Annotated in this window: 54 protein-coding genes and 1 other RNA gene (1 of these 55 running past the window's edge); 36 read left to right on the top strand and 19 right to left on the bottom strand. The window is 61.3% G+C overall.

Annotated features, from left to right (window positions below):
* The first annotated feature begins 345 nt into the window (after positions 1-345).
* Positions 346-552, top strand: coding sequence for a hypothetical protein (locus tag FHT84_RS28450; protein ID WP_113250077.1), 207 nt, complete (start codon positions 346-348; stop codon positions 550-552).
* A 65-nt stretch (positions 553-617) separates the two neighbouring features.
* Here FHT84_RS28450 and FHT84_RS28445 read toward each other — a convergent pair whose 3' ends face one another.
* Both FHT84_RS28445 and FHT84_RS28440 read right to left on the bottom strand, forming a co-directional pair.
* The gene (locus FHT84_RS28445; RefSeq protein WP_113250078.1) at positions 618-1,970 is read right to left on the bottom strand and encodes an ATP-binding protein; all 1,353 of its coding nucleotides are present in this window, start codon (positions 1,968-1,970) and stop codon (positions 618-620) included.
* A 3-nt stretch (positions 1,971-1,973) separates the two neighbouring features.
* Positions 1,974-2,693 carry a response regulator gene (locus FHT84_RS28440; protein WP_113250079.1) on the bottom strand — a complete coding sequence of 240 codons (720 nt, stop codon included), beginning with the start codon at positions 2,691-2,693 and terminating at the stop codon, positions 1,974-1,976.
* Positions 2,694-3,053: 360 nt separating this feature from the next.
* On the opposite strand from FHT84_RS28440, the gene FHT84_RS28435 reads away from it, so the two are divergent.
* The 4 genes from FHT84_RS28435 (at position 3,054) to FHT84_RS28420 (ending at position 7,444) form a co-directional block, all read left to right on the top strand.
* Positions 3,054-3,854 (top strand): pseudouridine synthase, encoded by an 801-nt coding sequence (locus FHT84_RS28435; RefSeq protein WP_113250103.1) that lies wholly within the window; start codon positions 3,054-3,056, stop codon positions 3,852-3,854.
* 13 nt (positions 3,855-3,867) lie between these two features.
* Positions 3,868-4,551, top strand: coding sequence for a phosphoribosyltransferase (locus FHT84_RS28430; RefSeq protein ID WP_113250080.1), 684 nt, complete (start codon positions 3,868-3,870; stop codon positions 4,549-4,551).
* Positions 4,552-4,695: 144 nt separating this feature from the next.
* Complete coding sequence (locus FHT84_RS28425) at positions 4,696-5,640, top strand: phosphoribosylaminoimidazolesuccinocarboxamide synthase (RefSeq protein WP_113250104.1); 945 nt, start codon at positions 4,696-4,698, stop codon at positions 5,638-5,640.
* Positions 5,641-5,992: 352 nt separating this feature from the next.
* On the top strand, positions 5,993-7,444 hold the full coding sequence (locus FHT84_RS28420; RefSeq protein ID WP_113250081.1) for an efflux transporter outer membrane subunit: 1,452 nt from the start codon (positions 5,993-5,995) through the stop codon (positions 7,442-7,444).
* A 286-nt stretch (positions 7,445-7,730) separates the two neighbouring features.
* Here FHT84_RS28420 and FHT84_RS28415 read toward each other — a convergent pair whose 3' ends face one another.
* Positions 7,731-7,979 (bottom strand): hypothetical protein, encoded by a 249-nt coding sequence (locus tag FHT84_RS28415; protein WP_183765404.1) that lies wholly within the window; start codon positions 7,977-7,979, stop codon positions 7,731-7,733.
* A gap of 169 nt (positions 7,980-8,148) precedes the next feature.
* Here FHT84_RS28415 and FHT84_RS28410 point away from each other — a divergent pair, with 169 nt between their 5' ends.
* Positions 8,149-9,012, top strand: a complete 864-nt coding sequence (locus tag FHT84_RS28410) for an SH3 domain-containing protein (RefSeq protein ID WP_183765401.1) — start codon at positions 8,149-8,151, stop codon at positions 9,010-9,012.
* Positions 9,013-9,278: 266 nt separating this feature from the next.
* Here the strand turns inward: FHT84_RS28410 and FHT84_RS28405 are convergent, their stop codons facing one another.
* From FHT84_RS28405 to FHT84_RS28400, 3 genes are all read right to left on the bottom strand, one after another.
* Entirely contained in the window at positions 9,279-9,521 is a 243-nt protein-coding gene (locus FHT84_RS28405; protein WP_113250083.1) for a DUF982 domain-containing protein, read from the bottom strand.
* Between the two features lie 230 nt (positions 9,522-9,751).
* Entirely contained in the window at positions 9,752-9,874 is a 123-nt protein-coding gene (locus FHT84_RS31710; protein WP_257714005.1) for a hypothetical protein, read from the bottom strand.
* Between the two features lie 107 nt (positions 9,875-9,981).
* Complete coding sequence (locus tag FHT84_RS28400) at positions 9,982-10,170, bottom strand: hypothetical protein (protein WP_112340108.1); 189 nt, start codon at positions 10,168-10,170, stop codon at positions 9,982-9,984.
* A gap of 347 nt (positions 10,171-10,517) precedes the next feature.
* Between FHT84_RS28400 and FHT84_RS28395 the strand changes: the two genes are divergently transcribed.
* The 6 genes from FHT84_RS28395 (at position 10,518) to FHT84_RS28370 (ending at position 19,277) form a co-directional block, all read left to right on the top strand.
* Positions 10,518-12,926 (top strand): transglycosylase domain-containing protein, encoded by a 2,409-nt coding sequence (locus FHT84_RS28395; RefSeq protein ID WP_183765398.1) that lies wholly within the window; start codon positions 10,518-10,520, stop codon positions 12,924-12,926.
* Positions 12,927-13,368: 442 nt separating this feature from the next.
* Positions 13,369-15,285 carry a molecular chaperone DnaK gene (dnaK, locus tag FHT84_RS28390; protein WP_112340106.1) on the top strand — a complete coding sequence of 639 codons (1,917 nt, stop codon included), beginning with the start codon at positions 13,369-13,371 and terminating at the stop codon, positions 15,283-15,285.
* A gap of 82 nt (positions 15,286-15,367) precedes the next feature.
* Positions 15,368-16,513, top strand: coding sequence for a molecular chaperone DnaJ (gene dnaJ / locus FHT84_RS28385; protein WP_112340105.1), 1,146 nt, complete (start codon positions 15,368-15,370; stop codon positions 16,511-16,513).
* Between the two features lie 353 nt (positions 16,514-16,866).
* Positions 16,867-17,994, top strand: a complete 1,128-nt coding sequence (gene recF / locus FHT84_RS28380; protein WP_183765396.1) for a DNA replication/repair protein RecF — start codon at positions 16,867-16,869, stop codon at positions 17,992-17,994.
* A gap of 36 nt (positions 17,995-18,030) precedes the next feature.
* Positions 18,031-18,801 carry a molybdopterin-synthase adenylyltransferase MoeB gene (locus FHT84_RS28375; RefSeq protein ID WP_183765393.1) on the top strand — a complete coding sequence of 257 codons (771 nt, stop codon included), beginning with the start codon at positions 18,031-18,033 and terminating at the stop codon, positions 18,799-18,801.
* Positions 18,802-18,806: 5 nt separating this feature from the next.
* Positions 18,807-19,277: a GNAT family N-acetyltransferase gene (locus tag FHT84_RS28370; RefSeq protein ID WP_183765413.1), complete on the top strand. Its 471-nt coding sequence runs from the start codon at positions 18,807-18,809 to the stop codon at positions 19,275-19,277.
* Between the two features lie 27 nt (positions 19,278-19,304).
* Here FHT84_RS28370 and murA read toward each other — a convergent pair whose 3' ends face one another.
* Positions 19,305-20,618: a UDP-N-acetylglucosamine 1-carboxyvinyltransferase gene (gene murA, locus FHT84_RS28365; RefSeq protein WP_113250089.1), complete on the bottom strand. Its 1,314-nt coding sequence runs from the start codon at positions 20,616-20,618 to the stop codon at positions 19,305-19,307.
* Between the two features lie 143 nt (positions 20,619-20,761).
* Positions 20,762-21,763: a D-glycerate dehydrogenase gene (locus FHT84_RS28360; RefSeq protein ID WP_112340100.1), complete on the bottom strand. Its 1,002-nt coding sequence runs from the start codon at positions 21,761-21,763 to the stop codon at positions 20,762-20,764.
* Between the two features lie 190 nt (positions 21,764-21,953).
* Here FHT84_RS28360 and FHT84_RS28355 point away from each other — a divergent pair, with 190 nt between their 5' ends.
* Together FHT84_RS28355 and FHT84_RS28350 are read left to right on the top strand one after the other, a co-directional pair.
* Complete coding sequence (locus FHT84_RS28355) at positions 21,954-22,493, top strand: SH3 domain-containing protein (protein WP_113250090.1); 540 nt, start codon at positions 21,954-21,956, stop codon at positions 22,491-22,493.
* A 97-nt stretch (positions 22,494-22,590) separates the two neighbouring features.
* Positions 22,591-23,193: a cadmium resistance transporter gene (locus FHT84_RS28350; RefSeq protein ID WP_285166490.1), complete on the top strand. Its 603-nt coding sequence runs from the start codon at positions 22,591-22,593 to the stop codon at positions 23,191-23,193.
* 88 nt (positions 23,194-23,281) lie between these two features.
* On the opposite strand, the gene FHT84_RS28345 is transcribed toward FHT84_RS28350, so the two are convergent.
* Positions 23,282-24,274 (bottom strand): adenosine kinase, encoded by a 993-nt coding sequence (locus FHT84_RS28345; RefSeq protein WP_113250092.1) that lies wholly within the window; start codon positions 24,272-24,274, stop codon positions 23,282-23,284.
* A 501-nt stretch (positions 24,275-24,775) separates the two neighbouring features.
* Here FHT84_RS28345 and FHT84_RS28340 point away from each other — a divergent pair.
* Both FHT84_RS28340 and FHT84_RS28335 read left to right on the top strand, forming a co-directional pair.
* Positions 24,776-25,720 (top strand): AEC family transporter, encoded by a 945-nt coding sequence (locus FHT84_RS28340; protein WP_183765388.1) that lies wholly within the window; start codon positions 24,776-24,778, stop codon positions 25,718-25,720.
* 121 nt (positions 25,721-25,841) lie between these two features.
* Positions 25,842-26,999 carry a patatin-like phospholipase family protein gene (locus FHT84_RS28335; protein ID WP_183765385.1) on the top strand — a complete coding sequence of 386 codons (1,158 nt, stop codon included), beginning with the start codon at positions 25,842-25,844 and terminating at the stop codon, positions 26,997-26,999.
* A gap of 60 nt (positions 27,000-27,059) precedes the next feature.
* On the opposite strand, the gene FHT84_RS28330 is transcribed toward FHT84_RS28335, so the two are convergent.
* Positions 27,060-27,638, bottom strand: a complete 579-nt coding sequence (locus tag FHT84_RS28330; RefSeq protein WP_112340094.1) for a cytochrome c family protein — start codon at positions 27,636-27,638, stop codon at positions 27,060-27,062.
* A gap of 151 nt (positions 27,639-27,789) precedes the next feature.
* Between FHT84_RS28330 and FHT84_RS28325 the strand changes: the two genes are divergently transcribed.
* Together FHT84_RS28325 and FHT84_RS28320 are read left to right on the top strand one after the other, a co-directional pair.
* Positions 27,790-28,545 carry a 3-deoxy-manno-octulosonate cytidylyltransferase gene (locus FHT84_RS28325; protein ID WP_113250094.1) on the top strand — a complete coding sequence of 252 codons (756 nt, stop codon included), beginning with the start codon at positions 27,790-27,792 and terminating at the stop codon, positions 28,543-28,545.
* 24 nt (positions 28,546-28,569) lie between these two features.
* Positions 28,570-29,424: a prephenate dehydratase gene (locus tag FHT84_RS28320; RefSeq protein ID WP_112340092.1), complete on the top strand. Its 855-nt coding sequence runs from the start codon at positions 28,570-28,572 to the stop codon at positions 29,422-29,424.
* A 203-nt stretch (positions 29,425-29,627) separates the two neighbouring features.
* Here FHT84_RS28320 and FHT84_RS28315 read toward each other — a convergent pair whose 3' ends face one another.
* The 6 genes from FHT84_RS28315 to FHT84_RS28290 all read right to left on the bottom strand — a co-directional run bounded on the left by FHT84_RS28315 (position 29,628) and on the right by FHT84_RS28290 (position 33,212).
* The gene (locus FHT84_RS28315) at positions 29,628-30,026 is read right to left on the bottom strand and encodes a VOC family protein (protein WP_183765410.1); all 399 of its coding nucleotides are present in this window, start codon (positions 30,024-30,026) and stop codon (positions 29,628-29,630) included.
* A 220-nt stretch (positions 30,027-30,246) separates the two neighbouring features.
* Positions 30,247-30,615 carry a VOC family protein gene (locus tag FHT84_RS28310; RefSeq protein ID WP_183765383.1) on the bottom strand — a complete coding sequence of 123 codons (369 nt, stop codon included), beginning with the start codon at positions 30,613-30,615 and terminating at the stop codon, positions 30,247-30,249.
* Between the two features lie 220 nt (positions 30,616-30,835).
* Positions 30,836-31,063, bottom strand: a complete 228-nt coding sequence (locus tag FHT84_RS28305; protein ID WP_246698656.1) for a hypothetical protein — start codon at positions 31,061-31,063, stop codon at positions 30,836-30,838.
* Positions 31,064-31,146: 83 nt separating this feature from the next.
* Positions 31,147-31,833, bottom strand: coding sequence for a YafY family protein (locus tag FHT84_RS28300; protein WP_112340088.1), 687 nt, complete (start codon positions 31,831-31,833; stop codon positions 31,147-31,149).
* Positions 31,834-31,845: 12 nt separating this feature from the next.
* Positions 31,846-32,805, bottom strand: coding sequence for an NAD(+) diphosphatase (gene nudC, locus FHT84_RS28295; RefSeq protein ID WP_112340087.1), 960 nt, complete (start codon positions 32,803-32,805; stop codon positions 31,846-31,848).
* Complete coding sequence (locus FHT84_RS28290; RefSeq protein WP_113250105.1) at positions 32,802-33,212, bottom strand: HIT family protein; 411 nt, start codon at positions 33,210-33,212, stop codon at positions 32,802-32,804. The genes nudC and FHT84_RS28290 overlap by 4 nt, the downstream gene beginning before the upstream one ends.
* Positions 33,213-33,303: 91 nt before the next feature.
* Between FHT84_RS28290 and ffs the strand changes: the two genes are divergently transcribed.
* From ffs to FHT84_RS28275, 3 genes are all read left to right on the top strand, one after another.
* An RNA gene (ffs, locus tag FHT84_RS28285) (signal recognition particle sRNA small type) lies at positions 33,304-33,400 on the top strand.
* A gap of 64 nt (positions 33,401-33,464) precedes the next feature.
* Positions 33,465-35,339 (top strand): DNA polymerase III subunit gamma/tau, encoded by a 1,875-nt coding sequence (locus FHT84_RS28280; protein ID WP_183765381.1) that lies wholly within the window; start codon positions 33,465-33,467, stop codon positions 35,337-35,339.
* Positions 35,340-35,445: 106 nt separating this feature from the next.
* Positions 35,446-35,769, top strand: a complete 324-nt coding sequence (locus FHT84_RS28275) for a YbaB/EbfC family nucleoid-associated protein (RefSeq protein WP_037155519.1) — start codon at positions 35,446-35,448, stop codon at positions 35,767-35,769.
* 130 nt (positions 35,770-35,899) lie between these two features.
* Here the strand turns inward: FHT84_RS28275 and FHT84_RS28270 are convergent, their stop codons facing one another.
* Positions 35,900-36,376 carry an Lrp/AsnC family transcriptional regulator gene (locus FHT84_RS28270; RefSeq protein WP_183765379.1) on the bottom strand — a complete coding sequence of 159 codons (477 nt, stop codon included), beginning with the start codon at positions 36,374-36,376 and terminating at the stop codon, positions 35,900-35,902.
* A 113-nt stretch (positions 36,377-36,489) separates the two neighbouring features.
* On the opposite strand from FHT84_RS28270, the gene FHT84_RS28265 reads away from it, so the two are divergent.
* Positions 36,490-37,026, top strand: coding sequence for an alpha/beta hydrolase (locus FHT84_RS28265; protein WP_183765377.1), 537 nt, complete (start codon positions 36,490-36,492; stop codon positions 37,024-37,026).
* A 95-nt stretch (positions 37,027-37,121) separates the two neighbouring features.
* Positions 37,122-37,733: a LysE family translocator gene (locus FHT84_RS28260; protein WP_112340082.1), complete on the top strand. Its 612-nt coding sequence runs from the start codon at positions 37,122-37,124 to the stop codon at positions 37,731-37,733.
* A gap of 2 nt (positions 37,734-37,735) precedes the next feature.
* On the opposite strand, the gene FHT84_RS28255 is transcribed toward FHT84_RS28260, so the two are convergent.
* A complete protein-coding gene (locus FHT84_RS28255) occupies positions 37,736-38,359 on the bottom strand; it encodes an MOSC domain-containing protein (RefSeq protein WP_145646394.1) in 624 nt (207 codons plus the stop codon).
* Between the two features lie 57 nt (positions 38,360-38,416).
* On the opposite strand from FHT84_RS28255, the gene recR reads away from it, so the two are divergent.
* From recR to FHT84_RS28190, 13 genes are all read left to right on the top strand, one after another.
* On the top strand, positions 38,417-39,022 hold the full coding sequence (recR, locus tag FHT84_RS28250; protein WP_112340080.1) for a recombination mediator RecR: 606 nt from the start codon (positions 38,417-38,419) through the stop codon (positions 39,020-39,022).
* Between the two features lie 207 nt (positions 39,023-39,229).
* The gene (locus FHT84_RS28245) at positions 39,230-40,513 is read left to right on the top strand and encodes a lytic murein transglycosylase (protein ID WP_113250101.1); all 1,284 of its coding nucleotides are present in this window, start codon (positions 39,230-39,232) and stop codon (positions 40,511-40,513) included.
* A 159-nt stretch (positions 40,514-40,672) separates the two neighbouring features.
* Positions 40,673-41,278 carry a ribosome maturation factor RimP gene (rimP, locus tag FHT84_RS28240; RefSeq protein WP_145646378.1) on the top strand — a complete coding sequence of 202 codons (606 nt, stop codon included), beginning with the start codon at positions 40,673-40,675 and terminating at the stop codon, positions 41,276-41,278.
* A gap of 62 nt (positions 41,279-41,340) precedes the next feature.
* Positions 41,341-42,951 carry a transcription termination factor NusA gene (nusA, locus tag FHT84_RS28235; RefSeq protein WP_112340077.1) on the top strand — a complete coding sequence of 537 codons (1,611 nt, stop codon included), beginning with the start codon at positions 41,341-41,343 and terminating at the stop codon, positions 42,949-42,951.
* Complete coding sequence (locus tag FHT84_RS28230) at positions 42,948-43,640, top strand: RNA-binding protein (RefSeq protein ID WP_183765375.1); 693 nt, start codon at positions 42,948-42,950, stop codon at positions 43,638-43,640. The genes nusA and FHT84_RS28230 overlap by 4 nt, the downstream gene beginning before the upstream one ends.
* Positions 43,641-43,741: 101 nt before the next feature.
* Positions 43,742-46,474: a translation initiation factor IF-2 gene (gene infB / locus FHT84_RS28225; RefSeq protein WP_183765374.1), complete on the top strand. Its 2,733-nt coding sequence runs from the start codon at positions 43,742-43,744 to the stop codon at positions 46,472-46,474.
* Between the two features lie 104 nt (positions 46,475-46,578).
* Complete coding sequence (locus tag FHT84_RS28220; RefSeq protein ID WP_183765371.1) at positions 46,579-47,187, top strand: hypothetical protein; 609 nt, start codon at positions 46,579-46,581, stop codon at positions 47,185-47,187.
* 68 nt (positions 47,188-47,255) lie between these two features.
* Positions 47,256-47,663, top strand: a complete 408-nt coding sequence (gene rbfA / locus FHT84_RS28215; protein WP_113251477.1) for a 30S ribosome-binding factor RbfA — start codon at positions 47,256-47,258, stop codon at positions 47,661-47,663.
* Between the two features lie 12 nt (positions 47,664-47,675).
* Entirely contained in the window at positions 47,676-48,608 is a 933-nt protein-coding gene (truB, locus tag FHT84_RS28210; protein WP_112340073.1) for a tRNA pseudouridine(55) synthase TruB, read from the top strand.
* A gap of 92 nt (positions 48,609-48,700) precedes the next feature.
* Positions 48,701-49,552: an alpha/beta hydrolase gene (locus FHT84_RS28205; protein WP_113251476.1), complete on the top strand. Its 852-nt coding sequence runs from the start codon at positions 48,701-48,703 to the stop codon at positions 49,550-49,552.
* A 152-nt stretch (positions 49,553-49,704) separates the two neighbouring features.
* Positions 49,705-49,974, top strand: a complete 270-nt coding sequence (gene rpsO / locus FHT84_RS28200) for a 30S ribosomal protein S15 (RefSeq protein ID WP_069613589.1) — start codon at positions 49,705-49,707, stop codon at positions 49,972-49,974.
* Between the two features lie 324 nt (positions 49,975-50,298).
* Complete coding sequence (pnp, locus tag FHT84_RS28195) at positions 50,299-52,437, top strand: polyribonucleotide nucleotidyltransferase (RefSeq protein ID WP_112340119.1); 2,139 nt, start codon at positions 50,299-50,301, stop codon at positions 52,435-52,437.
* 306 nt (positions 52,438-52,743) lie between these two features.
* Positions 52,744-53,760, top strand: a complete 1,017-nt coding sequence (locus tag FHT84_RS28190; RefSeq protein ID WP_112340070.1) for a class I SAM-dependent methyltransferase — start codon at positions 52,744-52,746, stop codon at positions 53,758-53,760.
* Positions 53,761-53,798: 38 nt separating this feature from the next.
* On the opposite strand, the gene FHT84_RS28185 is transcribed toward FHT84_RS28190, so the two are convergent.
* Positions 53,799-54,718, bottom strand: the 3' portion of a protein-coding gene (locus FHT84_RS28185) for an acyltransferase (protein ID WP_183765369.1). 307 nt of this gene lie beyond the right edge of the window; only the last 920 of its 1,227 coding nucleotides appear in the window; its start codon lies off the right edge, out of view; the stop codon is at positions 53,799-53,801.

The raw sequence follows: 54,718 nt of genomic DNA, 5'->3' as shown, positions 1-54,718 counted from the left end.
TCGGGCTTATAGACCCTACCTCCGAACCAAGTCAACACTCCAGCTGTAAAAATTCTGACATTTTTGTAAGTGATTGAATGGAAAAGAGGATTTGTGATGGAGACGGGAAATGGCGGAAGGTTTTCCTCACAGACCTCGAAAAAGTTTGTCCAAGTGGTCAAAATTTCCATGCGGGTGCCTTATCGCGAGCTTCTGATGATCTAGCCCTTTCAAATCCAATCAACCCGCTCATTGCGACCTTCGGGTAGCGATACGAACCCGCCGATACGCAACTCCCGCACAAGCCTCAGAAAAACCGAGATTTTACATAAGCTTTCTGCTATATATTAGAGAAGGGAGGAAACAATGCATACAACAAGACCAGAAAGCATCATCGAAGTCAGTTTCGTCAGCGCCAATGGCCGACGCGCGCTCGGCATCATGAGCATGCGCCAGGCATTGGATCTGCCCGACCTGCCGAGCTTTACCTATACCCATCCGGACCCGCTGAAAGCGGCAGCCGGTATCGTGCTGAGCCAGGAAGAGCTCAGGAAATTCCTGACCTGCCACTGAGCAGGCACTGTTCGCACAACACGTCGATCGCGCATCTGCTCGATTGTCAAATAATCGCGCCTATTTCAGGCTGCTTTCCTTTGCATCACCGCCAACGGCAATAGAACAACGGCATTCAGCCCACCTCCCTCGCGATCCTCCAGGCAGAACATGCCGCCATGTGCATCGACAATCTGGCGAACGATCGCAAGGCCCAGACCGCTGCCGCCGAGATCGCGATTGCGCGATTCTTCGAGCCGCACGAAGGGCTCGAGCACTTCTTTGCGCCGGTCTGCCGGAATGCCCGGCCCACGATCTCCGACGATGATGGCGGCCTGATCTCCGCGACGTTCGACGGCGAGATCGGCCCTACAGCCGTAGCGCAAGGCATTGTCTATGAGATTGTCCAATACGCGCACCAGAGCGGTCTCCGTCATGGTCACCGCGACCGGCTGCCCGATCGGCGTGAAGACGACAAGACCCTGTCCGTCGTGCCGCTCCGCCAGGTGGTCGAAAATGGCTGCGTCGAGATCGGCAATGGTCTTGCCGTCCGAAACGACGGTGCTGCGGGCAAAGCCCAGAGCATCCTCCACCAGCCGCTGCATGGCTTCGACATCGGCAATCGCCCGATCACGATGCGGCGTGTCGGGCATCATTTCCATGCGCAGGCGGAAGCGGGTGAGATAGGTCCTCAGATCATGCGAGATTGCTCCGAGGATTAGGGTACGATTATTGACCAAGGCGGAAATGCGCAGCTGCATGGCGTTGATCGCCTTGATCAGCATGCGCAGCTCGCAGGCTCCCCTTTCCGGAATATGAACCGGCTGCAATCCGTTGCCGATCGAGTTGACGGTGCGGGACAAGCGCGTCAAGGGCCGGGTTTCGCGCGCCACCGCGACAATGGCGATGACCGCAACCAGCATGCCGAGGATGCCCGAGATAAGGCCGATAGGAATTCCGTGCAATCGAACGGTCGGGGTCTCGGGAAGATCGAAGACCGCAATCTTGCCGCCCGCGACGCCGATCGACACTTCCATGATCCGGTCCGGCGCACCGACCGAGAACCAGCCCTGCGGCTCTTCCGACAGCGAGCGCATGTTGAAGTAACGATTGCCGAAGGCGATGTTGGCGAATTCACGCGCCAGCTTGCCGGTGAGCGTCAGATGCGAAGTCTCGCTCTTCTGACCGGCTGCCGGCGCATCGGCGAGCCGGATCGCCAGACCATTGGCATTCAGCGCCCGCACGGCCATCGGCTGCGTCTCCGGCGGGACGGCATCGAGAAGACGGACCGCCGTCTTGACTCGCATGGCTGGCGACAGCTCCGGATTGAACGACGTATCCGGCTTCAGCTGGGCGGCGGCGAAAGCCGCGAGCTGTATGACGAACAATGCCACGGCGACGATCATGATGATGCGGGCGACGAGACCGAGTTTCAGCATGGCTCAGACATCCTTCACGTCCGTGGTGAGAAGATAGCCGGCATTGCGCACGGTGGTGATGATATGGGCGCCATCGGGCAGGCAGTGCCCGAGCTTGGTGCGCAGGCGGGAGACCGTGACGTCGATGGTGCGATCGAAGGGGTCGGCGCCGCGGCCGCGTGTCCAGTCGAGCAATTGTTCGCGCGACAGGACGCGCCGTGGCCGCTCGAGGAAGCAGACAAGCAGATCGAACTCCGCCGTCGTCAGATGCACGACGCGTTCGCCGTCCATTTCGATGACGCGGCCGTCGAGATCGACGGTCAAGCCGGCGAAACACTTACGGCGTGACGGGATACTGGCGTCTTCCGGCCGTTCCGGCCCGGATCGCCGAAGGATGGCGCGGATGCGCGCCAGAAGCTCGCGCGGATTGAAGGGCTTGCCGAGATAATCATCCGCGCCCATTTCGAGACCGACGATGCGATCGATATCTTCCGTCTTCGCCGTCAATATAAGGATCGGCACTTTGCTGCGCGCGCGGATGCGGCGGCATACCGACAACCCGTCCTCTCCGGGCAGCATCAGGTCGAGAATGATCAGATCGGGAAAACCCTTGGACAGAACGCGATCCATGACGGCGGCGCTATCGGCCGTCTGCACGGAAAAACCCTCACGGCTCAGGAACTCCTCCAGGAGCGCCCTAATCTCGCGGTCGTCCTCGACCAGAAGAAGCGATGCGGAAACCATGGCCCTTCCATGCGGGGCGAGAGGTCGTTTTGGCAACAGGGAAACGGCCAGCGTTACAAACTGTAACAAATTTCTCCTCTTTTGAAAAACACCAGCAAAAGAAGCAGTGCAGGTTTTCGGGCAAGGGCTATCCCTCCGGAGCGAATGGCGGCAGCCCTGCCGTCTACCCGACCCCATCGCCCGCTCCGGCCCACGACAGGGCTCGCATCCACGAAGTGCGAGCCCTGTTTGCGTTTCAATAGTCTCTTCCCGCACAATGCGGTTTGCGTCCCCGCCGCCGCCATGCGAAAGGATGTCCTTCCCGGGCGCAACGCCCGGCCACGCGATGAAGACAGCAACGATGATCATGAGGCAGAACGGGTGAGCCAGCGGCAATCACCGCAAAGATCCGGCAGGGCGGCGAAGCGCGCCCAGGAGCCCGAAGGCAAGCGCGTGACCTTGCCGCGAGCGCTTTCCAAGCTCGGCTACTGCTCCCGCACCCAGGCGGAGGCGCTGATTACCGCCGGCCGTGTCAGCGTGGATGGCCGGAAGATCGCGGATCCCACTACCTGGGTCGATCTGGAGCATTCGAAATTCGCGGTCGATGGCAGAGAGATATCAGCGGAAAAGAAGCTCTATTTCATGCTGAACAAGCCACGCGGGCTGGTGACCACCCGCGATGACCCCGAAGGGCGGCCGACGGTCTATGATTGCCTCAAGGAGATCGATGCCCGGCACCTCGCGCCAGTTGGACGGCTGGACAAGGCGAGCGAAGGGCTGCTGCTCTTCACCAATGATACGGTGCTGGCCCAGTCCCTGCTCGATCCCGTCAGCCATGTCGGCAAGGCCTATCACGTGCAGGTCGACCGCATCATGGATCAGGAACAGCTTGCGCGCATGGAGCGCGGCATCGTCGACGACGGCGAGCTTCTGACGGCAAGCTCAGCCCGCCTGCTGCGCAGCGGCGATCGCAACAGCTGGATCGAAGTGGAACTCAAGGAGGGCCGCAACCGACAGATCCGGCGCATGCTGGAGGCGCTTGGCATCGAATGCCTGCGGCTGGTGCGTGTCGCCTTTGGCGATATCGCGCTCGGCGATCTGCCGAAGGGCGGCGTGCGGGCCTTGACCGAGGCCGAAATCCTTGGCCTGCGCCGGCGCGCCGGAATGAAAGTCAACAGATAGAAGGCGGAATGCAATGCAACCCCACGATTTCTGGCAGGAGCTGCATGCACCCGGCAGCTTCGACCTGATGGAGGAGCGAGCGGATTTCCATGTGGCCGAACTGCCGGACGGACGTCAATTACGCCTGCCGATCCGCGTACTCGGGGACGGCGAACACGCGCTGGCATCGCTCATCATTAATCAGTCGAGCTTTACCGTGCTGGAGGCGCTGGCGGCAGCATTGGCAGCGCGGATCGCGGCTCACGATATCGAGGTCGTCGCAGGATTGCCGACGCTCGGGCTGACGCTGGCGGCAGCGGTGGCGCGCGCGCTCGGTCATGCGCGCTATGTGCCGCTCGGAACATCGCGCAAGTTCTGGTATCGCGAGGAGTTGTCGGTCCCGCTTTCCTCGATCACCACGCCGAACCAGGAGAAGCGTCTCTATATAGACCCACGAATGCTGCCGCTGCTGGAAGGAAAGCGCGTCGCGCTGATCGACGATGTCATTTCCAGCGGCGCCTCGATCGTCTCCGGGCTTTCTCTCCTGACGTCCTGCGGCATCGAGCCTGCGGTGATCGGGGCGGCCATGCTGCAATCCGAGCGCTGGCGCGATCGTGTCGATATCGACGGCAAGCAATGGAGCGAGCGGATCGTCGGCGTCTTTTCCACGCCGATCCTCGAACGAAGCGAAAACGGCTGCTGGCGCCAGCCGAACTGACGGCTTTTGGCCGGCGCGACGAGGCGACCAGCAACGGATTACATATTATATATAGGAAGACCGTTCCGATTCCGGCCGTGATGCGCTAAGGGTCCGCTCAAGAAGCGTCCGTCAGGCGGATGCACGAGCTTGTTGGTGGACACGTTGCGAATTCTCTCCGAAGCCCATTTTCCGGAATTGCCCAACTACTATCGCGGCAAGGTGCGCGAGAATTACGACCTGCCCGACGGCAGCCGCATCATTATCAGCACCGATCGGCTCAGTGCCTTCGACCGCATCCTCACGTGCATTCCCTACAAGGGCCAGGTCCTGACGCAAACCGCGCGCTACTGGTTCGAACAGACACGCGACATCTGCCCGAACCATGTGATCGACTATCCGGACCCGAATGTCGTCGTCGGCAAGCGGCTGAATATCCTTCCGGTCGAAATCGTCGTCCGCGGCTATCTCGCCGGCACGACCGGTACGTCCATCTTGACGCTCTACAAGAAAGGCCAGCGGGAAATGTACGGAATCACGCTGCCTGACGGCATGCGCGACAACCAGATCCTGCCGGAGCCGATCATCACGCCGACCAGCAAGGAATTCGACGGCGGTCACGACGAGCCCCTCACGCCGACTGAAATCGTCGAACACGGGCTTCTGACGCAAAAGCAATGGCAGACGTTGTCTGACTATGCCCTTGCCCTGTTCGCACGAGGGCAGGAAATCGCCCGCAAGCGCGGACTGATCCTCGTCGATACGAAATATGAATTCGGGACCGACGAAAACGGAACCATCATCCTCGCCGATGAAATCCATACGCCCGACAGCAGCCGCTATTGGCTGGCCGGCAGCTATCAGGAGCGTTTCGAAAAGGGCATGCGCCCGGAAAGCTTCGACAAGGATTTCGTCCGCGCCTGGGTCACAGAGCGTTGCGATCCCTACAAGGATGAGATTCCCGAAATCCCGGGCGAGCTCATCGAAGAGACGTCCAAGGTCTATATCCGCGCCTTCGAAGCGATTACAGGCACCCCTTTCGTGCCTGACGATCGCGGTGCAACACCGCGTGACCGGGTTCGCGCAAGCCTCGCCCGCTATTTCCCTTAAAGCGACGGTCTGGACCATCGCTCAGCTGAATCGGTACGCCGAAACTTCGCGGAAGTTGTGGTGTGTGGGAGTTTTTGCGCCTCTTGCATCTCTTGATTGCGTAGGAAGGGGTATGTTTTTTGCAACACTTCAGATTTTTTTTACCGATAAGCTGATATTTCGCCCGATCACCCATATGTTCGCTGCCGAGAATTCGTAAAAGCCACTGTGCTATTGCAAAACTCGTTGCTAGATTGACGCCGACCGCTTCGGGTCATTGTTTGTACTGCGTAAGACTGGAGCACCGGTACCTGGAGTCATGTTGACTCCGTTAAAGACACTGATCATGTAAATTGAATTGTGGGACAATGTGATGGTTTCCATTCGTACTGCCGCCCCCGCCCTGCTGCTTGTTTTGGCAGGCTGCGTTAGCGGCCCAGACCATAAGCCACCGGAAATGCCTCTCCCGGCCAAATTCTCGGAGGGCGGTACGAAGGCGAACGGCGATATCGCCGGCTCGCAATGGTGGACCGCTTTCGGCGATTCCAAGCTGAATGCCTTCGCCGCACAGGGACTTGCCCAGAACCTCAACATCCAGCAGTCGCTAGAACGCATCAACCAGGCTGAAGCGGCGGTCGTGACCGCAGGCGCTGGCGGCCTGCCGAGCCTGACGGTTACCGGCGACCACACGACCAGCGGCCAGAAGGGCTCGCTGCGCACGCAGACCGAAACGCGAAACAGCACCAGCGGCGGCGCCTCTGTTTCATGGCTGCTCGACCTCTGGGGCCAGTATCGCCGCGCAACGGAAAGCGCCAACGCCTCGCTCGATGCCGCCTATTCCAACGTCGATACCGCGCGCCTGACCTATCTGCAGGACCTGGCCACCAGCTATGTCAATGCCCGCTACTATCAGGCGCTGGTGGCAATCGCCCGCGAAAACCTGAAGTCCCGGCGCGACACGCTTTCGCTGACCAAGTTCCAGCTCGAAGCCGGCGCTGCCTCGCGCCTCGACGTCGTCCAGGCCGAAGGCCTCGTCAACTCGACGCTGTCGACGATTCCCGGCTTCGAGATCAGCTACCGCCAGGCGGTGCATCACATCGCAACCCTGCTCAACGTGCCTTCGTCCACGATCATCGCGCAGATGCAGGGCGGCGGCAGCCAGCCGGTATTCCGCGGCAGCGTCCGCACCGGCGTCCCGGCCGATCTCATCCGCAACCGTCCTGACATTCGCGCCGCAGAGCGGAACCTTGCCGCCGCGACCGCCCAGATCGGCGTTGCTGAAGCGAAGCTCTTCCCGTCGATCACGCTCAGCGGTGCGATCTCGCCGTCCTATATCCATAGCCCGTCCGCAAGCGGCAGCCTCACCAGCTGGTCGTTCGGCCCGGCGCTGAACCTGCCGATCTTCGACGGCGGCACGCTGCGCGCCGGTGTCAAGAGCGCGGAATCGTCCAGCCGCGAACAATACATTGTCTGGCAGCAGACGGTGAGAACCGCGATCCAGGACGTTGAAAACGCCCTATCGGCGGTGACCCGCGATGCGCAGACGGTTGCGGCCCTGCACGCTCAGGTCAAGTCCTACCAGGAAGCCCTGCAGCTCTCGACCGCCAGCTATAAGGATGGCGCGTCTTCGCTGCTCGACGTTCTGGACGCCCAGCGCAACGTGACCAGCGCTCAGCAGAGCCTTGCTCAGGCGGTTCAGCAGAGTGCCATCGACTATATCTCGCTGAACGTCGCGATCGGTGCCGGCTACGTGCCAGCTGGCAAAACAACCGTGGCCGCGGCTCCGGCCAAGGTTGTCAAGGTCGCTGCCAAGAAGGCGAACTGACAGGGTCGCCCGGTTCGCCGGGCACTTTGCTTGAACTGAAAGCCTAAAGCGAAAACCGCCGCGTTCTCCGCGGCGGTTTTTCTTTTGATGCCGAAGAGATGATGGAGCTTCCGTGCTGAAACTGAAAATGGCGCGCTCCGCTTGCGCAAGAGCACGCCATCGCAAAAACAAAAAGGCCGGAATAACCCGGCCTTTCGCCGTCCGCTATCGCATCAGTGCCAGTACATCCGTGGTCAAAGGCAATGCGGAGCTGCAGCCAGATTGATCATGAAAGGTTAACCAAAGGTCAACTTCGCTTCCAAAACCATGATGAACGAAAACGGCTCGCTTTGAAGCGCGCCAGCCGCCCATCGGCTGCATGACTGATGTCTATATCGGCGGGCAAGGCGGCAATTTCAAGGCCGTCATCCGAAATTCTCCGACCGATCTCTCCACTGACTGCCGCCAGTGACACCACACGCTTCAGCCACAATCGGGCCATCGCAACGAATCCAGCAGATTTTCCGGCCACCGCAAGCCATCGTTCAAGCTGCATTCATGCGAATGCCTCTAAAACACATGTAAAGATTGAAGGCTCACCATGGGATCCTATCCGATTCCGTGCATGGGCGACTTTTATCTTGCCGGCGCCGGGGTAGGCGCATGAGATGCGGAAGACATTCGTTGGCGGTTTCGCGACAACGGTGCGCAAAGGGAGATTATTCATGAGGTTCAAGGTTCTTGCCGCAAGCTTGCTGGCCGCATTCATTGCGCTGCCGGCCGTTGCGGAAGCCGCGGAGGGCTTTGCCACCGCAAACGTCAACATGCGGTCAGGTCCGAGCACGGCCTATCCGGCCGTGACGATGATTCCCGTCGGAGCGCCGCTGCAGATCAACGGCTGCCTCAACGAGACGCCTTGGTGCGATGTCTCGTTCTACGGCGGTCGCGGATGGGTGGCTGGCCGCTACATCCAGGCCACCTATCAATCACGCCGCATCTATGTCGGCCCGCAATATTATCGGCCGCTCGGCATTCCGACGGTGGTTTTCAACTTCGATGATTACTGGGGTCGCTACTATCGCGGCCGCGACTTCTATCGTGACCGTGACCGCTGGCGGCGTGGCCCCGGCTGGGTCGATCGTCGGCCCGACCGCGGCTGGGATCGCGGATCGGACTGGGATAACGGCCCGGACCGCAATTGGGACCGCCGTCCCTACCGCAATCGCGATTGGGACGATGATTCGGATCGCAACTGGGACCGTCGCCCCGATCGCGACTGGGATCGGCAGCGCGACGACAATCGTAACTGGGGCCGTCAGCGGCCGGACAACAACCAGGACTGGGATAACCGGTCGGACCGCCCGCGCGACAACAACCGCCCCCGCCCGGAACCCCAGCGTCAGCCGCCTCAGGCTCAGCCGCAGCCGCAGCCACAACCTCAGCCGCAGCCGCAGCCGCAGCCGCAGCCGCAGCCGCAGAACAATCCACGACAGGAGACGCGTACGCCAGGCCCCTATAGCCCGGATCACAAGGACTGCCCGGCCTCGGAACCGAATTGCCGGATGTCCGTAAGGGGTTCAAATCGCTAAGCAATTCCCGGAAATGAGCGGCATCCAGCCGGAATTGCGCGATAACAAAGAGATGGAGCGGTTCGGAGATCCCCTGAAGCTGAACCGTTCTAGCGGCGCCTTCCGGAGTCCGCAAAATCAAAGCCAGCGATCTTGGAGATCGCTGGCTTTTTGATGCGCTATTTATCGAGAAGCGGCACTCAAGCGGAAATATCTTGAACGAAATCTCTTGCGCGCCTTCAGCGGCCCGCAGGGATTGAGCGAACGGCTTGAAAATGCCGAGCGGTTCAGTGCATCTTCAGGTGCGCTTCACGCGTCGCCGAGATGAACATTTCCCGCGCCTCTTCGGCAGACTTACGACCGTCGATGGCTGCCCGGCAAAGGCTTCTTGCTGCAACATACAAAGGACCGCGCCGATCGGGCCACAGGTTGGCCATGCAATTCAATGCATCGGAAGGACCGGTCACTACCTGGAAACTACCATGAGCAAAACCGACTTCAATGGGATTGCTCCATTTGACGTGCCGCATGAATACTCCTCCTCACGCGCTACCAATTGCTTGGAACCGTCCTCCACGACGGCCACAGCGTACTATAACCCCGATCAGAACTTTCGAAAATATGAAAGATTTAGAGCTTCCCGCGACATGTCGGGTAGATCTGATCGGGCAAATACGGCCCGGATGATGCCGGGGCGACGTGAATGCGGTGAACTTCCAAACCTCGACTTTGAGAAGGGTTGGTGTGCATCGCATGCGATTTACTTCTCACGGGCGATGCGCCTTGCCTCGTCCGGCGAGAAACCTGCCCGGCGGGCAAGGCGTTCCAAGCCAAATATCCGGTCGATCTGATCGACCAGCCATAGTTCGAAACGTTTCCACATTGACGCAGCCTCCTCCACTGCCGACCTTCGGTCGTAGCGGCCCACGATGTCTATCGCGTCATTTCCATCGCGCGCTCTCTATCGCGCTTGGCCTGCCAAATTTCCTTTCAGCGAAATTGCGGCGGCCTCTGCGCGTTTGAGAGCAGCTCCTGCTTTGTCGCAAAGTCGCCAAACAGCTTCTTCAGCCGGGCTTCCTCCTCTTTGCAAAGCCGGTGGCGGCGGGCAAAATCCTCGACGCTCCAGACCTCCCGCAATCTGCTCCTGTCGACTTCCTCCACCTTGATCAATGAACTCATGGGCTCGCCCTCTTTGTTGTTGTGCTTTGTTAATGTCCGAAGGGGCGAAAAGTTCCCTCTGCAGCCCGCCGGCAGGGAGCTGGAGCGATCTGGCGGTACGGGTCGGAATTGTTCTTAATTCCTCCTTAAATCGCCGCATTTACAGTTCAGGCGGGACTTGATGTCTTCACGAGGGTTCGTGAACAAATGGCGGGTAGCCGCCCTGGCAGCCATATCGGCTCTCGGGCGACCGGCCCGCTTGAAGACGGCCGAACGGTCGCAAAGATTTCTACCGCCGCTGTGATCAGCCTGATAGAAGACATAGGAACACTGGGGAATACTGGACACCGAGGTACAACCGGCCCGCAATGGCAGATAAGAAGAAATCACGCCAGAGGATAGAACCATCCTTTTCCAGCGGTCGGGAACGCATCGATGACGGATTCAATGCCGGCGAGCGCATCGTCGGCAGCAGGCGCTCGGCCAAGACATATTCGTCTTCTTCCAAAACATACTACGACGAGCCGGAACTCGACGACGACGAGGATGAAGACGACGAGGATGAGCCCGTGGTCGAAAAACCTCGCCGCACCCGCGCCCGCAGCCGGCGCAAACCGGCGCGGCGCGCCCGCCCGCGGCGCGGCTTTTTCGGCTTCATCCGCTCCACGATCTATTGGGGCCTGGTGCTCTGCCTCTGGGCCGGCATCGGCCTTGCGGGCCTTGTTGCCTATTACGGCTCGCGCATGCCAAGCGCCAGCACCTGGTCGATCCCCGAGCGCCCGCCGAACGTAAAGATCAACGATCTCGACGGCACCTTGCTCGCCAATCGCGGTACGACAGGCGGCGAAGCCGTGGCGCTTGGCGACATGTCGCCCTACATACCGGAGGCGATCGTTGCCATCGAGGACCGCCGCTTCTATTCCCATTTCGGCTTCGACCCGATCGGCCTTGGCCGCGCCGTCGTGACGAACGTCCTGACCGGACACGCCGTCCAGGGTGGCTCGACGCTCACGCAGCAGCTCGCCAAGAACCTGTTCCTCTCGCCGGACCGCACGCTGGAGCGCAAGGTGCAGGAAGTGCTGCTGGCGCTGTGGCTGGAGCACAAATACACCAAGGACCAGATCCTGACGATGTACCTGAACCGCGTCTATTTCGGCTCCAACGCCTATGGCGTCGAGGCAGCTTCGCGGCGCTACTTCAACAAGTCGGCCAAGGACGTAAACCTCGGCGAGGCAGCCATGCTCGCCGGCCTGGTCAAGGCGCCCTCTCGGCTGTCGCCGGCCCGCGATCCGGCTGCCGCCGAGGCTCGCGCGCAGCTGGTGCTACAGGCGATGCATGATCAGGGCTTCATCTCCGAGGCCGACATCAAGACCGCCATGTCGCAGCCGCCGACCCGTTCGAAAAGCTATTGGACAGGTGCCGAGAACTATGTCGCAGACATGGTCATGGACCAGCTTCCAAAGCTGATCGGCGGCGACATCAAGGAAGACCTGATCGTCGACACCACGCTCGATATGTCGCTTGAGGAGAAGGCCGAGAAGGCGCTGGAAGACGTGCTTGCCAAGGACGGCAGGAAGCTGAGTGCCTCGCAGGCCTCGCTCGTCTCCGTCGATGCGACGGGCGCCATCCGCGCGCTCGTCGGCGGCCGCGACTATGCGCAGAGCCAATTCAACCGCGCCGTCACCGCCAAGCGCCAGCCGGGTTCCGCCTTCAAGCCGTTCGTCTATACCGCCGCACTGGAAGCAGGGCTGACGCCCAATTCGATCCGCAACGACATGCCGGTGAAAATCGGCAATTGGGCGCCCGAGAACTACGAACAGCGCTATAACGGTCCCGTGACACTCGCCACTGCAGTGGCCCAATCGCTGAACACGGTTGCGGCCCAGCTCGTCGCCGAGATCGGGCCGGATCAGGTCATCAAGGTCGCTCGCAGGCTCGGCATAGAATCAGACCTGCAGGCCAATGCTTCGATTGCGCTTGGTACGTCCGAAGTGTCGCTGCTGGAACTGACTTCCGCCTATGCCACGTTCATGAACGGCGGCTTCAAGGTGGCGCCGCATGTCATCACCAAGGTGACAACCGCTTCCGGCAAGGTGCTCTACCAGGCCAATACCGACAATCCTGAGCGGGTGCTGAACCCGGATATCGTTGCCAACATGAACGCTATGATGGCCGGCGTCATCGCCTACGGCACCGGCAAGGCGGCCCGCATTCCCGGCTGGCAGGTGGCAGGCAAGTCGGGAACGACGCAATCCTTCCGCGACGCGCTTTTCGTCGGCTTCACCAGCCATCTGACGACAGGCGTCTGGTTCGGCAATGACGACGGCAAGTCGATGCGCAAGGTCACCGGCGGTGGGCTGCCGGCCAAGGCATGGAAGGAGTTCATGGTCGCCGCCCACAAGGGCATTACGCCGACGCCGATCTTCGGCGGCGGCCAGATCATCGACAACGGCCCGCCGATGGCGCAGGCGCCGAATGGCGACCAGCCGATGACGATCGGCAATATCATCTCGGGCGCCGCCGATGACGGCCAGGTCGTGCAGCAACCGACACTGCGGCAGAGACCGATCCAGCCCCAGATCGTCAACCAGACCGCGATCAATGACGACCCGCAGGACCTGCCGCCGGCGAACCTTGCCGACGACACCAATCCCTACAGCTCCTACTCTTATGACAGCGGCGATATCCCGCCGGCGGACATTGGCGACAGCGGCGCTCCGGTCGCAACGGCGCGGCCGCATCGCTCCTCGCTGCTCGACGTCATCCTGGGCCGATAAAATCGCAATTTTTGTGCCCACAGCGCTGCGCGTCATATATGGCGCGGTAGAGCGGGATGCCGAAAAGTGTGAGCAGTTTTCGGACGACATCCCGCCCTAACTTTTTGATTTAGAGCCGCTCCGTGATTTTATGCCTAAATCGATCCCGATTTAAGGAATTACTCAGTAGACGCTTGCATGGCCGCGGCAAGGCTGCTCTGATGCGCGGTCGCGTCAAATCCACGTGTCCTCGGCGCGCATGGGGTCAGGTGGAATTTGCGCGACAAACCATTTGTTTTGCTGGATTTCGGGCAATTTCCTGCCTTGCAGTCAGTAAAACCGCTACTTATATACGCGGCATCACCGCAGTCATGGCTGCGCAATCCTCAAGACCATCCCGTAAGGGGCTGTCAATGGAATGCCTGGCAGGGGTTCCGACAGCTTGCTTCAAGGAGAGAATGACATGGCAAAAGTAATTGGTATCGACCTTGGAACGACAAATTCCTGCGTCGCCGTCATGGACGGTAAGGACGCGAAAGTGATCGAAAATGCCGAAGGCGCCCGGACCACCCCCTCCATGGTTGCCTTCACCGACGATGGTGAACGTCTCGTCGGCCAGCCGGCCAAGCGCCAGGCTGTCACCAACCCCACGAATACCCTCTTCGCTGTCAAGCGCCTCATCGGCCGCCGCTATGAAGATCCGACCGTCGAGAAGGACAAGCACCTTGTTCCCTTCAACATCGTTCGGGGCGACAATGGCGACGCCTGGGTCGAAGCCAACGGCAAGGGCTATTCGCCCGCACAGATTTCCGCAATGATCCTTCAGAAGATGAAGGAAACCGCCGAATCCTACCTCGGCGAAAAGGTCGACAAGGCCGTTATCACCGTTCCCGCATACTTTAACGACGCTCAGCGCCAGGCAACCAAGGACGCCGGCAAGATCGCCGGTCTCGAAGTCCTGCGCATCATCAACGAGCCGACCGCTGCCGCGCTCGCCTATGGTCTCGACAAGAAGGACGGCAAGACCATCGCCGTATACGACCTTGGCGGCGGCACCTTCGATATCTCCATCCTGGAAATCGGCGACGGCGTCTTCGAAGTGAAGTCGACCAACGGCGACACCTTCCTCGGCGGTGAAGACTTCGACATGCGTCTCGTCGAATACCTCGTTGCCGAGTTCAAGAAGGACAACGGCATCGACCTCAAGGGTGACAAGCTTGCCCTGCAGCGCCTTAAGGAAGCTGCCGAAAAGGCCAAGATCGAGCTGTCGTCTTCGCAGCAGACCGAAATCAACCTGCCCTTCATCACGGCAGACGCCACCGGCCCGAAGCACCTGACGCTGAAGCTGACCCGCGCCAAGCTGGAAAGCCTGGTCGACGATCTCGTTCAGCGCACCATCGCTCCGTGCAAGGCAGCGCTCAAGGATGCCGGCGTCACCGCTGCTGAAATCGATGAAGTCGTTCTCGTCGGCGGCATGAGCCGCATGCCGAAGGTACAGGAAGTCGTCAAGCAGCTGTTCGGTAAGGAGCCGCATAAGGGCGTCAACCCGGATGAAGTCGTCGCACTCGGCGCCGCCATCCAGGCCGGCGTTCTGCAGGGCGACGTCAAGGACGTTCTGCTCCTCGATGTGACCCCGCTGTCTCTCGGCATCGAAACGCTGGGCGGCGTCTTCACCCGTCTGATCGAACGCAACACGACGATCCCGACGAAGAAGTCGCAGACCTTCTCGACCGCCGACGACAACCAGTCGGCCGTGACCATCCGCGTTTCGCAGGGCGAGCGCGAAATGGCTGCAGACAACAAGCTGCTCGGCCAGTTCGACCTCGTCGGCCTGCCGCCTGCACCGCGCGGCGTACCGCAGATCGAAGTCACCTTCGATATCGACGCCAACGGCATCGTCCAGGTTTCGGCCAAGGACAAGGGTACCGGCAAGGAACAGCAAATCCGCATCCAGGCTTCCGGCGGCCTTTCCGACGCCGACATCGAGAAGATGGTCAAGGATGCAGAAGCGCATGCTGCCGAAGACAAGAAGCGCCGCGAAGGCGTCGAAGCCAAGAACCAGGCTGAAAGCCTGATCCACTCCAGCGAGAAGTCGCTGAAGGATTACGGCGACAAGGTCACGGAAGCCGATCGCACCGCGATCTCCGACGCGATCGCTGCGCTCAAGACGGCAACCGAAGCTTCCGAGCCGGACGCCGAAGACATCAAGGCCAAGACCCAGACGCTCATGGAAGTTTCCATGAAGCTCGGCCAGGCAATCTATGAGGCCCAGCAGGCGGAAGCTCCTTCGGCCGATGCCTCCGCAGCCGGCAAGGACGATGTCGTCGACGCCGACTACGAGGAAATCAAGGACGAAGACGACCGCAAGCGGTCTGCATAAGCGCGAACCGAAAGGTTCTTGAGGAGACTTGAATCCGGCTGCCTTCGGCAGCCGGAAATCCATTTCCGGGGTCTAATCCTTAATGGCAAAAGCGGATTTTTACGAGACATTGGGCGTCTCAAAAACAGCGGACGAGAAAGAGCTGAAGAGCGCCTTTCGGAAGCTGGCAATGCAATATCATCCGGACAAGAACCCGGACGACAGCAATGCCGAGCGGAAGTTCAAGGAAATCAACGAAGCCTACGAAACGCTCAAGGATCCGCAGAAGCGCGCAGCCTATGACCGCTATGGCCATGCAGCCTTCGAACATGGTGGCATGGGCGGCGGTGGCGGCTTCGGGGCCGGTTTCGGCGGCGGTGGCTTCTCCGATATTTTCGAGGATATTTTCGGCGAGATGATGGGTGGCGGCCGCTCGCGCGGACGTTCCTCCGGCGGCCGCGAACGTGGCGCCGATCTTCGATACAATATGGAAATCTCTCTCGAGGAGGCCTTTACCGGCAAGACCGCACAGATCCGGGTTCCGACCTCGATCACTTGCGATGTCTGTTCCGGCTCGGGCGCCAAGCCCGGCACACAGCCGAAGACCTGCGGCACCTGCCAGGGCTCCGGGCGTGTACGCGCTGCCCAGGGCTTCTTTTCCGTCGAGCGCACCTGCCCGACTTGCCACGGCCGCGGCCAGATCATTCCCGATCCCTGCACCAAGTGTCATGGCCAGGGCCGAGTGACCGAGGAGCGTTCGCTCTCGGTCAATATTCCCTCCGGCATCGAAGACGGCACGCGCATCCGCCTGCAGGGCGAAGGCGAAGCTGGCCTGCGCGGCGGACCGGCGGGCGATCTCTACATCTTCCTCTCCGTCAAGCCGCATGAATTCTTCCAGCGGGACGGCGCCGATCTCTACTGCGCCGTGCCGATCTCGATGACGACGGCGGCGCTCGGCGGCACTTTCGATGTCGCGACCCTCGACGGCACGAAATCGCGCGTCACCGTTCCCGAAGGCACGCAGGTCGGCAAGCAGTTCCGCCTGAAGGGCAAGGGGATGCCGGTGCTGCGCTCCAGCCAGGTCGGCGATCTCTATATCCAGATCCAGATCGAGACGCCGCAGAAGCTGACAAAGCGCCAGCGCGAGCTGCTGCAGGAGTTCGAGCAGATCTCCTCGAAGGACAACAATCCCGAATCGACGGGCTTCTTCGCCCGCATGAAGGACTTCTTCGATACGTTCAGCGACTGATTCGCGAACCAAGATGTTTCACATGAATCCGGCCGATGATTCGGCCGGATTTTTTATTTAGGCGCGCGAATCACCCGTCCTCGTGGTTCGAGGGTCGTTTCGTTCCCGCCTCACCATGAGGCTGATCTTTTGCGCCCAGTCGCGATATTCCTCCTTCCAGTTTGAGGGCTCCTTCGGACATCCACCGGATTGCTCCTTTGCGGCCGGGTGCTAGATCCGCTCCACCCTCATCCTGACCCCGTCGAAGGACGAGGGTGGCCATGGACGGTGCCATCCCATCGCCATCAATATTCCTTGCACTCCTGCGGGGTTCGGCATACGCCTCGCCCATCGACCCGGAATCCGAAAGACCCATGCCGAACAAGGTTTCCATTTCGCGCCTGAAGCTCACCGACTTCCGCAATTATGCGGCAGCGGCGCTGACGCTTGACGGGCGGCATGTGGTGCTGACCGGCGACAATGGCGCGGGTAAGACCAATCTCATGGAGGCGGTCTCGCTGCTGTCGCCCGGCCGCGGCCTGCGCCGCGCTGCCTATGCCGATGTCACTCGAGTCAATGCGCCGGGTGGCTTTTCCATCTTCGCGGAGCTCGAAGGCATGGACGGCAGCGTCGAAATCGGTACCGGCATCGACACGATGGACGAATCGACCGCCCGTCGGCTCCGAATCAACAGCACGCCGGCCAAGACCGTCGACGAGCTGACAGACCATTTGCGCGTTCTCTGGTTGACGCCGGCCATGGACGGCCTGTTTACCGGCGGCTCCTCGGAGCGCCGCCGCTTCCTCGACCGGCTGGTGCTGTCGCTCGATCCCGCCCATGGCCGCCGCGCCAGCGATTTCGAGCGCGCCATGCGCAGCCGCAACAAGCTGCTGTCCGAAAACCGATTCGATCCATCCTGGCTCGCCGGCATTGAGGAGCAGATGGCGAGCCTCGGCATTGCCATGGCGATCGCGCGGCAGGAAATGCTCGGCCTTCTCTCGCGGCTGATCGCCGAAACGCGCGAGACGACACCTTTTCCCTCGGCGGCGTTGGAGCTCTCCGGCTTCCTGGACGGACAGTTCGACCGGCCGGCCGTCGATCTGGAGGACGCCTACGCCGATATGCTGCGTGAGCGGCGTTACCGCGATGCAGCCGCCGGCCGCACGCTGGACGGGCCGCATCGGGCCGACCTTCTGGTACGGCATTGCGAGAAAGACATGGAGGCGGAGCGCTGCTCGACGGGCGAGCAAAAAGCCTTGCTCGTCGGCCTCATCCTTGCCCATGCGCGCCTTGTCGGCAATCTGACGGGCTATGCGCCGATCCTGCTGCTCGACGAGATCGCGGCGCATCTCGACGAAGGACGGCGTGCAGCCCTCTTCGATCTCATCGACGGGCTCGGCGGCCAGGCCTTCATGACCGGCACCGACAAATCCATGTTCTCGGCTCTCGGCGAGCGAGCGCAATTCTTTACCGTGGCGCATGGCGGCATTACGGAATCCTAGCGCCTCCTTCTTCGCGATTGTGCTAAACTCCTATACATGGATCCTTTGACCTCAGACGAAATCGCCCGCTATCACCGCCATATCCTCCTGCCGGAGGTCGGCGGCGCCGGCCAGCAAAAATTGAAGGCGGCCCGCGTGCTTGTCATCGGTGCCGGCGGTCTTGGTGCGCCGGTGCTGCAATATCTCGCTGCTGCCGGTGTCGGGACACTCGGTATCGCCGATAACGACCGCGTTTCGCTGTCCAACCTGCAGCGACAGGTGATTCACGACACGGGCACGATCGGCAAGATGAAGACGCAGAGTGCGGCAGACGCCATCGCGCGGCTGAACCCGCATGTGCGCACCATCCGCTTCGAGGAGCGGTTCAGTGCCGACAGCGCCACCCGGCACCTTGCCGGCTTCGATCTCGTCATCGACGGCTCCGACAATTTTGATACGCGCTATGCGGCTGCCGATGCGACCGAAGCAGCGCGCCTGCCGCTGGTGACCGGTGCAGTCGGCCGATTCGATGGGTCGGTGACGACGCTGAAGCCTTACGAAAGCGACGCGGATGGCAACCTCAATCCGCGTTATCGCGATCTGTTTCCCGCGCCCCCGCCGGAAGGTCTCATTCCGAGCTGTGCGGAAGCTGGCATCATCGGCGCGCTGACGGGTGTCATCGGCACGCTGATGGCGATGGAGGCGATCAAGCTCATCACGGGCATCGGCGAACCGTTGATCGGCCGCCTGCTGCTCTATGACGGGCTTTCCTCGCGCTTCGAAACCGTGCGCTATCGCCGCAAACGTGCCCGGGTTGCTGCCGAATGAGCGATATGACGCTTCGTCGCCTCGATGACGGCTTCGATCGCTGGGATGCGTTGCTGGATCTGATCCTGGCGTCCTTCGCCTATATGAACGGACGCATCGATCCGCCCTCCTCCGCACTCGCGCTGACATCCGAAACGCTGAAAGCGAAGGCACTTAGCGAGATCGCTTATGCGGCACTCGATGGCGAGCAGTTGGTCGGCTGCATTTTCTGCCGGCCGGAGGCGGAAAGCCTTTATGTCGGCAAGCTCGCCGTGCTTCCGACGGCACAGGGTAAAGGTATCGGCAAGCGACTGCTGGGCCTGGCCGAGACAACGGCGCGAGAGCTCGGCCTCAAGGCGTTGCGGCTGGAAACGCGGATTGAGCTGGTCGACAACCATGCTACCTTCGCCGCATGGGGCTTTCAGAGGACAGCCAAAAATCGCCACCCCGGCTTCGATCGCACAACATCGATCGAGATGCGCAAGACGATTGCCTAGCGCATCCTCAGCCGGTGGATGGAGCCGTCACGCTTCGCGGGGCGGGATGCGGGTGATGCGGGCACCCAGGGCATTCAGCCGCTCCTCGATGCGCTCATAGCCGCGCTCGATCTGCTGGGCATTGTTGATGACGCTCGTGCCCTCGGCGCACATGGCCGCGATCAACATGGCCATGCCGGCGCGAATGTCAGGGCTTTCGAGCTGGGCAGCGCGCAGCTTGGAGGGGCCGGCAACGATGGCACGATGCGGGTCGCACAACACGATACGGGCGCCCATGGCGATCAGCTTGTCGACGAAGAACATGCGGCTTTCGAACATTTTCTCGAACATCAGCACGACGCCATCGCATTGCGAGGCGGTGACGATGGCGATCGACATGGTGTCGGCCGGAAAGGCCGGCCAGGGCTGGTCTTCGATCTTCGGAATATGGCCGCCGAAATCGGGCTGGATCTTCATCTCCTGGCCGGAACGGATGATGAGATCATCGCCGTCGATCTGGCAACGGATACCTAGGCGCTCGAAGGTCATCAGCGTGGAGCGCAGATGCTCGACGCCTGCGCGGCGGATGGCGATTTCCGAGCCGGTGACGGCAGCAAGGCCGATCAGCGAGCCCACCTCGTTGTGGTCGGGGCCGATGCGATGCACCGCGCCGCCGAGCCGCTGACCGCCGTGGATGGTCATCATATTGGTACCGACGCCCTCAATTCGGGCGCCCATGGCAATCAGGAACCGCGCGAGATCCTGCACATGCGGCTCGGAGGCGCAATTGCGCAGAATCGTCGTCCCCTCAGCGAAAACGGCGGCGCAAAGTGCATTTTCCGTCGCCGTCACCGAGGGCTCGTCGAGAAAGACATCGGCGCCGCGTAAGCCCTCCGTGCGAAAGCTGTAGACGCTGTTGACCGCGATCCTGGCGCCGAGCTGTTCCAGTGCCAGGAAATGCGTGTCGACGCGCCGGCGGCCGATGACGTCGCCGCCGGGTGGCGGCAGCGTGATCTCGCCACAGCGCGCCAGCATCGGGCCGGCAAGCAGGATGGAGGCGCGTATGCGGGCACAAAGATCGGGATCGAGATTGGCGGGGCGAAGCTCCCGCGCTTCGATTTCAAGCTCGTTGCGGCCGAGCCAACGCACGTTTGCGCCGACCGACTGGATCAGCTCCACCAGCGCTTCGACATCGCGGATGCGCGGCACGTTGCTGAGCTCGACGCGCTGGTCGGTCAAAAGCGACGCGGCGATGATCGGCAATGCGGCGTTCTTGTTGCCGCTCGGCTCGATCTCGCCCGACAGCTTGAAACCGCCCTCGACTACATATTGAATCCGCTCATGCGGCAGCGCCCGCGCCATCGTTTCCGCCTTTTCCTGATTTGTATTCGTGGTCACCTCTGGGCCGGCTTTATGACATGCACATGACCGGCGAGAGGGAAGTGTGATCAAATTTGCAGCTGGGTATTCAGCCCCGTTTCGGCCGGAGAATCAGAACGCTTCGGTCATCGAAACGGCAGCACGCGATTGGGCGGACGATGGCCATCGATGAAGGTGCGGATATTGATGATCACCTTGTCGCCCATGTCGATGCGGCCCTCGAGCGTCGCCGAACTCATATGCGGCAGGATGACCACCTTGCCCTCGTTGGCGAGCTTCACCAGCTTCGGATTGACGGCAGGTTCATTCTCGAAGACGTCGAGACCGGCACCGGCGATCTTGCCCTCGCGCAGGATCTTGATTAGCGCCGTCTCGTCGATAACGTCGCCGCGCGCCGTGTTGACGATGTAGCTCGTCGGCTGCAGCAGCGCCAGGCGGCGGGCCGAGATCAGGTGATAGGTGGCCGGCGTCGACGGGCAATTGACCGAAACGATATCGACGCGGGCGAGCATCTGGTCGAGGCTGTCCCAATAGGTCGCCTCCAGCTCGTCCTCAGTTGCCGGATTGACGCGCTTGCGATTGTGATAGTGGATCGACAGGCCAAAAGCCTTGGCGCGGCGGGCGACGGCCGTGCCGATCCGCCCCATGCCGACGATGCCGATGCGCTTGCCGTGAATGCGGCGGCCGAGCATCCAGGTGGGCGACCATCCAGCCCATTCGCCGGGTTTGTCGGTCAGCACGCGCGCACCTTCCGCCAGCCGCCGCGGCACGGCAAGGATGAGCGCCATGGTCATGTCTGCGGTATCTTCCGTCAACACATTGGGCGTATTTGTCACGGTGATGCCGCGGCGGGCGGCGGCTTCGACATCGATATGATCCGTGCCGTTGGAGAAGCTGGCAATGAGCTTCATCTGCGGGCCGGCCTCTTCGATCACCTCGGCATCGATGCGGTCGGTGACCGTCGGCACCAATACATCGACGGAGCGGACAGCCTGGATCAGCTCGGCCTTGCTGCGCGGGCGATCGTCGATATTGAGTTCGGCATCGAAGAGTTCGCGCATCCGCGTCTCCACCGCATCCGGCAGTTTGCGCGTGACGTAGACCTTCGGTTTTTTCTTCGTCGTCATGGCGAGCGGCGATGCCTTGTTCAGATGTTCTTAACCAAGAAGCAGGATAATTTTCCCGTTCCGGGCATTTCTACCAGACCCGCAGGCGAAGACAAACAAAACTCGCTGACGCGATCCGGAGATTTGCCGCTCACCGGAGCGAAAGGTTGCCGGAACGGCGCCTTTGTTATGACGAACGAACGGAAATCCCATGCGTGGCAAAGTATTGAAGTCCTGCGCCATTTTCGCAATCGGCCTGATGATGGCCGCTGCCTCAGCGGATCTTGCCGCCGCCCAGGCGGCCAAGGGGCCGAGCGGCTTGCCGCTGCCGCGCTTCGTCACGCTGAAGTCGAAGCGGGTCAATCTGCGCATCGGTCCGAGCGCCGATTATGCGGTGTCGTGGCTCTACCTCAAACAGGGACTTCCGGTCGAAATTATCCAGGAATATGATAATTGGCGGCGCGTGCGCGATGCCGACGGCACGGAAGGCTGGGTCAACCAGTCGCTGCTGTCGGGCCAGCGTTCGGCGATTGCCGCGCCCTGGATGAAGGGCAAGGGCAAGGCCGTCTTCGTCAATATGCGCCGTGAGTCCCAACCGTCCGCCGCCGTCATCGCCAAGCTTCAGCCCGGCGTGATGATGACCGTCAAGGAATGCACCGGCGACTGGTGCCTCGTCAGCGCCGACGGCACCGAGGGCTGGGTGGCGCAATCCGAGATCTGGGGCGCTTACCCCGGCGAAGCCTTCAAGTAACCAAGCCCGCATCGTTCCTCGGTGAATATAGCCGCGCGATTTTCCGGCGCGGTGATATATCCGGTATCGCAAAGGGAGAGCGGCGATCTTGGGTTATGTGCTTGGCGTCTTCGGCGTTGCTATCGCCACGTTCGTTTCGACTAATATAGACGACATCTTCGTTCTTCTCGGTTTCTTTGCCGATCCCAAATTCCGCTTGAACCAGATTGTCATCGGCCAATATCTCGGCATCGGCGCGCTCTATGGCTTCAGTGCCGTCGCCTCGCTGCTCGTCCTCGTCATTCCCGCCGCCTATATCGGCCTGCTCGGCCTTGCTCCGATCTATTTCGGCCTGAAGCGGTTGTGGGAGATCTGGAATGGTATCGAGACAGGGGATGATGCGGAAGATCACCGGAAGGCCTCGGCTGGGCACGGCAACATAGCGGCCGTCGCCCTTGTGACGATCGCCAATGGCGGCGACAATATCAGCATCTACACGCCGCTTTTCGCCACCCGCTCGGCTTATGAGACCCTGATCATAGGCTGCATTTTTGCTGTGCTGACGGCGGCGTGGCTGGGCGCGGCCCATTCCCTCGTCAATCATCCGAAGTTCGGAGCACCGATCAGGCGACACGGACACAGGGTCGTGCCATTCGTGCTGATCGCGCTCGGCATCCTCATCCTGTATGAGGCGGGAACCGCGAGGCTCTTCGGGCAATGAGCCTTGCCCGGCGAATTTATAGTAAAAGCCGCCCAGCGAACTGCTGGAGGCGGCTTCCATGAGCTGTTGATGGCGAATCTGAAGACGGTCAGAGCAGCTGGAATTCCTTCGCGGCCTCCGAGAGCGACCGCATCGGCCGGGGGCCGATCTGCTCGATGACGATGGCCGCCGCGAGATTGCCGAGCTTGGCGCAATCTTCCAGGCTACGGCCCTGCGTATAGCCGAACAGGAAACCGGCGGCGAAAAGATCGCCGGCGCCGGTCGTGTCGACACGCTCCTCAATGGGGTGGGCATCGACGACATAGCGTTCGCTGCCGCGCACGATGACGGCGCCGTCCTTGCCCGTCGTCACGGCGGCGATCTTGCAATCGGCCGCAATGAGCTTCAGCGCCTTCTCGAAGTCATCGGTCTCGTAGAGCGAGAGGGCTTCGTCGCGATTGGCGAAGACGATATCGACGGTGCCGGAGCGCATGAGATCGAGAAATTCGTCGCGGTAGCGGCCGACGCAGAAGCTGTCGGACAGCGTCATCGACATTTCACGGCCATTGTCGTGGGCGATGCGGGCGCATTCGCGGATAGCTTCCTTGGCGCGCGGCGGATCCCAGAGATAGCCTTCGAAATAGGTTACCTTGGCATCGGCTACGACGTCCGCCTCGACATCTTCCGGACCGAGTTCGACGCAGGCGCCAAGATAGGTGTTCATGGAGCGCTCGCCATCTTCCGTGACAAAGATCATCGAACGAGCGGTCGGCGGGAAGGTGCCCTTCGCCTTGGTTTCGTAGTGTACGCCCTGGGCGCGGATGTCATGCGCGAAGATCTGGCCGAGCTGGTCTTCGGCGACCTTGCCGAAATAAGCCGCCTTGCCGCCGAAACTCGCGACACCTGCCGCCGTGTTGCCGGCACTGCCGCCCGAGGCTTCGAGAGCCGGTCCCATGCGCGAATAAAGCAGTTCGGCGCGCTCGGCGTCGATGAGGTTCATCGCGGCTTTGGTGATGTTGTTGTCGATCAGGAACTGATCGTCGCAACGGGCGATAATGTCGACGATGGCATTGCCAACGGTCAGTACATCGAAGCGAGTCATCTATTGGAGGATCCCGGTGTTGGTGATAGCCGGTATCCGGTATTATCGGTTTTTCCGAAGTTTGGAAGAAAAATCAGCGCCGGCACGGCCAACTTGAGCTCAATCAGTCATTTGCCTGTCACTTTCTATCTTTAAATGCTTATCAAGCGGCTGGGATGGGAAGCTCGAAAGACTTCCGAGCCAGTCTGGGAAGGAATGATGCCTTCCGCCTCACCGGTACGCGGGCCGACCACGGATGAACTGGCGGCATGTGCACCGGGGGGACTTTCCGGCGAGGCCGGATACACAAGCGGGCATTGCCCGCTTTTTTGTTTTTACAGGTTCTCACACCTACAAGGCGCCGCGATCCGTCAGATCCGTTCCTGGTATTTTAAGCTTTTGATTTTGTGCATGTCGTCTTCGCAAAACCGCTCCGCACTTTTGCGCGACATGCTTTGAGCAAGCTGCTACAACTCCTTGATCGCTCTTCCTAAGCCCCGATTTTCACGGCCCCCGCCCGGCATGTCCGAAATTCTCATCGACGTCCTCCCCGTCTTTCTGCTCATTCTCGTCGGCTGGGTCATCGTGCGCACCGGCCTGCTGAAAGCCGATGTCGGCGAAGCAATGAGCGAGTTCGTCTTCAAGGTCGCCGTGCCGCTCCTGCTGTTCCAGACCATTGCCGAGGCGAATTTTCGCGGTGCTTCGCCCTTTCGGCTATGGCTCGCCTATTTCTCCGGTGTCGCCGTCACCTGGGCTGCCGGCCACATCGTTGCGACGCGGATGTTCGGGCGGGACGCACGGATCGGCGTGCTGGCCGGCGTCTCATCCGCCTTCGCCAATACGATCTTCATCGGCCTGCCGCTGGTGGGACGCACCGTCGGGCCGGACGGCGTCATGGCGATGTCGATTCTGATTGCCGTGCACCTGCCGACCATGATGATCGCCGGCACGCTGCTGATGGAGCAGGCCGAGCGCAAGGAGAATGCCGGCGCCGGCCGCAGCACCAGCGAATTGCTGCGGCAGGTCGGCAGGAACCTGGTGCGCAATCCGCTTGTCATCGGGCTCTTTTGCGGCCTTGTCGTTCACCTCACAGGCGTTCCCATCCCCGCGACGCTCGGCACCGTGGTCGACAGCATCGCCAACATCGCCGGCCCGGCGGCGCTGATCTCGCTCGGCATGGCGCTGCGCCAATACGGATTGTCGGGCAATCTCGGCATCACCAGCGTGATTGCCGGCTTCAAGCTGCTTCTGCTGCCGGCCTGCGTACTGGCGGCGGGTCTTCTGCTCGGCCTCAGCCCGGAATGGCGGGCAGCACTCGTGCTCACCGCCGCCGTTCCCACAGGTGTGAACGCATGGCTGATTGCCAATCGCTTCGGCGTCGGTCACAGTCTCGCTGCCTCGACGATTACCTTGACGACGGCGCTCGGGGCATTCTCGGTGTCGCTCTGGGCCTATCTGCTCGCCTAGCGCCGGTCCGGATCCGCCGACTTGCAATGGCATATCTCCACATTCGGAGAAGCAGGCAGGAAAATGGTCATATATTTGCGCATCCCGGCCTTCCCACCCGGAGCGCAGCAAAGGATGGCACATGAATATTGCAGCTCCAGTTACCAATCCAGCGGCCGCCTATTCACAGAAGGTTTTCGTGCTGCAGGGCGGCGGCGCGCTCGGCTCCTACCAGGCCGGCGCCTTTCAGGCGCTCAGAGAACAGAATATCGAACCAGACTGGATCGCCGGCATCTCGATCGGCGCCATCAACGCCTCCATCATGGCCGGTAACGTGCCGGGCGAGCGGCTCGAGAAGCTGCGCTCCTTCTGGAACAAGGTCACCATTCAGCTTCCGGTCGACCTCCTGATGGAGCGGCAGCGAGAAACGAACCCTTTCTATCGCACCGTCAGCAGCTGGTGGGTATCGACCTTCGGCGTGCCTGGCTTCTTCTCGCCCTGGCAGCTCCCGGCCTGGTTTCAAGCGCGCGGCTCGGCGGGTGCCACCAGTGTCTACGATACCGAACAATTGCGCCAGACGCTGCTCGATCATGTCGATTTCGACCGGATCAACCATGGTCCGGTGCGCCTCAGCCTCGGCGCGGTCAATGTGCGCACCGGCAATTTCGCATTCTTCGACAACCGGGACATCAAGATCGCGCCCGAGCACGTCATGGCGAGCGGCGCGCTGCCGCCCGGCTTTCCAGCGATCAAGATCGGCGGTGAATATTATTGGGATGGCGGTCTCGTCTCGAACACGCCTCTGACCTATGTGCTACGCAACGGCGCCGCAATCGATACGGTCGTCTTCCAGGTCGATCTCTTCAGCGCCATCGGCCCGCTGCCGCAGGACCTGGAAGAGGTGGAAGAGCGGCGCAAGGACATCACCTATTCGAGCCGCACCCGGCTCAACACCGATCTCTTTCTCGAACGCCATCGCCTGCGGCGAGCAATATCCGAGCTTTATGCGCGCCTTCCAGAAGAGGCCAAAGCCGATCCGGAAATCAGTAAGCTGGAGCAGCATTGCTCCGACTATGGCGTCACCATTATTCACATGATCTATCGCAACAAGCAGTTCCGCTCGCATTCGAAGGACTACGAGTTTTCGGCGCTATCGATGAACGAGCATTGGGAGGCCGGCTTGCGCGATGCCCGCAAGGCGCTGGCCGCGGAAGACTGGCGCACGCCTCCGAGCGCCGTGGATGGTCTCAAGGTCTTCGACCTCGATCAGAGAACGAAATCACGCCGCCATTCGGTCTGAACAGCAGCATGAAAAACCCGGCTCCTGGCAGCCGGGTTTCAATCCATCATTCAGATTATCTCAGTTCGTAGCGGCCGGTGCGTTCGGATCCGGCAACGGCACCTGCGTATCGGCCAGCGTACGCAGATAGGCGATCACGTTGGCGCGGTCCTCTTCCTTCGGCAGACCGGCAAAGCCCATCGCCGTACCGGCGACGAACTTCTTCGGAGCTGCGAGGAAGTGATAGAGATGATCATAGGTCCACTTTTCCGAACCGCCCTTGGAAAATTCCTTCATGCCGGCGGAATAGGCAAAGCCCTCGTGTTCGGCGACCGGACGGTCGACAATGCCCCAGAGATCGGGGCCGACCTTGTTCGGTCCTCCCTTCTCTCCGGAATGACAGGCCTGACACTTCTTGAAGATGGCTTCGCCGGCTTTGGCGTCAGCCTTCTGCAGCAGCTGGGCGATCGGCGTTTCCGCCTTGGCGGCCGCACCCTTGTCACCGCCTGCAGCCGGCTCCTCGGTCGCAACAATCGCGAAACCGGGTTTTTCCGGTGTCTCTGAATGGAAAATAAATCCTGACGCGAGCGACACGGACTTCAACACGAACAGCGTGGCCAGAAGCGCCCCGACACCCATGTTCACGTAGGATGAATTCATCTGCTATGCTCCCCTCGCCGCCGGCATCCTCCGCCGGCCCATCTTGAATTCGCGCGAAACCTATGTCTTTTGGCTGTTTCTTGCAACTCTGTAAACGGTCTCCACCGTGAGACGTTTTGACACTTTTCCCTCGGGAATAGAAGGCCCAACAATGACTGATCCGAATTTAGACAAGACGCTGGTCCTCATTCCCGCCCGCATGGCCTCCACGCGCCTGCCGGGCAAGCCGCTGGCTGACATTTGCGGTCTGCCCATGATCGTACAGGTTGCCAAGCGCGCGCGCGAGGCGGCGATCGGTCGCATCGTCGTCGCCGTCGACCATGAGGATACCTATGCCGCCGTCGCCAATGCCGGCTTCGAGGTCGTCATGACGCGCACCGACCATCAATCCGGCTCGGACCGCATTTACGAGGCGCTGCAGGCGGTCGATCCTGAAGGTCGCGCGGAGATTGTCGTCAATGTGCAAGGCGACCTGCCGACCATCGATCCAGCAACCATCCGCGCCTCGCTGCGCCCGCTGGAAGATCCGGCCGTCGACATCGCGACGCTGACCGTCGAGATCAAAGACGAAGAAGAAAAGACTGCGCCGAGCGTCGTCAAGGTCATCGGCTCGCCGATCTCGGAGAGCCGCCTGCGCGCGCTCTATTTTACCCGCACGACCGCCCCCTACGGCAAGGGACCGCTCTATCACCATATCGGCCTCTACGCTTACCGCCGCGCTGCACTCGCGAAATTCGTGAGCCTCGGCCCATCGACGCTGGAATTGCGCGAATCACTGGAGCAGCTGAGGGCGCTGGAGGCCGGCATGCGCATCGATGTCGAGATCGTTGACACGGTCCCGCTCGGTGTCGATACTCCCGCCGACCTCGAAAAGGCCAGACGCATCCTCTCCGCCGCTTCTCTCTGACGGCATTCCCCCAAGGGCAGTCCCATGATTACCAAGACCAACAAGATCTCCTTCCAGGGCGAGTACGGCGCCAATTCCGACATGGCCAGCCGCGACATGTTCCCGACCATGGAGCCGCTGCCCTGCCAAACCTTCGAGGATGCCCTTACCGCCATCGAGAACGGCGATGCCGATCTCGGCATGATCCCGATCGAAAACACGATCGCCGGCCGCGTCGCCGACATCCATCATCTGCTGCCGGAATCGCGCCTGCATATCGTCGGCGAATATTTCATGCCGATCCGCTTCCAGCTGATGGTGCTGCCAGGCGTAAAGAAGGAAGAAATCCGCACGGTGCATAGCCATATCCATGCGCTCGGCCAATGCCGCAACATCGTCCGCGCCAACGGCTGGAAGCCTGTCATTGCCGGCGATACGGCGGGGGCTGCCAAGCTGATCAAGGAAACCGGCGACCGCAGCATGGCGGCGCTGGCGCCGCGGCTTGCGGCCGATCTCTATGGGCTGGAAATCATTGCCGAGAATGTCGAAGACACCGAAAACAACATGACGCGCTTCGTCATCCTGTCGCGCGACGAGGACTGGACGGAACGCAGTTCGGCGGACGAAAAGATCGTTACGACTTTCGTCTTCAACGTCCGCAACATTCCAGCCGCCCTCTACAAGGCGCTCGGCGGCTTCGCCACCAACGGCATCAACATGACGAAGCTGGAAAGCTATCAGCTCGGCGGCCGTTTTGTCGCAACGCAGTTCTATGCGGACATCGAGGGCCACCCTTCGGATCCGCATGTGCGCCGCGCTCTGGAGGAACTGCGTTTCTTCTCCGAAAAGGTCCGGATCCTGGGCGTCTACAAGGGTCATCCGACGCGGGGCGATCTCTAACATTCGACGCGAACCCGGGCCACCTCGTGGTTCGAGGCAGCACCGTTTTCGCCGCGCTTGACGGCGCCGCTCCCCACCACGAGGCGGATAACGCCCTGTGGCGAGGCACAAAAGATCAGTCCTCGTGGTGAGGTGCGGAGCTCGAAGAGCAAAGCCTTGAACCCCGAGGGCGAGTGGTTAAACCGCTACAATTCCACGGCTAGCTATCCTTCGGCGTTGGTCACGACCTCGATGCGATGCCCGTCCGGATCGATGACGAAGGCGGCGAAATAAGCCGGCCCGTAATGTGGTCGAACACCAGGTGCGCCATTATCCTTGCCGCCATGAGCCAATGCGCCCTGATGGAACAGGACGACAGCCTCGCGGCCCTGTGCAGTAAAGGCGAGATGAAAGCCTGGGCCTGGTGCATGAGCCTCTTTGCCGCGCAGTTTGATGGCGAACTTATCGCCGCCACCCGGCGGGCCATATCCGATCGCCTGGTCGGGATCGCCGGGGGTCAAGTCTTCCCAAACCCTGACATAACCGAGCGGCGCAAATGCTGCGTCATAGAAGGCGGCGGCTTTCTCGATATCGGATACACCGAATGAAATATGATGGAGCAACTGTTCCTCGCGTGGTTTTGGGTGCATCGATCAGTGTCTTTGCAAATGCTGGAAGTCAACACAAACGGAGGACGCGAGGTTCCGCAAGCTGATGTTATGAAATAGCCTTTGCCTATCATCTCAAGCCCCTCATCCGACCTCCTGAGCTTGCCGAAGGGCGGCCATCTTCTCCCCGCAAGCGGGGAGAGAGGCTAAGGTGAGGGGCAGGCAGGGCATGAATTCACTTATCCGGCTCACAAACGCGCAGGCGATGGCCGTCGGGATCGAGAACGACGAAGGTCGGGCCGAAATCCATCGTCGTCAGTTCCTGCGCGATCGGTAGGCCGCGTGCCTTCCAATCCCTGTAGTGCTGCTCGACGGCACCGGCGCCTTCGACCATGAAGCCCAGTTCGCCGCGATTGCCGATGGCGGAAGGCTGCGGCTCAACGCTGCTGCGGCGCCAGAGGCCGAGACTGAGGCCGTTGTCGAGTGCAAAGGCTACGAAATTCGGCGAGGCGAAGGCCGGCTCACGGCCGAAGAGATCGCGATAGAACGGCGTGCTTTCGCCGGGGTCCTTGACGTAGAAGATGATGAGGTTGGGGCTTGTCATTTGGATATTCCTCTTGTTTTGGTGGAATTAAGGGCATGCGGATAAGGCCGGCGAACGGAACAAAGTTCGCCGGAGATGACCGTGTCATTGCCTGGTTGGGTGCTTGCGAAGATGCGCTTCCAAAGAGCATTGCACTGTTGAGATCAGCGCCTTGCGCTCGGATGTTTGATTATGCGTATGTCGTTATCGCGAAGGCCGCGACGAGCTCCCGCGACCGGCCTCAGTGCATCCGATCTTCCTCTCGATACGGAGCACAGCCGTCCAGGAAGCCCAGATCCCGTTTCACGGAATCCGGTACTTCTTCGATATCGAGGCGATTCCACTGGCGGGTGAAATAGCCAAGCGCGATCTCAGAAAGACGATCCAGCCATGACCGGTGCCTGCCTCTGTGCGCCTCGACGTCGCCGCGATGCATTCCTTTCATCGTGATGAAAACGCTGCTTGCCATGATCGGTCCTCCTTCCTGTCTGGATGGAGCCGATTATAACTATCCCTACTGACAGTTTCTGGCAGTAGCATCGCGCCAGCCAGTCAATTATGGGCAATACCCTCTTTGGCTTGCCATTCTCTTGCAAGCGCGACGCGACGGCGCGGGTAGCGCGCCTCGAGCACCGCGAAATCGACGATGCGGTCGGCGCGGAAATGGCGGAAATCCTGGCGCAGCTCGCACCATGCCATGATGATGCGGGAATTGTCGAAATAGCCGAGCGCGAAGGGCCAGATACGGCGGGTGGAAATGGCGCCGTTCACATCGCCATAGGTCAATTGCACCATGCGTTCGGTGCGGATCGCCTTGCGCATCAGGGAGAGATCGGCCTTGTCTTCCGTGATGCGGCGCGTGCCGACGACCACGGCGGCCTGATCGATCGCCTCGCGCATCTCTGGAGGCAGAACGGCAGCGATCTTGGCGAGAGCATCGGTTCCGGCTGCCGCCAAGCGGGCATCGGTTGCTCGCGCTACCCATCTCGACCCCAGCACCAGCGCCTCGATCTCGTCTTGCGAAAACATCATCGGCGGCAGCATGAATCCGGGCTTCAGAACATAACCGATGCCGGGCTCGCCCTCGATCATAGCCCCTTGCGACTGCAGACTGGCGATATCGCGATAGAGCGTGCGCAGGCTGACGCCGGTTTCCTCCGCCAGAACGGCACCGCTCACCGGACGACGATAGCGCCGCAGCGTCTGCAACAGCGTCAGCAAGCGTTCGGAGCGGGCCATGGCAGGATAGTCCTAGCGCTTCCATTCCACCCAGTCGCGCATCAAGCGATGGGCGATGGCGCCCTTGGGCGGAGATGTGTTGCCGGAAGCCGAGACGCGGTCGAGCATGGCGAGCGTCTCCTCCGGGGTAAACCAGCGGCAATCCTCGAGCTCGGCCTCATCCATATGAATGTCCGTCGACTTGGCCTCGGCATAGCAGCCAATCATAAGGGAATGCGGCATGGGCCAGGGCTGGGAAGCATGGTAGCGCACGCGGCCGATATGAATGCCGGATTCCTCATGCGTCTCTCGACGCACCGCATTCTCGATGGTTTCACCCGGTTCGACGAAACCGGCGAGACAGGAATACATGCCCGGCGCGAAATGATGGCTGCGGCCGAGCAGGCAGCGATTCCTCTCCTCGTCGATGCAAAGCATGATGACCACAGGGTCCGTGCGCGGGAAGATCGTATGTTCGCAGGCCGTGCAGACCCGCTTGTAGCCGCCGATCCGGCTGTCCATGACCGAGCCGCAGCGGCCGCAGAAGCGGTTGTCACCATTCCAGCGGAGGAGGCTCATGCCCTGAGCGGCCTCGCCCAGGATTTCGCCTTCGAGCAGCAGGTCGCGCCAGAGGGAGCGCATGTCGGCGGGCTTATACTGGCTGGCAAGCTCGTCGGCATTGACCCGCACCGGCACGGCAAGCCTGGGCTCGCCGGTCTTGCGATAGCCGAGCAACACGGCTTCCTCCCAATTCGGATCGAGTTCCTGCAGCTCGTAGCGGGCAAACAGCGGGTCGAGTACCTGCCCGTCATGCTTCAGGACAAGCCGATCCTGTGCGAATGCCAGGATATGCGTGCCGTCCTTGGCGAGGGCCTGCTTGATCGATTCCTCGTCGCGATGCTCGGCATCCCGGTTGAGCTGGTTTTCCGCAAAGGCGGTGAGACTGCTGGCTTCGGGATGCGGCGCATCCGAGGAAAAGATGGAATGGCTCATTGTGAAAGCGTTTCCCGCAACTTGGCTATGAGGTTGTTCATGTCTTCGTCCGAATAGGGTTCGGCCTTGCCGTAGCCCCAGACGGGGCCTGGCCAGTTGGCATCACCTTCGAACCGCGCAATCACATGAACATGAAGCTGACGGACGATATTTCCAAGTGCCCCGACATTGATTTTTGTCGCCCCCGTCACCGTCTTCAGGGCGCTTGCGACCTTATCCGTTTCGAAGGTCAGCAGGATCCGGTCGAGCGGGGTCAGCTCGAAAACCTCCGATTTGCCGGGCCTGCGGGGGATCAGCACCAGCCACGGCCAGCGGCTATCCTTCATCAGCCGCACGTCGCACAGGCCGGTGATGGCGACGGAAACGCTGTCATTCGCCAGACGGTCGTCGAGCGTAAACTCCTTCAAGGGGGCATCCTCCATTGTTTTATCAAATGTTTAGCAGTTTTTTTTGACCTTGGCTTGCTTTTGATGACGATATTGCCGATATGTGCATCCGGGAGGTTGGTGGTGGACGAGCCACTCGCCAACCGGGTCAGGTCCGGAAGGAAGCAGCCCTAACGAGCCCGGCACGGGTCATCGTGCCAGCCTCCCACCCTTTCCGAAAGCAGGACCCGGCTTTCCGGGCGACAAGCAGGGCACCGGGCAAAAAGCAGGGCGATGAGCGACAGCGAGCGACAAGCAAAAGATGCCGCCTCGACCGGCACCGGTTACCGGGTGCTGGCCCGCAAATACAGACCCAAGGACTTCACGGACCTGATGGTCGGCCAGGAGCCGATGGTTCGCACGCTGACCAACGCGTTCGAGACCGGCCGCATCGCCCAGGCCTATATGCTGACCGGTGTTCGCGGTGTCGGCAAGACCACCACCGCCCGCATCCTGGCCCGCGCCCTCAACTACAAGACCGCTGCCGTCGATCGGCCCACGATCGACCTGCGCGAACCCGGCGAGCATTGTCAGGCGATCATGGAAGGCCGGCATGTCGATGTCATCGAGATGGACGCCGCCTCCCACACCGGTATCGACGATATCCGGGAAATCATCGAGCAGGTGCGCTACCGGCCGGTTTCGGCCCGCTACAAGGTCTACATCATCGACGAAGTGCACATGCTGTCGACGGCGGCCTTCAACGGGCTGCTGAAGACGCTGGAAGAGCCGCCCGAGCATGTGAAGTTCATTTTCGCCACCACCGAAATCCGCAAGGTTCCGATCACGGTGCTGTCGCGCTGCCAGCGCTTCGACCTGCGTCGCATCAGCGCCTCCGATCTCGTCAGCCTGTTCACCACCATCACCGGCAAGGAAGGCATCGAGGCCGAGCCGGAAGCGCTCGCCATGATCGCCCGCGCCGCCGAAGGTTCGGCGCGCGACGGCCTGTCGCTGCTCGACCAGGCGATCGCCCATGGCAGCGGCTATGTTGCTGCCGATGCGGTACGCGCGATGCTTGGACTTGCCGACCGCGCCCGCATTGTCGATCTCTTCGGCCACATCGTCAAAGGCGACGTCGCCGCGGCACTGGCCGAATTCAACGGCCAGTACGAGGCCGGCGCCAACCCTGTCGTCGTGCTGACCGACCTTGCCGATTTCACCCATCTCGTGACCCGCCTCAAATATGTGCCCGATGCCGCCGACGATCCGTCGCTCAGCGAAATCGAGCGCACGAAAGCGGCGGAATTCGCGCAAGGGGTCGCGGTAACGGCACTTTCCCGCATCTGGCAGATGCTGCTCAAGGGCATTACCGAGACTGAGAATGCCTCGCGCACCGCCGGCGCTGCCGAAATGGTGCTGATCCGTCTTGCGCATGCCGCCCACCTTCCAGCACCCGAAGATGCGGCGCGCAGGCTTGCCGAATTTTCCGACGGCAATGGCGGCTCCCGCCCCTCACCATCTCCGAGCGGCGGCAATGGCGGCGGAGCAGTGTCCTATCAGGGCAGCGCCATGGCCCGCGCGGTCGAAACGCCGGCGCCACGGCCTGCACCTTCCGCCCCGGTCGCCATGTTGCGCGCCGTGCCGAATACACAGCCGGATTCGCAGCCCGTTGGCCGCATCGAGACGAAACCAGCCCAAGCGCCGAAGCCGCTCGTGCCGGTCAATTCGATGGCTGATATCGCCGAACTTGCGAGCCAGAAGCGCGATCCGAAGATGAAGGCGCTGGTGCGCACCTTCGTGCGCCCGGTCAAGCTGGAGCCGGGAAGGCTCGATGTGAGCCTGGCCCCCGGTGCTCCCGGCACGCTGCTGAATGAGCTTGCCGTCAAGCTGAAGGAATGGACCGGCATCCACTGGATCGTCAGCCTGAGCCGCGAAGAGGGCCAGCCGACGCTTGTCGAAGCAGAAGCAAACGCCCAGAAGCAGCGAGTCGCCGATGCACGGCAAGACCCCGATGTCGCGGCGATCCTGGCGCAATTTCCGGGCGCAAAGATCATCGACGTGCGCGTGCGGGCACCCGAGACGGACGACGAAGAGGAAGCAGCCGCCCCGCCGGCGGTCGCCGAATCCGTCGATGGCGATATACTGCCGGGCGATGATATAGAATTCTAAGGGTAGGGTATCGGGCAGCGGAACCGCGTGGCTCGACGCCCGTGGCGGCCGACGGCCCATCTGAGCCGATGGGAAATAGAAGCATTTAGAAGAAGGACCAATAACGATGCGCGACATCATGGGCATGATGGGCAAAGTGAAGGAAATGCAGGCCAAGATGGAGAAGATGCAGTCGGAGATCGCCGACATTCGCGTCGAAGGCAAGGCCGGCGGCGGCCTCGTCACCGTCACCGTCAACGGCAAGGGCCTGATGGTCGGCCTCAAGATCGATCCGTCGCTGTTCAAGGAAGACGATGTCGAAATCCTCGAAGACCTGATCGTCGCCGCCAACAAGGATGCCCAGGAAAAGGCTGAGGCGATCGCCGCTGAAAAGACGCGCGAACTGACCGCTGGCCTGCCGATCCCGCCTGGTTTCAAGCTGCCGTTCTGAGACGGGCACGCTCCCCCATCAGAGCGTGATGCCGAAAAGCGTGGGCGGTTTTCGGACGACATCACGCTCTATTCTTTGATGCTAGGGCGGATTCAGATTCTAGGTCAACTCGACCTAAAATCATACAGCTCTAGCGGGCGGCCGCCTTGCGGATCAGATCGCGGCCAATCGCCTTTACAGGTTCGTTTCGCAGCACCAGCGATGTCGTCACCGCGCCATGGCGGGCAATGGAATCGACGATGGTTTCAAGGTCAGCCGGTGTCGGCACGAGAACCTTGAGCAAAAAGCAATCTTCGCCCGTCAGCCTCAGCACCTCGATAATCTCGGGCATTTCCGAAAACTGCTTGAGATAGGGCCGGATATGCTCATGCGTGGTCCGCAGCCGGATGACCGCCATCATGCCGAGCCCGACGGCAGCGGGATCGACGACCGCTCGATAACCAGCGATGACGCCGCGCTCCTCCAGCCGCTTCAGCCGCTCCGATGCCGCCGGCTGCGACAGGCCGACACGGCGGCCGAGCTCCGATACCGAGATTCGCCCGTCCTGCTGCAGGATTTCGATGATCGATAGATCCGTCGGATCTAGTCCTCTTTCGATAGTATCCATGGCTCACCTTCAATTCATCGGTTGGTGAAATTTTTATCCGATGGATTGCAATGTCAATCGGCATCCCGGCATGCCAGCTTTTCTCCGGGAAAGACCATGGAGAAAGGATAGAGATGAGCGATATCATCACGCTACCGGGCCTGGGCGGTTCGGGCGAAGGTCACTGGCAGACATGGTGGGAACGGCAGGATTCCAGCATGCGCCGCTTCCAGCCTTCCAGCTGGGACAGGCCAATACTCACGGATTGGATTGCCGCGCTCGAGCGCGAAATCTCGCGCTCCAAAACGCCGCCGATCCTGATCGCGCATAGCCTTGCCTGCCAGCTGATCGCCCATTGGGCGCCTGTCAAGAAGGCGGCGATCCTCGGCGCGTTCATGGTGGCCGCGCCTGATCCCACGGGCGAAATCTATCTTGCCGAGGCCGGCAGCTTTGCCGATCCGCCACGGCAGCGGTTGCCTTTTCCATCCCTGCTCGTCGCCAGCACCGACGATCCTTTCAGCTCCTTCGACCATGCGCGCCGCAGTGCCGAAAGCTGGGGCAGCGCCTTCGTCGATGTCGGGTCACGCGGGCATATCAATGCGGCATCCGGACTGGGTGACTGGCCGGAAGGCAAGGCAATCTTCGGGCGTTTTCGCGCCGAGCTTAGCTGAACGCAAATCCTGCATTTGGAAAAGCCGCGCCGGAATGCTATCTCTGGCGCTCTTCTTCCAGATATCGTCCAGCCTGCCCTGTTGGAGGGAATACGATGAGCCTATCGACGCTGCTTGTTTTTGCCGGTGCCTTGTTCATTGCGGCGGGATCGCCGGGACCGAACATCGCGGCACTCGTGGCGCGCGTGCTGACGAAGGGCGCGCGCAACGTGCTGCCCTTCCTCTCCGGCATGTGGCTCGGCGAGGCGATCTGGTTGACCTGCGCCGTTGCCGGCCTTGCGACCATTGCCGAAACCTTCCACCTCGCCTTCGTGGCGATCAAGTGGCTTGGCGTCGCCTATCTGCTCTATCTTGCCTGGAAGATGTGGTTTGCCTCCTCCGATACTGCGGGAGAGGAACTACCGGACGAACAATCAGCCATACGGCTCTTCCTCGCGGGCTTCACAGTCACCATGGGCAATCCCAAGATCATGGTGTTTTACGTGGCGCTGTTGCCCTCAATCATTGATCTGCATGCCGTCACGATCTCCGGCTGGGCCGAGCTGGTGGCGACGATGTTTGCAGTGCTTGTCGTCATCGACCTCTCCTGGGCGATGCTGGCGGCCAAAGCCAGAACCTTCCTCAGGAGCCGCCGCGCCGTGCGCATCGCCAATCGCGCCAGCGCCGGCACCATGGCAGGCGCGGCCGTTGCGATTGCCATGCGGTGAGTTCAGACCGCTGCGTCGCTTTCGATGAGTGCACGCAGCTTGTGATGGACGGGCGCCGCCAGATAGCGCGCCCGATCCTCCGGTGACAATCGCCTGCCGAATGTCGCCATCATTTCCGGCATCGTCACCCTCTCGCCAGCATAAGGCAGATAGGTGACCGGCATATCAGCGCTCACCGTGCCGCTCGCAAGAACGCGGCAATAGATGCCGGGCCGCCCGGCCTGGACGTATCGCTTAACGAACTGTCGATCGCCTATCTTCGCCGCGAAGGTGGAGCAGGGAATGCGCGCCGAGGTGACTTCCAAAACAAGATCGTCGGCTATGAATTGGTCGCCGACGGCGATCTGGCAATTGTCCAGGCCTTCGATGACGAGGTTTTCGCCAAAGGCGCCGGGCTCCAGCGATCGTCCAAGCTCGCTTGCCCACCAGTCCAGCGTCAGGGAACCCTCGACATAAACGGCCTGATCACGGCCGCCATGATGCCTGCGATTGCAGATGGCATCGCCGAGCAGCCCCAGCTCGTCGATCATGACGGCACCGCTGACTGCGTGCTTATTGATCCCGGTCTTCGCCTTCTTGCCCGGCAGCGTTTCAGGGGCACCGCGGCACACGGCCAGAATTTTCATCACTCAACCGTTCCTTCCGAGATTCCGTTCTTGAAGCTTATGAGCTAAAAGCCTCCCATGGCAAAGCGAGTCACCGGCCCCGAAATCGAAAAACTCATCCAGCTCCTGGCGAAAGTACCGGGCCTCGGGCCGCGCTCGGCCCGGCGCGCGGCGCTGCATCTGATCAAGAAGAAGGACCAGCTGCTCGGCCCGCTATCCCATGCCATGGGCGATGCCTATGACAAGGTAAAGATCTGCTCGCGTTGCGGCAATGTCGATACCGTCGATCCCTGCACCGTCTGCACCGACGATCGGCGCGACCAATCCGTCATCATCGTCGTCGAGGACGTCTCCGATCTCTGGGCGCTGGAACGATCAGGTGCGATGAACGCCGCCTATCACGTTCTCGGCGGCGTGCTGTCGCCGCTTGACGGCGTCGGACCTGATGATCTCAACATTCGCGGATTGATCGCCCGCGTCAGCGAGGGCGGCGTCCGCGAAGTCATCATCGCCGTCAACGCAACGGTCGAAGGGCAAACCACAGCACACTATATAACCGACCAGCTTGATGGCCTCGAGGTCAAGATCACCCGCCTTGCCCATGGCGTGCCCGTCGGCGGCGAGCTCGACTATCTCGACGAAGGTACGCTTGCGGCGGCGCTGAGGGCGCGGACGGCGATTTGATTTGAGAGCTGCAACAGAGGAAAGAGTATGAGGAGAGTTTTTACCCCCCTCTGTCAGCTTTCGCTGACATCTCCCCCACAAGGGGGGAGATTGGTCGCCCGCAGCGGAGATCGGCCTCAAACCAATATCCTGCCTGCAGATGCCGAGAGAAATTTTACGAATAAGGGTCGCAGCGAACTCCCAACAATCTCCCCTCTTGTGGGGGAGATGTCGCGGCAGCGACAGAGGGGGGTATCAGCGGCTCGACATGCGCAAAGGCTGCTTTCCCTACTCTGCGTCCTCCTCCTCGCCCTTCTCCCCCTCCCCGCGCTCGCCGCCTCGAAAGCTGATGTCGAAGCGCAGTTTCAGGCCTGGATTCAAAAGGATCTGTGGCCTGAAGCGCGAAAGGCAGGAATATCCGAAAAAACTTTCCAGGCTGCCTTCACTGGCGTGACGCTGAACTGGAATCTGCCGGATCTTGAGCCGCCGGGCTTCCCGAAGCCGGAGCAACAGGCGCAGAGCCAGGCCGAATTCTCCTCCCCCGCCCCCTATTTCAATGAGGCACGGCTGCAGAAACTGGCCGTAACGGGGCGAAGCCTCGCCTCGCAATATGGGCCAGTGCTGAGGCGGATCGAAAAGACCTACGGCGTGCCGGGGTCGATCCTGCTTGCGATTTGGGGCCGCGAGACCGGCTTTGGCATCGCCAAGCTGCCGAATTCGGCGGTCCAGGTGCTGGCGACCAAAGCCTTCATGTCGACGCGCAAGGACATGTTCCGCAATGAGCTGATCGCTGGGCTGCGCATCCTCGAACATGGCGATGTCACGCCGGATCAGTTCAAGGGCTCCTGGGCCGGTGCACTCGGCCAGCCGCAGTTCATGCCGACCAACTACCTTAAATTCGCCGTCGACTTCGATGGCGACGGCCATCGCAACATCTGGACCTCGGTGCCGGACACGCTGGCATCCATAGCTAACTATATGGTTCAGAAGGGCTGGCAGCGCGGCCGTGGCTGGGGCTATGAAGTCGCCATCCCGCAGAACGTCTCCTGCGCGCAGGAAGGGCCTGATCTCGCCAAGCCGATTTCGCAATGGGCTTCGCTGGGGATCAAGCCGGTTTCCGGCAAGACCCTCCCGGCAGACGAATTGCGGGCGAGCGGGATGATGCTGGTACCGGCTGGCCGCGACGGGCCGGAATTCATCGTGACGCCGAATTTCTACGTCATCAAGGAATACAACAATTCCGACCTTTACGGCCTCTATATCGGCAATCTCGCCGACCGCATCGCCTATGGCAGCGGCGCCTTCCGGGAAAAATGGGGCGATGTCGGCAAGATGCTGCGCTCTGACGTCGCCAATATGCAGAAGACTTTGGAGCGCAAGGGATACGATGTTGGCGGCACCGACGGCTTGCCGGGCTACAAGACGCGGCGCTCGATCGGCCAATGGCAGGAAAAGAGCGGCATGAAGCCTACCTGCTATCCCGACAGCTCCATGCTCGGCGTGCTGAAATAGCGGCGAAAACCGCCTTCGACGCGAATGCCTTGCAATTTGCCGGAAAGAGGCTTATATCCGCATCAAATTCTTGATCGTGCGATGAAGAGTGGGCCGCAAGGACCCGCTCTTTTTTATTAGCGCGATCTCCCAATGCATGAACAATGCAGGAGTGAATGCTTGTCGGACGTGACAAACGCAGACAATACCAATGAACCCAGGCTGATCGTCGAAACCGGCCTTGATCAGCGCGTTGCCGCCATCATCGAGCCCGTCCTTGTGGGCATGGGCTTTCGCCTGGTGCGCGTGCGTCTCCTGAACCAGAACGGCCTAACGCTGCAGATCATGACCGAGCGCAACGACGGCACCATGACCGTCGAGGACTGCGAAGAGGTCTCCACGGCCATTTCGCCGGTTCTTGATGTGGAAGATCCGATCGATAAGGCGTATCATCTCGAAGTGTCTTCGCCGGGGATCGATCGCCCGATGGTGCGGAAATCGGATTTTCAGCGCTGGATCGGCCATCTCGTCAAGTGCGAAACGTCGATCCTCGTCGATAACCGTAAGCGTTTCCGCGGCAAGATCGCCGCCGTCGATGCCGACGGCTTCACGATCGAACGCGACCAGGTTGCCTATGGCGAGGAGCCCAGGGTGACCATTCCGTTCAGCACGCTGGCCGAAGCCAAGCTGATCCTGACGGACGATCTCATCCGCGACGCGCTGCGCGCCGACAAGCTGGCCAAAGCCGAGGCTGCGAACCAGAACGAAGCGGACGACCAGGAATAACCGATCAACGAACCGCCTGACGGAACGGGAACCCAAGGGCAGGAAGACGGAGACTAAAGACAATGGCAGTCAGTGCGAACCGGCTAGAACTTCTGCAGATCGCAGATGCAGTGGCGCGCGAAAAGGTCATCGACCGCGAGATCGTGCTTGCCGCAATGGCGGACGCGATCCAGAAGGCCGCGCGTTCGCGTTACGGTACGGAATCGAACATCCGCGCCGACATCAACCCGAAGACGGGTGAAATCCGCCTGCAGCGCCTGCTCGAAGTGGTCGAGAAGGCCGAGGACTATTCCACGCAGATCCCGCTGGAACTCGCTCGCGACCGCAACCCTGACGCAGCCCTTGGCGATTTCATCGCCGATCCGCTGCCGCCGATGGATTTCGGCCGCATCGCAGCCCAGTCGGCCAAGCAGGTCATCGTGCAGAAGGTGCGCGAAGCCGAGCGTGACCGCCAGTTCGACGAATTCAAGGATCGCGTCGGCGAAATCGTCAACGGCACGGTCAAGCGTGTCGAATACGGCAACGTCATCGTCGACCTCGGCCGTGGCGAAGGCATCATCCGCCGCGACGAAATGATCCCGCGCGAAAACTTCCGCTACGGCGATCGCGTCCGCGCCTATGTCTACGACGTCCGTCGCGAGCAGCGCGGCCCGCAGATCTTCCTCTCGCGCACGCATCCGCAGTTCATGGTCAAGCTCTTCACCATGGAAGTGCCCGAAATCTACGACGGCATCATCCAGGTGAAGTCGGTTGCCCGCGATCCGGGCTCGCGCGCCAAGATCGCCGTCATCTCGAACGACTCGTCGATCGATCCGGTCGGCGCCTGCGTCGGTATGCGCGGTTCGCGCGTTCAGGCCGTCGTCGGCGAGCTGCAGGGCGAAAAGATCGACATCATTCCCTGGTCCAGCGAGCCGGCGAACTTCGTCGTCAACGCGCTGCAGCCGGCCGAAGTCGCCAAGGTTGTTCTCGACGAAGATGCTGAGCGCATCGAAGTCGTGGTTCCGGACGAGCAGCTTTCGCTCGCCATCGGCCGCCGCGGCCAGAACGTCCGCCTTGCTTCGCAGCTGACCGGCTGGGATATCGACATCATGACGGAAGCCGAGGAATCGGAACGCCGTCAGAAGGAATTCAACGAACGCACCAATCTGTTCATGGACGCGCTCGACGTCGATGAGATGGTCGGCCAGGTTCTGGCCTCGGAAGGTTTTGCCGCCGTCGAGGAATTGGCTTACGTCGATCTCGACGAAATCTCCTCGATCGACGGCTTCGACGAAGACACCGCCCAGGAAATCCAGACCCGTGCGCGCGAATATCTCGAAAAGCTCGAGGCGGAGATGGACGAGAAGCGCAAGGCGCTCGGCGTCTCCGACGAGCTGCGTCAGATCAATGGCATGACCGCACAGATGATGGTCGCCCTCGGCGAGGACGGCATCAAGACGATCGAGGATTTCGCCGGCTGCGCCGCTGACGACCTCGTCGGCTGGAGCGAACGCAAGAACGGCGAAACGAAGAAGTTCGAGGGCCTGTTCTCCAAGCTCGAGGTCTCGCGCGTCGAAGCCGAACAGATGGTCGTGCAGGCTCGCCTGCTGGCCGGCTGGATTACCGAAGCCGATCTCGCCGCCGAAGCCGAAGAGGCGTCGGAAGATGAGGGCGAGGCCGAGCAGGAAGCATGATGAGCGCAGAGGGGCCGAAGGCCGCACCCGAAGACGACGATCTTTCGGGTGACGGCGCAAATGGCCGTATGTGCATCGTAACACGCGAAAGCGGATCGCCGGATGAGCTGATCCGCTTCGTCGTCGCTCCAGACGGAACAGTCGTTCCGGATCTGAAGCGGCAGCTGCCGGGACGCGGATGCTGGGTCAAGATCGACCGTGCACTCGTGGACAAGGCAGTAGCAAAGAAGTTGTTCTCCCGCGCCCTGAAGGCGGAGGTGACCGCGCCGAGCGATCTTGGCGCCACCGTCGACCGCCTTCTTGCGGCGCAACTGGCCGGGATGATGAACATGGCACGCAAGGCGGGCCAGTTCGTATCCGGCTCGTCGAAGGTGGATGGCGCCGTTCGCAACGGCTCGGCACTTGCCGTGTTCCATGCGATGAACGCCGCCGCCGATGGCGTGCGCAAGATCGATCAGGCAAGGAAGGCCTGGCATCTCGGCATGGAGACCGAAGCGGAAATACCGTCCTTCCGTGTCTTTACGGAGGCCGAAATGGACGAACTGATGGGCCAGAATGCTTTTATCCATGCCGCAGCGCTTGCAGGGCAGGCGGGTGAGGGTGTAGTGAAGCGCGCAAACCTGCTCGAACGGTACCGCAACGGCGGTCAGTCCCGGGCAACGGGCGGCGCTGGCCGGCGAAAACAATGACGCGGTCACCGGCCTTTGCCGGACGCCTCATTAAGGTACATGCATTGAACGACAGGGTTTGACGGACGTTTCCGTGCCCTGTCCGAAGGAACAGGAACGGAATGACCGACAATCAAGACGACAAGACGCTGAGTGTTTCGGGTAAGAAGACCCTCACCTTGAAGCCTTCAGGCGTAAACCAGGGCACCGTGCGCCAGGACATGGGCCGCGGTCGCACCAAGGCGGTCGTGGTTGAGACCCGTAAGCGCCGCCCGCTACGTCCTGAAGACGAAAAGCCAATCACGCCGGTAGCGACATCAGCGCCCTCGGTGACGCGCGTTGCCGAACCGACGCCGCAGCCGCCGCGCCCGCCGCAGCCGGCTCCGCGCATTCATCAGCCGGGCGGCCAGCAGCAGCGGCCCGCACAATCCAACCAGGGCTATCAGCAGCGCCCGCAGCAGGAACGCTCGTCGCGTCCGGTGGTTCTGAACCACCTGTCCGCCGATGAGATGGACGCCCGCCGCCGGGCGCTCGCCGACGCGCAGGCTCGCGATGCCGCGGATGCCATCCGTCGCGCCGAGGAAGAGGCGCGTCGCCGCCAAGAAGAGGAAGCACGCCGCATCGCCGAGCAGGCCGAAGCCGCACGCCGCGCCGCCGAAGAGGCTGCCCGCGCTGCCGAAGTCAAGGCAGCGGCACCGGCGGCGGCTGAACCTCAGGCGGAAGCGCCGAAGCCCGTGGCACAGCCGGCTGCAGCGCCCGTTGTTGCGCGTCGCCCGGACACGGCTCCCCAGCCGGCCCGCCCCGGTGCCCCCTCGACGGAAGCGCCGGCCAACCGTCGGCGGCTAAACCAGGAAGAAGAAGATCGCGGTCCATCGCGTGGTGGCGTGCCTGCCCGCGGCAAGATCGTGCGTCCGGAACCGGCAAAGCCGGTTACCACACGTCCGAAGACCGAGGACGAGCGCCGCCGCGGCAAGCTGACGGTCACGACCGCCGATGTCGACGAAGACGGCAACGCCCGTGGTCGCTCGCTTTCGGCCATGCGCCGTCGCCAGGAAAAATTCCGCCGCAGCCAGATGCAGGAAACGCGCGAAAAGATCTCGCGTGAAGTAGTGCTGCCGGAGACCATCACCATTCAGGAACTGTCGCAGCGCATGTCCGAACGCGCCGTCGATGTCATCAAGTTCCTGATGAAGGAAGGCCAGATGATGAAGCCGGGCGACGTCATCGACGCCGATCTGGCCGAGCTCATCGCCGGCGAATTCGGCCACACGGTCAAGCGCGTTTCGGAATCCGACGTCGAACAGGGCATCTTCAACGTTGCCGACGAGGAAGGTGAACTGGTTTCCCGTCCGCCCGTCGTTACCATCATGGGTCACGTCGACCACGGTAAGACCTCGCTGCTCGATGCCATCCGTCATGCGAACGTGGTCGCCGGCGAAGCCGGTGGCATCACCCAGCATATCGGCGCCTATCAGGTCGAGCAGAACGGTCAGAAGATCACCTTCATCGACACCCCCGGTCACGCCGCCTTCACGGCAATGCGTGCCCGCGGCGCCCAGGCGACCGACATTGCGATCCTGGTGGTTGCGGCCGACGACAGCGTGATGCCGCAGACGATCGAATCGATCAACCACGCCAAAGCGGCGGGTGTTCCGATCATCGTCGCGATCAACAAGATCGACAAGCACGAAGCCAATCCGCAGAAGGTCCGCACGGAACTTCTGCAGCACGAAGTCTTCGTCGAATCCATGGGCGGTGAAGTTCTCGACGTGGAAGTCTCCGCGAAGAACCGCACCAACCTCGACAAGCTGCTGGAAGCCATCCTGCTGCAGGCGGAAATCCTTGACCTCAAGGCCAATCCGAACCGTACGGCCGAAGGCACCGTCATCGAAGCCCAGCTCGACCGCGGCCGCGGTTCCGTCGCCACCGTGCTCGTGCAGAAGGGTACGCTGCGTCCTGGCCAGATCGTCGTTGCCGGCGATCAGTGGGGCCGTGTCCGTGCACTCGTCAACGACAAGGGTGAGCATGTGAAGGAAGCAGGCCCGGCCATGCCGGTCGAACTGCTCGGCCTTTCCGGCGCACCGCAGGCCGGCGACAAGTTCGCCGTCGTCGAAAGCGAGAGCCGTGCCCGCGAGATCTCGGAATATCGCCAGCGCCTCACCCGCGACAAGGCGGCTGCCCGCCTGTCGGGTCAGCGCGGCTCGCTCGAACAGATGATGACCCAGCTGCAGGCTGTCGGCGTGAAGGAATTCCCGCTTGTTATCAAGGGCGACGTGCAGGGCTCGATCGAAGCCATTGCCGGCGCTCTCGAAAAGCTCGGCACCGACGAAGTTCGTGCCCGCATCGTCCATTCGGGCGCAGGCGGCATCACCGAGTCGGACGTCTCGCTGGCGGAAGCTTCCAATGCGGCGATCATCGGTTTCAACGTCCGCGCCAACGCGCAGGCACGTCAGTTCGCCGAGCGTCAGGGCATCGAGATCCGCTACTACAACATCATCTACGACCTGGTGGATGATGTGAAGGCGGCAATGTCGGGCCTGCTCTCTCCGGAGCGTCGCGAAACCTTCCTCGGCAATGCCGAGATCCTCGAGGTGTTCAACATCACGAAGGTCGGCAAGGTCGCGGGTTGCCGCGTCACCGAAGGCAAGGTCGAGCGTGGCGTCGGCGTCCGCCTGGTGCGCGACAACGTCGTCATCCACGAAGGCAAGCTCAAGACGCTCAAGCGCTTCAAGGATGAAGTGTCGGAAGTCAATGTCGGCCAGGAATGCGGCATGGCCTTCGAGAACTACGAAGACATCCGCGCCGGCGATACCATCGAGTGCTTCCGCGTCGAGCACATCACCCGCACGCTGTAAGCGATCTTTCGATTTGCAAGACATCAAAACCGCCGGCGAAACCGGCGGTTTTTTTCTTGGATCCCGTTTTTCTTGGATCCCGACGAACATGAGGAAGCATCGACATGACTGCAATGCCCGAAGATGACAAGAGGATCGTCGTCTCCTTCGTTCGCCAGCCAAGCGAACATGTCGCTGTCATGTGGCAGGCAGGGCAACGCCTTGCCCTTCGCCACCCTCCGAGCGCGCATAACCGGGCAGCCTGGCAGTTCGTCTCCGCAATCGGTGTCGGCGCGGGCTTCCCGGTGCTGTTCTACTTGTTGCGCGCTTACGTCTTCGTTCCCGTATTCGGATTGTCGCCATCCCTGGATTTGGGCGACATGGCAATCATCTGGCTCGTGCCGACTCTGATCATCTATGTGCTCATCCTGATCTATTCCCAGTGGGCGACGCGGCGGCGCATGGCGACGATGCGATCGCGCATACGTCCTGATGTTATCATCACGGTAACGATCACATCCGAGGGCGGTTCCTGGAAATCGGAGCAGACATCGATTTGGCTTGGCTGGCGCGAGATCCGGGGCATCGGTCGCCGCAACGGGCGGATTGAATTCGATACGGAGTCCTTCGTCACCTATATTCCGGCATCCGCTTTTGCCGATCAGGCCGCGCAGGATGCCGCATTCGCAAGGATTCTCGGCTTCTGGCGGGCCGGGAATCCTGTCCAGCCTTGACCTTTGCGCCGGATCGAGTCATTTGACCCGCTTTATCGCGTCCAAGGGACGCTGCTAACGGAACAACCATGACCAGACCAACTTCTTCCGCGCCTTCGCAGCGCATGCTTCGCGTCGGCGAGCAGGTGCGCTCAGCGATCACGCAGGTCCTGCAGCGCGGCGAAGTGCGCGACGACCTGATCGAGCGCACCGTGATCTCCATTTCCGAAGTACGCATGTCGCCGGATCTGAAGATCGCCACCGCCTTCGTGACCCCCCTTGGCGTTGCCGATCATGGCGCCGTCATCGAGGCGCTGAACCGCCATGCGAAATATATCCGCGGCCGCCTCGGCCCGCAGCTCCGCCAGATGAAGTACATGCCGGAAGTCCGCTTCCGCGACGATACGAGCTTCGACAATTACAAGAAGATCGACGAACTGCTGCGCTCACCCGAGGTCAGCCGCGATCTCGAAGACGATAACGACAAAGATCAATAACAGAGACAGAGAATGTCCAAACCACGCAAGCCCAAGGGCCGCCCGATTTCGGGCTGGCTCATCCTCGACAAGCCGGTGGATTTCGGCTCGACCGAAGCCGTTTCCAAGATCAAGTGGCTGTTCAAGGCCCAGAAGGCCGGTCATGCCGGGACGCTCGATCCGCTCGCGTCCGGCATGCTGCCAATCGCGCTCGGCGACGCCACCAAGACGGTCCCCTATGTCATGGACGGCCGCAAGATCTATGAATTCACCGTGACCTGGGGTGAGGAACGCGCTTCCGACGACCTAGAGGGCGCAGTCACCGCCACCTCCGACAAGCGTCCGAGCGAAGAGGATATTCGCGCGCTGCTGCCGAACTATACGGGTGTCATCAACCAGATCCCGCCGCAGTTCTCCGCCATCAAAATATCAGGCGAGCGTGCCTATGACCTTGCCCGCGAAGGCGAGACGGTCGAGATCCCCTCGCGTGAAGTCGAGATTTTCCGCCTGACGCTGCTTGCCTGCCCGGATGCCAATACGGCGCATTTCGAAGTCGAGTGCGGCAAAGGCACCTATGTACGAGCACTTGCCCGCGATTTCGGCCGCGATCTCGGCTGCTACGGCCATATTTCCGGCCTGCGGCGCAGCTTCGTCGCACCCTTCGCCGAAGAGGCGATGGTGCCGCTTGCCGATCTCGTGGCGCTCGAAGAGATCGAGGACGCGGATGAGCGGCTCGCCGCCCTCGATGCGCTGCTGATCGACACGGCGGAAGCTCTTTCTTCGCTGCCGCACCTCGTCATCAGCGACGACCAGGCCCACCGTCTGAAGATGGGCAACCCTATCCTCGTGCGCGGCCGCGATGCTCCGGTCGCCGAAACCGAGGCCTATGCCACGGCACGCGGCAAGCTGATCGCCATCGGTGAAATCGGCCAGGGCGAATTTCGTCCGAAGCGCGTATTCGGCTAGCCAAACTCAGCCAGAAATAGCGCTATTGCAGCGCAATGGCTATGCGATATGCTCCCCGACGGGCCATCATGGCCCGTCCAAAGGGGGCAAACATGCGCAGAATTGCATTCGGAATAGTTGCATTCCTTTCTCTGTTTCTGGCAGTTGCGAACGCCCAATCCGCCGAGCGATGGGCCGGGCTACCGCCATTTCCTCCAATGCCGCAACCCAAGACGAGCGGCATGGCCGATGTTAACGACATCAAGATGTATTATGCTGAATACGGCGCAGGCGACCCGATCCTCTTCATTCATGGCGGCCTCGGAAATGCCGATGTCTGGGGCGCTCAGGTTGCCGATTTCGCGAGAGATCATCTCGTCATCGTCGCCGACAGCCGCGGGCATGGCCGCTCGACGCGCAGCGAACAGCCCTTCGGCTACGACCTGATGACTTCCGATTATGCTGCGCTGCTCGACCACCTGAAGATCGGTAAGGTGACGCTGGTCGGATGGTCCGATGGCGGCATCATCGGCATTGATATGGCGATGAAATATCCCGAAAAGCTGACCCGCGTGATCGCGCAAGCCGCCAATGTCACGACCGACGGCGTGAAGCCCGATGTCATGAGCAACAAGACCTTCAACGACTACATCAACGTCGCCGGCGACTATTACAGGAAGCTGTCGCCGACCCCGAACGAATATGACGCCTTTGTCAACCAGATCTCGCAAATGTGGGCGACGCAGCCGGCATGGACCGCAGCCGACCTCGGAAAGATCACGGTGCCGGTGACGCTTGCCATCGGCGACCATGACGAAGCGGTGAAGCTGGACCACACTGAGATGATGGCGAAAGAGATTCCGGGCGCGAAGCTCGTCATCCTGAAGGACGCCAGTCATTTTGCCATGCTGCAGGATCCAGAAGGCTACGACGCCATGATCCGGAACGCCGTGGCGGGGCGCTGAAGCCGCCGGGGGGACAACCCTCTTTCAATTGCCGCTCATTTGGTTTATAGGCAGCGCCAGCATCAGGCATGCCTGATTGCATTCGCGGCCAATGCTGGACGACATCCCGGCGTTTGGCGACTTCAATCTCCTCTCATAGAAAGGACCATCCGATGTCGATCACTGCTGAGCGCAAGGCTGCGCTGATCAAGGAATATGCGACCGCCGAAGGCGACACCGGTTCTCCGGAAGTCCAGGTTGCGATCCTGACCGAGCGCATCAACAACCTCACGGAACACTTCAAGGACCACAAAAAGGACAACCACTCCCGTCGTGGTCTCCTGACGATGGTTTCCAGCCGGCGCTCGCTTCTTGACTACCTCAAGAAGAAGGACGAAGGCCGTTATACCAAGCTGATCACCAGCCTCGGTATCCGCCGCTAACGGAATTTCCGGCGGGCGTTCACCTGAACGCCCGCCGGTTGCTTATGAGGGGTATGAACCCCTAAGACTGTTTCGCTTGCGCCTTGCAATGGCGCGCCGCGAAACTGCCGGCAGGCCGGATGGGCCGGTGCTGCCAACAACAACCGTTGACCTGTCATGGGGCAGGATTGCCGGATGCTTTCAGCCGAAGCTTCGCGCTTCGGCCGATCTTCGAAAGCCTCTCGTTGTCTTGCCCGTGATGCGTCACATTTCGTGCGGTTGAAGATGCGCCCTGCCGAAATCGTCGGCCACGGCGCCTTTTCCCGCATCATGCAAGGACAAGATATGTTCGATATCCATACCGTCGAAATCGAGTGGGCAGGCCGCCCGCTGAAGCTCGAAACCGGCAAGATCGCCCGCCAAGCCGATGGCGCCGTCGTCGCCACCTACGGCGAGACCGTGGTGCTTGCGACCGTCGTTTCCGCCAAGGCGCCGAAGCCGGGTCAGGACTTCTTCCCGCTCACCGTCAACTACCAGGAAAAGACCTACGCAGCCGGCAAGATCCCCGGCGGCTACTTCAAGCGCGAGGGCCGTCCGAGCGAAAACGAAACGCTCGTTTCGCGCCTGATCGATCGCCCGATCCGCCCGCTTTTCCCGGAAGGCTACAAGAACGACACGCAGGTCGTCGTCACCGTTATCCAGCATGACTTGGAAAACAATCCCGATATCCTGTCGATGGTCGCAACTTCGGCTGCCCTGACGCTCTCCGGCGTCCCCTTCATGGGCCCGATCGGCGGCGCTCGCGTCGGCTACATCAACGGCGAATACGTGCTCAACCCGCATCTCGACGAGATGGACGAATCGAGCCTCGACCTCGTCGTCGCCGGCACGCAGGAAGCCGTGCTGATGGTCGAATCCGAAGCCAAGGAACTGCCTGAAGACGTCATGCTCGGAGCCGTCATGTTCGGTCACCGCGGCTTCCAGCCTGTCATCGACGCAATCATCAAGCTCGCCGAAGTCGCCGCCAAGGAGCCCCGTGACTTCCAGCCGGAAGACTACTCCGAGCTCGAGAAGGAAATGCTCGGCCTTGCCGAAGCCGAACTGCGCGACGCCTACAAGATCACGCAGAAGGCTGATCGCTATGCCGCCGTCGACGCCGTCAAGGCGAAGGTCAAGGCACACTTCCTGCCCGAAGAAGGCGAAGCCAAGTACACGGCCGAGGAAGTCGGCGCCATCTTCAAGCACCTGCAGGCGAAGATCGTTCGCTGGAACATCCTCGATACCTCCAGCCGCATCGACGGCCGTGACCTGCAGACGGTCCGCCCGATTCTCGCCGAAGTCGGCCTGCTGCCGCGCACGCACGGCTCCGCCCTCTTCACCCGCGGCGAGACGCAGGCGATCGTGGTTGCCACGCTCGGCACCGGCGAAGACGAGCAGTATGTCGACAGCCTGACCGGCATGTACAAAGAAAACTTCATGCTGCACTACAACTTCCCGCCCTACTCGGTCGGTGAAACCGGCCGCATGGGTTCTCCGGGCCGCCGTGAAATTGGCCATGGTAAGCTCGCCTGGCGCGCTGTCCACCCGATGCTGCCGACGGCGGAACAGTTCCCCTATACGCTGCGCGTCGTCTCTGAGATCACCGAGTCCAACGGCTCGTCCTCAATGGCGACCGTTTGCGGTACCTCGCTGGCGCTGATGGATGCCGGCGTGCCGCTGGCAAAGCCGGTTGCCGGTATCGCCATGGGCCTGATCAAGGAAGAAGAGCGTTTCGCCGTTCTCTCCGACATCCTGGGTGACGAAGACCACCTCGGCGACATGGACTTCAAGGTCGCCGGCACCGAATCCGGTATCACCGCACTGCAGATGGACATCAAGATCGAAGGCATCACCGAAGAGATCATGAATGTCGCCCTGAACCAGGCGAAGGGCGGTCGTCTACACATCCTCGGCGAAATGGCCAAGGCCATTTCCGAGAGCCGCGGCCAGCTCGGCGAATTCGCACCGCGCATCGAAGTGATGAACATTCCGGTCGACAAGATCCGCGAAGTCATCGGCTCCGGCGGCAAGGTCATCCGCGAAATCGTCGAAAAGACCGGTGCGAAGATCAACATCGAGGACGACGGCACCGTCAAGATCGCCTCCTCCTCCGGCAAGGAAATCGAAGCGGCCCGCAAGTGGATCCACTCGATCGTCGCTGAACCGGAAGTCGGCCAGATCTACGAAGGCACGGTCGTAAAGACCGCCGACTTCGGCGCTTTCGTCAACTTCTTCGGCGCCCGTGACGGTCTCGTCCACATCTCGCAGCTCGCTTCCGAGCGCGTTGCCAAGACGCAGGACGTCGTCAAGGAAGGCGACAAGGTCTGGGTCAAGCTGCTCGGCTTCGACGAGCGTGGCAAGGTTCGCCTGTCCATGAAGGTCGTCGACCAGGCGACCGGCCAGGAAATCGCTGCCGACAAGAAGAAGGACGACGCGGCCGAATAAGCTGCGCCTTCATCCAAGTTCCGGGGCGCGGGATCTTTTCCGCGCCCTTTTTATATTGAAGAGGCTGGCGATCTCGGTTTTTCCGAAGTTCTGTGCCCGGCCGCTCACCCTAGCCCTCTCCCCGCATTGCGGGGAGAGGGGATTTGACGGTGCTCGATGATCGCCCGCTCCCAAGTCGGGAATGTTGTCTTGCTCCGTCGTCCCCTCTCCCCGTCCCAACGGGGAGAGGGCTAGGGTGAGGGACAAGCACACAGACAGAAACCCGCCCGCAGGCCCGACCAACGAAACAATAACGAGACCACGCCCATGAGCCGCGATGCCCTGAAGACCCTGTTCCATCCCTTTGCCTCCGGCACCATCGACGCGCCCGGCGAGGGGCAGCGGATCCTGTTTCTCGGCGCCGAAGCGGGCTTTGCGCTGCCGGAGGGATTTGCTGCCGAGCTTTCGGCCGTTCAGGGCTTCCGTCCCTTCTATCGCCAGCTGCAGGCGCAGCGCATCAACGTGACGCCGGAGATCGAAGGCGAAGGTTATGACGGAGCGCTCGTGCTTTGCGGCAAGCACAAGGGCGAGAACGAGGACCATATCGCTGAAGCGCTGGCGCGCGTAAAGGAAGGCGGCCTCATCCTCGTTGCCGGCGGCAAGGAAGATGGTATCCAGCCGCTACGCAAGCGCATCGAAGCCTTCGGTCTTGCGATCGAGCATATGCCGAAATATCACGGCGTTGCCTTCTGGTTTGCGCGTCCTGCCGACATCAAGATACTGACAGCGCAGCTCGCAAAGCCGGCGACTCTCGTCGACGACAGCTTCACCACGGCGCCCGGCATGTTCTCCCATGACCGTGTCGATGCCGGTTCCGAGCTGCTCGCCTCGCGCCTGCCGACCGACTTTGCCGGCGATGCCGCCGATTTCGGCGCCGGCTGGGGCTATCTTTCCGTAGAGCTCGCAACGAAATCGCCGCGGATCGAACGCATCGACCTCTACGAGGCCCATTACGGCGCTCTGGAGGCCGCACGCGCCAATCTGCTGTCGCACTGCCCGAAGGTCGCCCAGCGCTTCTTCTGGCACGATCTGGCGAGCGAGCCGGTCAAGGACAAATACGACCTGATCATCATGAACCCGCCCTTCCATGAGGGCCATGCCGCCGAGCCTTCGCTTGGCCAGGCGATGATCAAGACGGCCGCCTCGGCACTGCGTGGCGGCGGCCGGCTGATGCTGGTCGCCAATCGCGGCCTGCCCTACGAGCCGGTGCTGGCCGAGAATTTCAGGGAATTCGGCGAGACCTGCCGCAATGCCCGCTACAAGGTGCTCTGGGCAAAAAAATAAGAGAGGAAGGCGACCAAGGGCCGCCTTTCTTTCATGGATCAGGCTTCGTCGGCACGACGTGCATGAGGCATCAGATGATCCCGCAGGATCAGGAAGTTCCTTTCGACGAGAAACCAGAGCGTCGCCGACACGATGAAGCAGGTGGCGAGATAGATGACGAAGCCTGACAGCCCCAGAAGATTGTCCTTGCCGAACACCATCTGGTCGAGATGGTAGACGCCCTTGTGGGTGAGGTAGAGGCTGTAGGAGAGCGTCGCGACGCCTGATATGGCTGGAAGATGCCAGCGACCGATCCTCGGCTGCAGGTCCAGCAATGCGCCGAGAATGAATGCCACCCCCGCCGAAAACAGCGGGAAACCGACGGCCGCGCCCGGAAGAGGCTGAAACACGAGCGGCACATTGGCTTCGGCGAGCGGCCCGCGGACGGAGAAGATCACGAGCGCCGCCGTCACGAGCATACCGCCGATGCCGAGCGCGATGTGAGGCGGCATGTACCGTTCCCATAGCAGCGGCTTGAACAGCCGGATCGCCGCCAGAACGACGCCGAAGGTCAAGCCGTCAAGCCGGTTATATGTCGGATAATAGATATCCCTGAGATAGACGGCGAAGGCTTCCCTGTAGGCCTGCATTTCGACAATCGGACCGACATGGCTCTGCCAGAGCGCAAACCGCAGGCTTATGCCGGCGATCACGATCGCCATCACCAGAAGCGCCACAAAGCCCACCGTCGCTCGCCGCTTGAGCAGGACCACAAGAACCGGAAGAACGAGATAGAAATGCTCCTCGACACTCAGCGACCAGGCCTCGGTGAATGCGCTGCCCAGGCGAGGATCAAGGCCGAAATTGACCGTGAAGGTCAGGAACCGCCAGGCGGATTGCATCGCCGGCGCATCGCGCAGGGAGGGGAAGAACGTATAGACGGCAAGCACGAGCAGAAAGGCCGGCAATATGCGGAACG

The sequence above is a fragment of the Rhizobium sp. BK289 genome (genome assembly GCF_014193575.1).
Classification (GTDB): domain Bacteria; phylum Pseudomonadota; class Alphaproteobacteria; order Rhizobiales; family Rhizobiaceae; genus Rhizobium; species Rhizobium tropici_C.
The sequence above is the reverse complement of the archived record's forward strand: the minus strand, read 5'-3'. Positions and strand labels throughout refer to the sequence as shown.

Excerpts from the sequence above, each read along its gene's own strand:
- rpsO (WP_069613589.1), top strand. The coding sequence starts at position 49,705 with ATGTCGATCACTGCTGAGCGCAAGGCTGCGCTGATCAAGGAATATGCG.
- FHT84_RS28445 (WP_113250078.1), bottom strand. The coding sequence starts at position 1,970 with ATGCTGAAACTCGGTCTCGTCGCCCGCATCATCATGATCGTCGCCGTG.
- dnaK (WP_112340106.1), top strand. The coding sequence starts at position 13,369 with ATGGCAAAAGTAATTGGTATCGACCTTGGAACGACAAATTCCTGCGTC.
- FHT84_RS28300 (WP_112340088.1), bottom strand. The coding sequence starts at position 31,833 with ATGGCCCGCTCCGAACGCTTGCTGACGCTGTTGCAGACGCTGCGGCGC.
- FHT84_RS28450 (WP_113250077.1), top strand. The coding sequence starts at position 346 with ATGCATACAACAAGACCAGAAAGCATCATCGAAGTCAGTTTCGTCAGC.
- FHT84_RS28415 (WP_183765404.1), bottom strand. The coding sequence starts at position 7,979 with ATGCAGCTTGAACGATGGCTTGCGGTGGCCGGAAAATCTGCTGGATTC.
- recF (WP_183765396.1), top strand. The coding sequence starts at position 16,867 with ATGCCGAACAAGGTTTCCATTTCGCGCCTGAAGCTCACCGACTTCCGC.
- FHT84_RS28355 (WP_113250090.1), top strand. The coding sequence starts at position 21,954 with ATGCGTGGCAAAGTATTGAAGTCCTGCGCCATTTTCGCAATCGGCCTG.
- FHT84_RS28325 (WP_113250094.1), top strand. The coding sequence starts at position 27,790 with ATGACTGATCCGAATTTAGACAAGACGCTGGTCCTCATTCCCGCCCGC.
- FHT84_RS28305 (WP_246698656.1), bottom strand. The coding sequence starts at position 31,063 with ATGGCAAGCAGCGTTTTCATCACGATGAAAGGAATGCATCGCGGCGAC.
- murA (WP_113250089.1), bottom strand. The coding sequence starts at position 20,618 with ATGGCGCGGGCGCTGCCGCATGAGCGGATTCAATATGTAGTCGAGGGC.
- FHT84_RS31710 (WP_257714005.1), bottom strand. The coding sequence starts at position 9,874 with ATGTGGAAACGTTTCGAACTATGGCTGGTCGATCAGATCGACCGGATA.
- FHT84_RS28270 (WP_183765379.1), bottom strand. The coding sequence starts at position 36,376 with ATGGATACTATCGAAAGAGGACTAGATCCGACGGATCTATCGATCATC.
- FHT84_RS28400 (WP_112340108.1), bottom strand. The coding sequence starts at position 10,170 with ATGAGTTCATTGATCAAGGTGGAGGAAGTCGACAGGAGCAGATTGCGG.
- FHT84_RS28330 (WP_112340094.1), bottom strand. The coding sequence starts at position 27,638 with ATGAATTCATCCTACGTGAACATGGGTGTCGGGGCGCTTCTGGCCACG.
- FHT84_RS28230 (WP_183765375.1), top strand. The coding sequence starts at position 42,948 with ATGATGAGCGCAGAGGGGCCGAAGGCCGCACCCGAAGACGACGATCTT.
- FHT84_RS28420 (WP_113250081.1), top strand. The coding sequence starts at position 5,993 with ATGGTTTCCATTCGTACTGCCGCCCCCGCCCTGCTGCTTGTTTTGGCA.
- FHT84_RS28260 (WP_112340082.1), top strand. The coding sequence starts at position 37,122 with ATGAGCCTATCGACGCTGCTTGTTTTTGCCGGTGCCTTGTTCATTGCG.
- infB (WP_183765374.1), top strand. The coding sequence starts at position 43,742 with ATGACCGACAATCAAGACGACAAGACGCTGAGTGTTTCGGGTAAGAAG.
- FHT84_RS28345 (WP_113250092.1), bottom strand. The coding sequence starts at position 24,274 with ATGACTCGCTTCGATGTACTGACCGTTGGCAATGCCATCGTCGACATT.
- FHT84_RS28265 (WP_183765377.1), top strand. The coding sequence starts at position 36,490 with ATGAGCGATATCATCACGCTACCGGGCCTGGGCGGTTCGGGCGAAGGT.
- FHT84_RS28440 (WP_113250079.1), bottom strand. The coding sequence starts at position 2,693 with ATGGTTTCCGCATCGCTTCTTCTGGTCGAGGACGACCGCGAGATTAGG.
- FHT84_RS28310 (WP_183765383.1), bottom strand. The coding sequence starts at position 30,615 with ATGACAAGCCCCAACCTCATCATCTTCTACGTCAAGGACCCCGGCGAA.
- FHT84_RS28370 (WP_183765413.1), top strand. The coding sequence starts at position 18,807 with ATGACGCTTCGTCGCCTCGATGACGGCTTCGATCGCTGGGATGCGTTG.
- FHT84_RS28395 (WP_183765398.1), top strand. The coding sequence starts at position 10,518 with ATGGCAGATAAGAAGAAATCACGCCAGAGGATAGAACCATCCTTTTCC.
- dnaJ (WP_112340105.1), top strand. The coding sequence starts at position 15,368 with ATGGCAAAAGCGGATTTTTACGAGACATTGGGCGTCTCAAAAACAGCG.
- FHT84_RS28340 (WP_183765388.1), top strand. The coding sequence starts at position 24,776 with ATGTCCGAAATTCTCATCGACGTCCTCCCCGTCTTTCTGCTCATTCTC.
- FHT84_RS28405 (WP_113250083.1), bottom strand. The coding sequence starts at position 9,521 with ATGCGGCACGTCAAATGGAGCAATCCCATTGAAGTCGGTTTTGCTCAT.
- FHT84_RS28360 (WP_112340100.1), bottom strand. The coding sequence starts at position 21,763 with ATGACGACGAAGAAAAAACCGAAGGTCTACGTCACGCGCAAACTGCCG.
- pnp (WP_112340119.1), top strand. The coding sequence starts at position 50,299 with ATGTTCGATATCCATACCGTCGAAATCGAGTGGGCAGGCCGCCCGCTG.
- recR (WP_112340080.1), top strand. The coding sequence starts at position 38,417 with ATGGCAAAGCGAGTCACCGGCCCCGAAATCGAAAAACTCATCCAGCTC.
- FHT84_RS28190 (WP_112340070.1), top strand. The coding sequence starts at position 52,744 with ATGAGCCGCGATGCCCTGAAGACCCTGTTCCATCCCTTTGCCTCCGGC.
- FHT84_RS28255 (WP_145646394.1), bottom strand. The coding sequence starts at position 38,359 with ATGAAAATTCTGGCCGTGTGCCGCGGTGCCCCTGAAACGCTGCCGGGC.
- FHT84_RS28375 (WP_183765393.1), top strand. The coding sequence starts at position 18,031 with ATGGATCCTTTGACCTCAGACGAAATCGCCCGCTATCACCGCCATATC.
- nusA (WP_112340077.1), top strand. The coding sequence starts at position 41,341 with ATGGCAGTCAGTGCGAACCGGCTAGAACTTCTGCAGATCGCAGATGCA.
- FHT84_RS28245 (WP_113250101.1), top strand. The coding sequence starts at position 39,230 with ATGTCGCGGCAGCGACAGAGGGGGGTATCAGCGGCTCGACATGCGCAA.
- FHT84_RS28320 (WP_112340092.1), top strand. The coding sequence starts at position 28,570 with ATGATTACCAAGACCAACAAGATCTCCTTCCAGGGCGAGTACGGCGCC.
- FHT84_RS28430 (WP_113250080.1), top strand. The coding sequence starts at position 3,868 with ATGCAACCCCACGATTTCTGGCAGGAGCTGCATGCACCCGGCAGCTTC.
- FHT84_RS28205 (WP_113251476.1), top strand. The coding sequence starts at position 48,701 with ATGCGCAGAATTGCATTCGGAATAGTTGCATTCCTTTCTCTGTTTCTG.
- truB (WP_112340073.1), top strand. The coding sequence starts at position 47,676 with ATGTCCAAACCACGCAAGCCCAAGGGCCGCCCGATTTCGGGCTGGCTC.
- nudC (WP_112340087.1), bottom strand. The coding sequence starts at position 32,805 with ATGAGCCATTCCATCTTTTCCTCGGATGCGCCGCATCCCGAAGCCAGC.
- FHT84_RS28280 (WP_183765381.1), top strand. The coding sequence starts at position 33,465 with ATGAGCGACAGCGAGCGACAAGCAAAAGATGCCGCCTCGACCGGCACC.
- FHT84_RS28275 (WP_037155519.1), top strand. The coding sequence starts at position 35,446 with ATGCGCGACATCATGGGCATGATGGGCAAAGTGAAGGAAATGCAGGCC.
- FHT84_RS28410 (WP_183765401.1), top strand. The coding sequence starts at position 8,149 with ATGAGGTTCAAGGTTCTTGCCGCAAGCTTGCTGGCCGCATTCATTGCG.
- FHT84_RS28335 (WP_183765385.1), top strand. The coding sequence starts at position 25,842 with ATGAATATTGCAGCTCCAGTTACCAATCCAGCGGCCGCCTATTCACAG.
- FHT84_RS28220 (WP_183765371.1), top strand. The coding sequence starts at position 46,579 with ATGACTGCAATGCCCGAAGATGACAAGAGGATCGTCGTCTCCTTCGTT.
- rbfA (WP_113251477.1), top strand. The coding sequence starts at position 47,256 with ATGACCAGACCAACTTCTTCCGCGCCTTCGCAGCGCATGCTTCGCGTC.